At 45.9% G+C, this 57,671-nt stretch carries 51 protein-coding genes, 1 tRNA gene and 2 riboswitches (1 of these 54 only partly in view); of the genes, 19 read left to right on the top strand and 33 right to left on the bottom strand.

Annotated elements, in window-relative coordinates:
• Positions 1–927: 927 nt before the first annotated feature.
• The 7 genes from MHI51_RS02790 to MHI51_RS02760 all read right to left on the bottom strand — a co-directional run bounded on the left by MHI51_RS02790 (position 928) and on the right by MHI51_RS02760 (position 6,992).
• On the bottom strand, positions 928–1,392 hold the full coding sequence (locus MHI51_RS02790) for a DUF420 domain-containing protein (RefSeq protein WP_076124485.1): 465 nt from the start codon (positions 1,390–1,392) through the stop codon (positions 928–930).
• A 26-nt stretch (positions 1,393–1,418) separates the two neighbouring features.
• On the bottom strand, positions 1,419–2,339 hold the full coding sequence (ctaG, locus tag MHI51_RS02785; protein WP_341001028.1) for a cytochrome c oxidase assembly factor CtaG: 921 nt from the start codon (positions 2,337–2,339) through the stop codon (positions 1,419–1,421).
• An 85-nt stretch (positions 2,340–2,424) separates the two neighbouring features.
• Positions 2,425–2,751: a cytochrome C oxidase subunit IV family protein gene (locus MHI51_RS02780; protein WP_036682505.1), complete on the bottom strand. Its 327-nt coding sequence runs from the start codon at positions 2,749–2,751 to the stop codon at positions 2,425–2,427.
• 5 nt (positions 2,752–2,756) lie between these two features.
• Entirely contained in the window at positions 2,757–3,383 is a 627-nt protein-coding gene (locus MHI51_RS02775) for a cytochrome (ubi)quinol oxidase subunit III (RefSeq protein WP_038568531.1), read from the bottom strand.
• Positions 3,380–5,227: a cytochrome c oxidase subunit I gene (gene ctaD, locus MHI51_RS02770; protein WP_076124740.1), complete on the bottom strand. Its 1,848-nt coding sequence runs from the start codon at positions 5,225–5,227 to the stop codon at positions 3,380–3,382. The genes MHI51_RS02775 and ctaD overlap by 4 nt, the downstream gene beginning before the upstream one ends.
• A gap of 126 nt (positions 5,228–5,353) precedes the next feature.
• Entirely contained in the window at positions 5,354–6,400 is a 1,047-nt protein-coding gene (gene coxB, locus MHI51_RS02765; protein ID WP_076124488.1) for a cytochrome c oxidase subunit II, read from the bottom strand.
• Between the two features lie 403 nt (positions 6,401–6,803).
• Positions 6,804–6,992 carry a hypothetical protein gene (locus MHI51_RS02760; RefSeq protein ID WP_019913840.1) on the bottom strand — a complete coding sequence of 63 codons (189 nt, stop codon included), beginning with the start codon at positions 6,990–6,992 and terminating at the stop codon, positions 6,804–6,806.
• Positions 6,993–7,461: 469 nt separating this feature from the next.
• Here MHI51_RS02760 and MHI51_RS02755 point away from each other — a divergent pair, with 469 nt between their 5' ends.
• The 3 genes from MHI51_RS02755 (at position 7,462) to MHI51_RS02745 (ending at position 9,950) form a co-directional block, all read left to right on the top strand.
• A complete protein-coding gene (locus MHI51_RS02755; protein ID WP_076276043.1) occupies positions 7,462–8,451 on the top strand; it encodes a serine hydrolase in 990 nt (329 codons plus the stop codon).
• 93 nt (positions 8,452–8,544) lie between these two features.
• A complete protein-coding gene (locus MHI51_RS02750; RefSeq protein ID WP_036682511.1) occupies positions 8,545–8,883 on the top strand; it encodes a DUF4870 domain-containing protein in 339 nt (112 codons plus the stop codon).
• A gap of 110 nt (positions 8,884–8,993) precedes the next feature.
• Complete coding sequence (locus MHI51_RS02745; RefSeq protein WP_076193704.1) at positions 8,994–9,950, top strand: diacylglycerol kinase family protein; 957 nt, start codon at positions 8,994–8,996, stop codon at positions 9,948–9,950.
• Positions 9,951–10,064: 114 nt separating this feature from the next.
• Here MHI51_RS02745 and MHI51_RS02740 read toward each other — a convergent pair whose 3' ends face one another.
• From MHI51_RS02740 to MHI51_RS02725, 4 genes are read right to left on the bottom strand one after another with little or no spacing between them, the layout of a single operon-like run.
• Positions 10,065–10,658: a xanthine phosphoribosyltransferase gene (locus tag MHI51_RS02740; RefSeq protein WP_076276042.1), complete on the bottom strand. Its 594-nt coding sequence runs from the start codon at positions 10,656–10,658 to the stop codon at positions 10,065–10,067.
• Between the two features lie 42 nt (positions 10,659–10,700).
• Complete coding sequence (locus MHI51_RS02735) at positions 10,701–11,003, bottom strand: hypothetical protein (protein ID WP_038568522.1); 303 nt, start codon at positions 11,001–11,003, stop codon at positions 10,701–10,703.
• A gap of 25 nt (positions 11,004–11,028) precedes the next feature.
• On the bottom strand, positions 11,029–11,847 hold the full coding sequence (locus MHI51_RS02730; protein ID WP_076124492.1) for a TrmB family transcriptional regulator: 819 nt from the start codon (positions 11,845–11,847) through the stop codon (positions 11,029–11,031).
• A 40-nt stretch (positions 11,848–11,887) separates the two neighbouring features.
• On the bottom strand, positions 11,888–12,679 hold the full coding sequence (locus tag MHI51_RS02725) for a zinc ribbon domain-containing protein (protein ID WP_076276041.1): 792 nt from the start codon (positions 12,677–12,679) through the stop codon (positions 11,888–11,890).
• 243 nt (positions 12,680–12,922) lie between these two features.
• Between MHI51_RS02725 and MHI51_RS02720 the strand changes: the two genes are divergently transcribed.
• Positions 12,923–13,612 (top strand): GTP pyrophosphokinase family protein, encoded by a 690-nt coding sequence (locus tag MHI51_RS02720; RefSeq protein ID WP_051491247.1) that lies wholly within the window; start codon positions 12,923–12,925, stop codon positions 13,610–13,612.
• A gap of 364 nt (positions 13,613–13,976) precedes the next feature.
• Here MHI51_RS02720 and MHI51_RS02715 read toward each other — a convergent pair whose 3' ends face one another.
• The 3 genes from MHI51_RS02715 to MHI51_RS02705 all read right to left on the bottom strand — a co-directional run bounded on the left by MHI51_RS02715 (position 13,977) and on the right by MHI51_RS02705 (position 19,181).
• Positions 13,977–15,128, bottom strand: a complete 1,152-nt coding sequence (locus MHI51_RS02715; protein WP_076276040.1) for a YCF48-related protein — start codon at positions 15,126–15,128, stop codon at positions 13,977–13,979.
• Positions 15,129–15,269: 141 nt separating this feature from the next.
• Positions 15,270–16,061, bottom strand: coding sequence for a hypothetical protein (locus tag MHI51_RS02710; RefSeq protein ID WP_076124497.1), 792 nt, complete (start codon positions 16,059–16,061; stop codon positions 15,270–15,272).
• Positions 16,062–16,094: 33 nt separating this feature from the next.
• Entirely contained in the window at positions 16,095–19,181 is a 3,087-nt protein-coding gene (locus MHI51_RS02705; RefSeq protein ID WP_405173560.1) for a DEAD/DEAH box helicase, read from the bottom strand.
• Between the two features lie 463 nt (positions 19,182–19,644).
• Between MHI51_RS02705 and MHI51_RS02700 the strand changes: the two genes are divergently transcribed.
• Positions 19,645–20,412: a TspO/MBR family protein gene (locus tag MHI51_RS02700; RefSeq protein WP_076124500.1), complete on the top strand. Its 768-nt coding sequence runs from the start codon at positions 19,645–19,647 to the stop codon at positions 20,410–20,412.
• A gap of 93 nt (positions 20,413–20,505) precedes the next feature.
• On the opposite strand, the gene MHI51_RS02695 is transcribed toward MHI51_RS02700, so the two are convergent.
• The 5 genes from MHI51_RS02695 to MHI51_RS02675 form a co-directional block, all read right to left on the bottom strand.
• The gene (locus tag MHI51_RS02695; protein WP_036682524.1) at positions 20,506–20,886 is read right to left on the bottom strand and encodes a RidA family protein; all 381 of its coding nucleotides are present in this window, start codon (positions 20,884–20,886) and stop codon (positions 20,506–20,508) included.
• A gap of 93 nt (positions 20,887–20,979) precedes the next feature.
• Positions 20,980–21,645, bottom strand: a complete 666-nt coding sequence (locus MHI51_RS02690; RefSeq protein WP_076124502.1) for an oxidoreductase — start codon at positions 21,643–21,645, stop codon at positions 20,980–20,982.
• A gap of 19 nt (positions 21,646–21,664) precedes the next feature.
• Entirely contained in the window at positions 21,665–22,939 is a 1,275-nt protein-coding gene (locus MHI51_RS02685) for an MFS transporter (protein WP_051491245.1), read from the bottom strand.
• A gap of 95 nt (positions 22,940–23,034) precedes the next feature.
• Positions 23,035–24,447 carry an ATP-binding protein gene (locus MHI51_RS02680; RefSeq protein ID WP_405173559.1) on the bottom strand — a complete coding sequence of 471 codons (1,413 nt, stop codon included), beginning with the start codon at positions 24,445–24,447 and terminating at the stop codon, positions 23,035–23,037.
• A gap of 169 nt (positions 24,448–24,616) precedes the next feature.
• Positions 24,617–24,820 carry a CsbD family protein gene (locus MHI51_RS02675; protein WP_036682530.1) on the bottom strand — a complete coding sequence of 68 codons (204 nt, stop codon included), beginning with the start codon at positions 24,818–24,820 and terminating at the stop codon, positions 24,617–24,619.
• Positions 24,821–25,280: 460 nt separating this feature from the next.
• Between MHI51_RS02675 and MHI51_RS02670 the strand changes: the two genes are divergently transcribed.
• The 4 genes from MHI51_RS02670 to MHI51_RS02655 all read left to right on the top strand — a co-directional run bounded on the left by MHI51_RS02670 (position 25,281) and on the right by MHI51_RS02655 (position 29,795).
• A complete protein-coding gene (locus MHI51_RS02670) occupies positions 25,281–26,174 on the top strand; it encodes an FMN-binding protein (RefSeq protein WP_076124505.1) in 894 nt (297 codons plus the stop codon).
• Between the two features lie 48 nt (positions 26,175–26,222).
• Positions 26,223–28,103, top strand: a complete 1,881-nt coding sequence (locus MHI51_RS02665; RefSeq protein ID WP_076124507.1) for an FAD-dependent oxidoreductase — start codon at positions 26,223–26,225, stop codon at positions 28,101–28,103.
• Between the two features lie 245 nt (positions 28,104–28,348).
• Positions 28,349–28,798, top strand: a complete 450-nt coding sequence (locus MHI51_RS02660) for a hypothetical protein (RefSeq protein WP_076124508.1) — start codon at positions 28,349–28,351, stop codon at positions 28,796–28,798.
• Between the two features lie 16 nt (positions 28,799–28,814).
• Entirely contained in the window at positions 28,815–29,795 is a 981-nt protein-coding gene (locus tag MHI51_RS02655; protein ID WP_076124510.1) for a polyprenyl synthetase family protein, read from the top strand.
• Between the two features lie 569 nt (positions 29,796–30,364).
• On the opposite strand, the gene MHI51_RS02650 is transcribed toward MHI51_RS02655, so the two are convergent.
• The 10 genes from MHI51_RS02650 to MHI51_RS02605 all read right to left on the bottom strand — a co-directional run bounded on the left by MHI51_RS02650 (position 30,365) and on the right by MHI51_RS02605 (position 42,361).
• A complete protein-coding gene (locus MHI51_RS02650; RefSeq protein WP_076276036.1) occupies positions 30,365–31,249 on the bottom strand; it encodes a UbiA-like polyprenyltransferase in 885 nt (294 codons plus the stop codon).
• A 38-nt stretch (positions 31,250–31,287) separates the two neighbouring features.
• Positions 31,288–32,574, bottom strand: a complete 1,287-nt coding sequence (locus MHI51_RS02645) for an aspartate aminotransferase family protein (protein WP_076276035.1) — start codon at positions 32,572–32,574, stop codon at positions 31,288–31,290.
• Between the two features lie 97 nt (positions 32,575–32,671).
• On the bottom strand, positions 32,672–34,597 hold the full coding sequence (locus MHI51_RS02640) for a peptidase U32 family protein (protein ID WP_076304343.1): 1,926 nt from the start codon (positions 34,595–34,597) through the stop codon (positions 32,672–32,674).
• Positions 34,598–34,640: 43 nt separating this feature from the next.
• A complete protein-coding gene (locus MHI51_RS02635; protein WP_076304342.1) occupies positions 34,641–35,432 on the bottom strand; it encodes an energy-coupling factor transporter transmembrane protein EcfT in 792 nt (263 codons plus the stop codon).
• Entirely contained in the window at positions 35,425–36,327 is a 903-nt protein-coding gene (locus tag MHI51_RS02630) for an energy-coupling factor transporter ATPase (protein WP_076124517.1), read from the bottom strand. Before MHI51_RS02630 ends, MHI51_RS02635 begins: the two co-directional genes overlap by 8 nt.
• Positions 36,318–37,172, bottom strand: coding sequence for an ATP-binding cassette domain-containing protein (locus tag MHI51_RS02625; protein WP_076141845.1), 855 nt, complete (start codon positions 37,170–37,172; stop codon positions 36,318–36,320). The genes MHI51_RS02630 and MHI51_RS02625 overlap by 10 nt, the downstream gene beginning before the upstream one ends.
• A 29-nt stretch (positions 37,173–37,201) precedes the next feature.
• Complete coding sequence (locus MHI51_RS02620; protein WP_076124520.1) at positions 37,202–37,759, bottom strand: Gx transporter family protein; 558 nt, start codon at positions 37,757–37,759, stop codon at positions 37,202–37,204.
• On the bottom strand, positions 37,743–38,132 hold the full coding sequence (locus MHI51_RS02615) for a NusG domain II-containing protein (protein WP_036681022.1): 390 nt from the start codon (positions 38,130–38,132) through the stop codon (positions 37,743–37,745). Before MHI51_RS02615 ends, MHI51_RS02620 begins: the two co-directional genes overlap by 17 nt.
• 819 nt (positions 38,133–38,951) lie before the next feature.
• Positions 38,952–39,887 (bottom strand): alpha/beta hydrolase, encoded by a 936-nt coding sequence (locus MHI51_RS02610; protein ID WP_305954094.1) that lies wholly within the window; start codon positions 39,885–39,887, stop codon positions 38,952–38,954.
• Positions 39,888–40,033: 146 nt separating this feature from the next.
• Positions 40,034–42,361 carry a choice-of-anchor A family protein gene (locus MHI51_RS02605; RefSeq protein WP_405173558.1) on the bottom strand — a complete coding sequence of 776 codons (2,328 nt, stop codon included), beginning with the start codon at positions 42,359–42,361 and terminating at the stop codon, positions 40,034–40,036.
• A gap of 108 nt (positions 42,362–42,469) precedes the next feature.
• Positions 42,470–42,560: riboswitch (cyclic di-GMP riboswitch) on the bottom strand.
• A 495-nt stretch (positions 42,561–43,055) separates the two neighbouring features.
• On the opposite strand from MHI51_RS02605, the gene MHI51_RS02600 reads away from it, so the two are divergent.
• Positions 43,056–43,448, top strand: coding sequence for a hypothetical protein (locus MHI51_RS02600; protein ID WP_051491249.1), 393 nt, complete (start codon positions 43,056–43,058; stop codon positions 43,446–43,448).
• 199 nt (positions 43,449–43,647) lie between these two features.
• Here the strand turns inward: MHI51_RS02600 and MHI51_RS02595 are convergent, their stop codons facing one another.
• Positions 43,648–44,061: an ASCH domain-containing protein gene (locus tag MHI51_RS02595; RefSeq protein ID WP_076219991.1), complete on the bottom strand. Its 414-nt coding sequence runs from the start codon at positions 44,059–44,061 to the stop codon at positions 43,648–43,650.
• Positions 44,062–44,412: 351 nt separating this feature from the next.
• On the opposite strand from MHI51_RS02595, the gene MHI51_RS02590 reads away from it, so the two are divergent.
• The 3 genes from MHI51_RS02590 (at position 44,413) to MHI51_RS02580 (ending at position 46,030) form a co-directional block, all read left to right on the top strand.
• Complete coding sequence (locus MHI51_RS02590; protein WP_076142087.1) at positions 44,413–44,757, top strand: DUF3221 domain-containing protein; 345 nt, start codon at positions 44,413–44,415, stop codon at positions 44,755–44,757.
• A gap of 502 nt (positions 44,758–45,259) precedes the next feature.
• Positions 45,260–45,589, top strand: coding sequence for a hypothetical protein (locus MHI51_RS02585; protein ID WP_076219990.1), 330 nt, complete (start codon positions 45,260–45,262; stop codon positions 45,587–45,589).
• A 225-nt stretch (positions 45,590–45,814) separates the two neighbouring features.
• Entirely contained in the window at positions 45,815–46,030 is a 216-nt protein-coding gene (locus tag MHI51_RS02580) for a hypothetical protein (RefSeq protein WP_076219989.1), read from the top strand.
• Between the two features lie 141 nt (positions 46,031–46,171).
• Here the strand turns inward: MHI51_RS02580 and MHI51_RS02575 are convergent.
• Both MHI51_RS02575 and MHI51_RS02570 read right to left on the bottom strand, forming a co-directional pair.
• Positions 46,172–46,243: transfer RNA gene (locus MHI51_RS02575), tRNA-Thr, on the bottom strand.
• A 93-nt stretch (positions 46,244–46,336) separates the two neighbouring features.
• Positions 46,337–46,645: an MTH1187 family thiamine-binding protein gene (locus MHI51_RS02570; RefSeq protein WP_036682575.1), complete on the bottom strand. Its 309-nt coding sequence runs from the start codon at positions 46,643–46,645 to the stop codon at positions 46,337–46,339.
• 378 nt (positions 46,646–47,023) lie between these two features.
• Positions 47,024–47,259, top strand: a riboswitch (cobalamin riboswitch).
• A 241-nt stretch (positions 47,260–47,500) separates the two neighbouring features.
• Between MHI51_RS02570 and MHI51_RS02565 the strand changes: the two genes are divergently transcribed.
• From MHI51_RS02565 to MHI51_RS02550, 4 genes are all read left to right on the top strand, one after another.
• Positions 47,501–49,486: an anaerobic ribonucleoside triphosphate reductase gene (locus tag MHI51_RS02565; RefSeq protein WP_405173557.1), complete on the top strand. Its 1,986-nt coding sequence runs from the start codon at positions 47,501–47,503 to the stop codon at positions 49,484–49,486.
• Complete coding sequence (nrdG, locus tag MHI51_RS02560) at positions 49,483–49,998, top strand: anaerobic ribonucleoside-triphosphate reductase activating protein (RefSeq protein ID WP_076124537.1); 516 nt, start codon at positions 49,483–49,485, stop codon at positions 49,996–49,998. Before MHI51_RS02565 ends, nrdG begins: the two co-directional genes overlap by 4 nt.
• Positions 49,999–50,053: 55 nt before the next feature.
• The gene (locus MHI51_RS02555) at positions 50,054–52,387 is read left to right on the top strand and encodes a ribonucleoside-diphosphate reductase subunit alpha (protein WP_076142084.1); all 2,334 of its coding nucleotides are present in this window, start codon (positions 50,054–50,056) and stop codon (positions 52,385–52,387) included.
• A 285-nt stretch (positions 52,388–52,672) separates the two neighbouring features.
• Positions 52,673–53,704, top strand: coding sequence for a ribonucleotide-diphosphate reductase subunit beta (locus MHI51_RS02550; RefSeq protein ID WP_036682584.1), 1,032 nt, complete (start codon positions 52,673–52,675; stop codon positions 53,702–53,704).
• Between the two features lie 180 nt (positions 53,705–53,884).
• On the opposite strand, the gene ssuE is transcribed toward MHI51_RS02550, so the two are convergent.
• On the bottom strand, positions 53,885–54,433 hold the full coding sequence (gene ssuE, locus MHI51_RS02545; protein WP_036682586.1) for an NADPH-dependent FMN reductase: 549 nt from the start codon (positions 54,431–54,433) through the stop codon (positions 53,885–53,887).
• Between the two features lie 401 nt (positions 54,434–54,834).
• Between ssuE and serS the strand changes: the two genes are divergently transcribed.
• Together serS and MHI51_RS02535 are read left to right on the top strand one after the other, a co-directional pair.
• Complete coding sequence (gene serS / locus MHI51_RS02540) at positions 54,835–56,124, top strand: serine--tRNA ligase (RefSeq protein WP_076276018.1); 1,290 nt, start codon at positions 54,835–54,837, stop codon at positions 56,122–56,124.
• A gap of 415 nt (positions 56,125–56,539) precedes the next feature.
• Positions 56,540–57,671, top strand: partial view of a 5'-nucleotidase C-terminal domain-containing protein gene (locus MHI51_RS02535; protein WP_405173556.1) — the 5' portion only. The gene runs 5,177 nt beyond the window's last position; 1,132 of the gene's 6,309 nt are visible here — the first part of the coding sequence; the start codon lies at positions 56,540–56,542; its stop codon lies beyond the right edge, outside the window.

Raw genomic sequence — 57,671 nt, 5'->3', positions numbered from 1 at the left:
CTGTAACTGGAAATTATTCAAAAGAAATAGGAGGTTTAAGCAACCTCATACTTCAAGCTTATGAAGACACTCTCAGACGTTAGGTAAAGCTTATTTGTTAGGATTATCTACAACGAGGGGGAATTGAGGCAGAATGCTACGGGGCGAATATAACTGGGATAATTGAGTTTATTAGATAATTCATTCTGGAAATGAAGTAGTAAGAGCTCACTCTTGCTTCTATGTAACGCGTTGGTGTGAAGTGCGTTATGGAGGCGAGTGCCGGAGCGGATACTGGTTCGGGTTAGTATGCTGGTGCGGCTGTGGTGCTGGTTCGGGGGTATGATGCGTGCGCGGCGGATGGTGCAGTTCCGATTGTGTGATGCGTGAGCGGCGGATGGTGCAGTTCCGATTGTGTGATGCGGGTATTGCGGATGGTGCGGTTTCGGGGGCGGGGTGCTGATTCGGCTGCTGACTGGTTCAGGTTTCAGGTGTGGAATGCTAGTTCGGCTGCTAGTGCAGTTTCAGGTATGGGATATGGGCGACTGCCGGACGGATTAACATTAGGGAAAAACTCCCTAAAATCTGCCCAACCGAGCTTAGATTATTAGTTTTTAGGGAAATCCTCCCTAAAAATTCAGCTATTACTCCGTTATTGAGCTAAATCCATTCACTTTTAGGGAGGATTTCCCTAATTATGGCCTTTTTGAGCTATTTCCGTTCATTTTCAGGGAGGTTTTCCCCAATTATATCTTTTTCGTGCTAACTTCGTTCAATTTCAGGACAGATCCCGAAGCTCTACAAACCAAAATAAGCCCATCACCCGCAATCCCTACTCAGGAACATGCAGATATATAGGCTTATTTCATAACTATTTACGGTTCTGCTACTTTAGTGCTGTTCATTCGCTCAACGCACTAAACTCTGTGCTCTATTCAAGCACTTATTTTACGCACCCAAAATAACTTCCCACACCGGCTTGGTATGTCCACCTGGATACAAAACATACAACAGCACGTACACCATAACGCCTGTAATCGCTGTGATAAACCAGATTATGGATGTCACTCTGCCCCACTTACGGTGCTTGGAATACTTCGCCTTGAAACCAAGCGTTAACGTAGTAAGTCCGAATACCGCAGCTACGGTTGCCAGAACGATATGGAAGATCAAAAACACTTGATAAATTGTCTTCAGTTCATCCGGTCCACCCCATGAGGTATTTCCCACAAACAACGTTCTCGATACGTAAACAATAAAAAACAGCAGCGCAGCGATAGCGGCAGCAATCATCGTTTTCTTATGCGCCTCGCGTTTGCCCTTGATAATGAGCCACCAACCTATAGCCACCAGCACCGCGCTGATCACGATGAATGACGTACTAATAGTCGGAAACACTGTGAAAATATCCATGATTCTCCCCCTCGGCAGTCTACCAGTTATGCACGGTTCAAGTTGCTCTCCTGAAGTGTTGAGGATGGCGTCGACAATTCATCGTCGTCTTGTCCGTTCTCTTTTTTATACCAATGATAGAACACATAAGCAAGCATAGAGGCAAAAATAAATTCCTGAATGAACTTCATCGCGATGCCTCCCACCTGTTGGTCCACCTTAGGCGACATCATTTCAAAGAATGCAGGACCTCCAAAATTCTGAAGTAAAACAGAGGGGTCACCCGAGATACAATAGCCCATAGCACGCGCCCAAGTCTCTGGATCACTGTAAGTGGCGTAGAGCGGATGATCGGCAAATATAATCAGCCCGCAAGCCGGCGTCAGCAATACCATGTTCAGAAAAATAAATCCAATCTTCCCAAGCCCACTCGCCATACGATGTTCCGGCAGCGGATTAATCAGTGTCCACCACATTAAAGCAGAAGTCAGGAACAAAACAATGTAATAAATACGATGAACAGTAAAATGCAGCATCACATAATCATGAATAACAGGAATATGGTACAAGGAAAAAAGTCCGTTAAACAATAGAGCAGCTACTACCGGATGAGCTAAAAAAGATAACCGCCGAAGCGGATTCACCTTTAGTATCCTGCGCCATATAAAATCTGGAATTCCAAGCATAATCAGCGGCACCGCTACCAGATAAGACAAGGCCATACTGACCATGTGGAAGGAAAACATCATATGCCCTAAAAGGCTAATGGGTCCTCCTTGTGCCAGGTAAAGGGCAAGCATCCCACAGACAAATAACGCTCTACGCCAAAATGGCACCGTTATTGAATCGGCATAACGCCCAGCAATCGGACCAATCCACACAAAATAACCTGCTGTCAGCAGCAGCATTACCGCTAGAAAAAGCGGACTCCATAGTTCAGCAAAGCTAAAGTATTCTAATCCCAGCATAATCCCAACCTCCTAGCGCAGGAATTCATATATCTAAACATCAAAAAGAGGGGGCATCGCAGCCCACCTCTTTCATTATCGTCCGTTAATTCCACCAAACCCAATACAGCGACATAACAATACAGGTCCCAGCGATAAAGAAGCCACCCAGCATGAAGAGAATCGGCAGAAGATGCCCTTTATCTTTTAGATGCATCCAGAAGCCCATCTGCACAATGACCTGAAGAACAGCCATTACCAGCAGCAAAATAATCGCAAAGGTTGCATTTACGCCCCCAGCCGCAACAGCAGCGAAAGCAATCAATGTTAAGACAATGGAGAAAATAAAGACAACAATATGTTTCTGTGGTCCTTCATGCCGATGACGTTGCTTATACCCGCCGCTATCTGGCATATGCTGATCCGTCGTCATAGTGCCTAGCCCACCTTTCCGAGTAGGTATACAACCGTAAAGATGAAGACCCATACTACATCGATAAAATGCCAGTACATGGCTGACACATACACTTTTGGTGCAGTAACAACCGTTAACCCCTTGCGGGCGAGCTGCCCGATCAAGATGGAGATCCAAGCGATCCCGAAGGCTACGTGCGCACCATGAAATCCTACCAGTGTGTAGAATGCCGAGCTGAATGCACTTGTGGTCATTCCGAATTCTTCGTGTCTTACATATTGAGTAAACTCATAGATCTCCAAAACCAGGAAACCTAAACCTAAGCCTACAGTAACTAAAAGCCAATTCCGTAGCAGTGCCGGCCGATTTCTGTGCATCGCTTGAATAGCGAATACACTCGTCAGACTGCTTACCAGCAGGATGAATGTTGCAGCGGCAACAAGCGGCAGGTGAAACAGTTCATTCGCCGAAGGCCCCTCATTCGTCTGATTACGCAGTGCGAGAAAAGTAGCGAACAACGTGCCGAACAATACCGCTTCGCCGCCTAGAAACAACCAAAAGGCAAGAACCTTGTTGCGTCCTTCGAGCGTAGCTTTTTCCGGCTCGTGCGGAAAGGTATCCTTAGAAGCTTCTGCATGTGCCGTTGTCATGTCCGCTCACTTCCTTCCAGCTCTTCAGGTTCAATATGCCATCCGTGATCATCATACAGTGAACGCATCAGCATGGATCCAAATGTAATAATAAGACCGATGGCTGTAACGATATAATTATTAAACAGGAAACTCATAAAAGCATTGCCGAATTCATCACGGCTAAACATAAAGCCAAGCCCAGCGATAAAAATTCCGATAGACATCGTAAACGGTAAAATCGTTGCTGACGGCATATGAATTGAGCCCACCGGCTCTGCTGGTGTCATGCCTTTATTCCCTGCTACTTTTTCTTTCCAGAAGGCATCAATCCCCCGAATAAGAGGTGTTTGCTTGAAGTTATATTCTGGCGGCGGTGAAGGAATGGTCCATTCCAATGTACGTCCATCCTCCCACGGATCATTGCCTGCATCCGCTGGTTTTCTGGAAGTCAGGAAGATGTTCACCAAGAAAATAATCATACCAACACCCATAAGTCCTGCACCAATGGTACTGACTAGATTTAGCAAATCAAATTGCTGATTTGGTAAATAAGTAAATACGCGGCGCTGCATCCCCATAAGCCCAAGGAAATGCTGTACAAAAAAGGTCAGATGGAATCCGATGATAAACGTCCAGAAAGTCCACTTGCCCAGCGTCTCACTCAGCATCCTTCCGAACATTTTTGGCCACCAGTAGTGCAGACCTGCGAACAGGCCAAGCACCAAACCACCTACAATAACATAGTGGAAATGCGCTACAACAAAATACGTATCATGGAACTGAAAGTCAGCAGGTGCGGACGCCAGCATCACTCCAGTAACTCCCCCCATAGTAAATGTAGGAATAAATCCTACAGCGAACAGGTTAGGGGTTGTGAAACGTACTTGCCCGCCCCACATCGTGAACAACCAGTTAAAAATTTTAATCCCGGTTGGAACCGCAATTAACATCGTTGATACGGAGAACAACGCGTTAGCTACAGGTCCAAGTCCAGTTGTGAACATGTGGTGAGCCCAAACCATAAAACCTAAGAAGGCGATCAAGATGGTTGCAAACACCATGGAGCTATATCCGAACAGTCTTTTACGCGAAAAGGTTGGGATGACCTCGGAAATAATCCCGAAGGCAGGCAGAATGAGAATATACACTTCCGGGTGACCAAATATCCAGAAGATATGCTGCCATAGCACTGGACTTCCTCCGGCTCCGACTTCGAAGAAATTGGCTCCTAGAATCCGGTCGAATGTCAGTAGTACTAAACCTACTGTTATTGCTGGAAAAGCAAACAAAATAATGGCGGAAGTAATAAATGTAGTCCAGGCGAACATCGGCATCCGCATATAGGTCATTCCCGGCGCACGCATCGTAATGATCGTGGCTAGAAAGTTAATCCCCCCGATGAGGGTCCCTAATCCGGCAATTTGCAAGCCGATCGTATAGAAGTCTACACCGTGTGTAGTGCTGTATGTACTCGTAGATAGTGGGGTGTAGGCGGTCCACCCGGCATCAGGAGCACCACCCATAACCCAGCTAAGATTCAGTAGAATCCCGCCGAACAGGAAGGTCCAGAAACCAAGTGCATTTAGAAAAGGAAAGGCTACGTCACGTGCACCGATCTGTAGCGGAATGACGGCATTCATGAGTGCGAAGATGACTGGCATGACGCCGAGGAAGATCATCGTCGTACCATGCATGGTTATGAGTTCATTAAACGTTTGTGCATCCAAAAAGTTATTCATCGGCTTGATGAGCTGCCAACGAATCAGAAGCGCTTCAATTCCCCCGATGCCAAAAAATAATCCTCCGGCCCATAGGTACAAAATCGCGATTTTTTTGTGATCGACGGTTGTTAGCCAATCCATAAGTCCTGTATGGCGCTTCACACTGTGGCCGTGCCCCAGAGGCTTGGATGAATTCAAGGTATGCGCTGCTTGAGCCAAAGTTCGTCCCCCCTTTTCGAAAGTTCCGCCCGCCTTTAGGCTAAGGCATTAGTCCAGCTTATAGTTGGCCAGATACTCTGCAATGCCATCAATCTCAGCATCACTCAGGCCCAAATCTTTGGGGTTAGGCATCAGATTGCCTGGTTTTACGGATTGCGGGTCGTGCAGCCAGGTTTTGAGATTCTCTTCAATCGGCGCACCATCTTCCCTCGTGTCGTCGTTGAGCAGAATTCCAGCAATCGATTCCCGAGAACCAATTCCGGTCAAGTTCGGCGCATTATTAATCCCTTGATCACCTACAGCGTGGCAAGTCAGACATGCCGCTTTGAACTTCTCAGCTAAAGCAGGATCCTCTGGCAGCACAGCTACAGGTGCTTTCATAGAATCAATCCACTTTTGAAACTCTTGTTCACTAACTGATTTCACCTTAAATTCCATCAATCCATGAGAAGGTCCACATAGCTCCGCACATTTCCCACGGTAAACGCCTTCATTAGGCGCACTAAAGCTAAAGCGGTTAATCGTTCCAGCTGGGTTGGTATCGATTTTACCGGAAAGAGAAGGGACCCAGAAGGAGTGCAGCACATCTTTAGTTTCCAGTTCAAAGGCGATATCTTTGCCCACCGGAATAATCAGGTCCTGCGCTGTAGTTACCTTATAGTCGGTATACTCAAACTCCCACCAGTATTGGTGGCCGGTTACTTTAACCTTGATCGCATTCTTGTCATTGGAATGATCATCTCCAGCGGCAAACACAGCTTTAACCGTTGGCACGGCCAGTACTACAACAAGGATGAGCGGAATGACTGTCCAGAGAATCTCAAGTTTCATACTGCCCTCAACCTGCTCAGGGATTTCATTCTGACCCGGTCTTCTGCGGAAGCGGATCAGTACATAAGCTGCAATCGTAAAGACAATCAGCAACACCACGATCATAATGCTGATCGACAGCTCCATTAATCCGTAAGATCTGTCTGCTGCAGGTCCCTGTGGTCTGAGTACTGACAAGTCCTCACGACCGCACCCGGCAAGAAAGAGTCCAAACATAGCGGTCATGGGAAGGAGTCGCTTTACAGCCTGCCACGTTTTCATCATTGATCTACCCCGCTTTTCCCGATTTCGTAGATTCCTGTTTTTTTCTGTCAATTATAACAATCACTATTAATATAAGTTTAAGGGAAAGTTTTGTCAATCGTTCACAACTAGTTCACATTGTAATTTTCGACACAATAAATCCTTGTCCCATCTGGATTTTATAGCATTTTATGAAAACGCAAACAAATAAAAAATAATAAAGGAAGCGTATTCAATTTAAAATGTGTCTATTAATTCATTTGACTATTCTATGAGGAAGACTTTTCCTTATTCGTAAATGCGCATACAAAAAAAACCGATTCCAGCAACAAAAGTTGCTCGGGCACGGTTTATAAGAATCCTCGTGGATGTTATTACTCAAAATGATGTCTAAAGTTAAGCAAGTGACAAACGTATCTGTTAGCTAGGAGACGGATGAATTCATCCGTACCAACTCGTGTTCCACGACCATGGTCAGTTCTTCTTCATAGCCTCCTGTAATCCGATACTTTCGGACGTACTCCTTTACGAATTTCTTGGGATCTTTGGGCCGGAAAATGCGTGTCATTTCCCGTAGACTTTCCTTGACTTCGTTATGACCTTTACTTGCCATGATCAGTTCCCTCCCAAAACATTGAAAATGAATGCTCCGTTGTAGAGAATGCATGATGAAAAGTACGCCGTAACCTCGAATGCAAGTGAAGTATCCATTACACATACGTGGCTTGCACTATCCGTCAAAACGTGGAATCTAAAGCTAAATCTAGCCTTTGAAACACCGCCTTGCCGGTGAAGCAGGTTCGTCGTGATTTGGGCTGAGAGTAAGGACGCCTGATGAACGATAGCTCCTTGACACTTTTATTACCCGAAGAGCCACTTACTGAATCACTCCTTTCGGGCCTTATCGTTATATTGTATCATATTCCGGATTAACTTCCACCTTTCCTTGTAAAATGTACTATTTGGAAAATATTATTTTTAACAGCTGTCTTCGTAAGTCAGATGTCTCCAAACTGGTTAAAATACAATAACCTATACAGCAAGCGAAATTGTATTTATCAACAAATGAGAAGGAGATCTTTATGGCCCAGCCTGTAATTCCCCTAATGACTACCGCAACGCCAGAAGACACCGATACACGCCGGGAGGGTCTTGAACAAGCCCATCAAGCTATCCTAAAAGAATACCCCAAGATGCATAGCATGCTTATTGTGCGTCATGGAAAACTTATCTTCGAACGTTATTATAACGACCATCATGCTGGAGCATTAAATGATCTCCGTTCTGCCACCAAAAGTTTTGTCAGTGTCCTTACGGGAATCGCTATCGGCCGTGGAGAGATGCCTGATCTCCATATTTCTGTGTCCGAGGTCCTTCGCAAGCATATTCCATACCTTCACTCCCCACATCTCTCAAAAATTACACTCCGTCATCTTCTTACCATGACTTCCGGTTTTAGCTGGATCACAGGGAAGAAGCTTGGTGAACCGCTTGTTCGGAACCTCCATCGCAGCCGCCGCTGGGGTTCCTTTGGCCTTAGCTTGAACATTATTCCAGAACAAATCGGCCAGTTCCAATATCGAAGCATCGACTCACATCTAATCTCGATAATGATTAGTGAATCTACAGGTCTTGATGCATTTTCCTATGCAGCACAGCATTTATTCACTCCACTCCGAATGGCTAATACCGCTTGGTTACCTAGCCCCGAAGGACATAGCATGGGTCATATCGGTTTGCACCTAACGTCTCGGGATATGGCTAAATTCGGAATCTGCCTGCTGAATAATGGAGTGTTTGCAGAGCAGCAAATCATCCCAGAACATTGGTTGCAGGATGCACTTACCGCTCAAGCAAAGGGATATCCAGCGTTTGGTGATTACGGATATCAGTTTTGGATCGGTACGATGAGCGGGCAGCCCTACAAGCTCGCCCACGGGCATGGCGGGCAGCAGATTCTGCTCTTTCCCAATCTGGATGCTGTAGTGGTCTTTACAGCAGAGAGCAAGACAAACAACTGGAAGAACCCTCGCAGGCTGCTTGAAAAGTATGTTCTCCCTTCAATGAGCTAAACATACTTTTTCCTGACAAGTCATAGGCTTGTAAGGAAGAAGGATTCGAACAATCAAGCCCCTTCTTCTCCAAGCAGAAGGAGAGTGAGCCCATTGTCCCCTTTTAAATCATCCACCGGATTGCCCGATAATATAGCGGGCGCGTTATGTTACTTTTTCCCTTTTCTCGGCGGCGTCGTCTTTCTCGCATTGGAGAAACGCAGCCGCTTTGTGCTGTTCCATTCGCTGCAATCACTGATTACCTTCGGGGTGCTGATGATCCTCCACGTTCTAACCGGATTGGTCCCATTCCTCGGTCCCTTGATGAGTGCCCTCGTCTCTCTTTGCAGCTTTGGGGTGTGGCTGTTAATGATCTACCATGCCTTAAGTGGCAGGTGGTATAAACTTCCTTGGGCAGGTGATATCGCAGAAAGTCAGATTCGCCATCTGTAATCCCCCAAAAAGCAGCCCCTCTGATCGCTGAAAAGTATTCCCTTTTGCCCATCCACTCCTTACAATGTAGAAAGGGCATCAATGGAATTCTACAGGCTGGAGGAAATCATATGTATCTATTTATCATAAACCCGCGTTCCGGCGGGGGAGCAGGCGGCCGGACCTGGCATACTGTAGAGGCGCTCATGAAGGAGCGTTCGCTGCCTTTCATGTCCTTGTTTACGCACAGCGTAGAGGGTGCAGAAGCCCTTGTTTTAAATACACTAAAGCATCGCGAGGATTGGAAAGCCGTGATTGTAATCGGCGGTGACGGCACGCTCCATAGCATTTTGGGTGCACTTTGCGGCAAAGATATCCCCATGGGCGTAATTCCTGCCGGCTCCGGCAACGACACCGCCCGGGGGTTCGGCATTCCACTTTCGATAGAAGCCGCGCTGGAGGCCGCCCTTAGCGAGCGGTATATCGAAGCAGATCTGCTTTCAGGAGCAAACGGACTGACCGTAACAGCCGTTGCCAATGGCTTTGATGCTCAAGTGGCCGAGAATGTGAATGCCAGCCGATACAAAAGGCTGTGCAATGCCATTGGAGCAGGCCAGCTCGCGTATATCATCGGCATATTGCATACGCTGATGACATTCAAGCCCTGCCGGGTAAGTGTAGTCTGCGACGGCACGGAGCACGCCTTCGAGAAGGCATGGCTGGTCTCGATCTGCAACCTGCCCAGCTACGGCGGCGGGCTTTTGATCTGCCCGCAGGCAAAGGCCGATGACGGCCAGCTTGACGTCTGCGTCGTGCATGGGTGCAGCCGCGGGCAGTTGCTGCGGTTGTTCCCCACGGTACTGAAGGGCAAGCATGTGGCGTTGCCCTTCGTGTCTATGCTGCGCGGACGCAGCGTAGCTGTGGGCTTTGCCGAGGCCCGGCCTGCAATCGGCGACGGCGAGAGCCTCGGCAAAGGGCCGCTGGCCGTTCGCTGCGAGCCGGGGGCGCTGCGGGTGCTATCGCCGCTGGCAGCGGACAGCGTACAGCTGCCCGCCGACACTGCAGCGGCATGCGGCAGCAACGGGTAACCCTGACCCGTGCATACCATACACACAAAAAACAGCAAGCGACTGGTTCATTACCAAGTCGCTTGCTGTTTTGTATATCCTATAGCTTTTGACTGAGAATTCATTCCAAAAGCCTCAAATAAGAGGCTCTTCCTCGTCTTCCACGAAAGTGACTCTTCCGTCCTCCAGTGAAGCAATACGCACAAGTGATTCTACGCGATATCCCGCTTCCTGCAGCAGCCGATTTCCTGGCTGGAACGCTTTTTCGATCACAATACCAATTCCAACCACACTTCCCCCCGCCTGCTCAACAATACGGGCAAGTCCGAAGGCGGCTTCACCATTCGCCAAGAAATCGTCAACAATCAGCACCCGTTCTCCGGGAGCAATGAATTTCTTCGAAACGGTAATTTCATTCGTTTCTTTCTTCGTGAAGGAGTAGACCTTCTCCACGTAAATGTCTTCTGTCAGCGTCAGCGATTTCTGCTTACGGGCAAAAATCAGCGGAACCTCCAGCTCTAATGCTGTCATAATCCCCGGAGCAATCCCCGAGGATTCTATAGTCAGCACCTTCGTAATTTCTTCGCCAGCGAACCGGCGGATAAACTCACGGCCAACCTCACGCATCAGGAAGGGGTCCATCTGATGATTCAGAAAAGAATCCACCTTGAGCACTCCTTGCCCGAGTACAATACCTTCTTTCAACACTTTTTGTCTCAACAGCTCCATAGTGCTCCTCCTTCTCCCATCATTGAATCCATTCTCCCCACATTACAGACCTGTCGGCTTCTGAGGCAATAAATTTCCAACGATCGATTTTAAATTATGATCATCCTTGCTCTTTTCCTGACCGTTATCATAACCCGTAATTCGAATCTCCAAGAAATCCCCCGGATTTACCGGTTTAAAAATCAATTTTTCGCGGTCTTCCAGTCTCACGTTAAAATTCATATCCTTAAACATTTCGACTAATTCTGCTTCTCCAGGAGATGCTCCCTTATCCAGAAACAACAGTCCACGCAATTTTTTAGGACCATCATTGTGCACCACTTCAAAATGAACGATACATTCCATGCTTCTCACCTCCCTATGATAATAACTACTGCGCCTGTTCTTCCCCATCATCGCCTTGATCATACATAACATATTTGCTATGAATTTTGCTGTAACGTTCTCCATAACGCTCTACTAATTCTGCGCCCATATCCTGCTCCAGCTCGAACAAGACCATTTCCTGTGTGAAATGATTCAACAGCAGCTCCACTAACACCGGGTGCTCTGTTACCACTGCTTGCGCCGACCCATCATCATAACGCATCCCCAGCATACACCAGCTCCGGTCAATCACAAATGAGAACTTCCGTCCATCCGCCCGCTGCGAATTTTTTCCGAATGACGGCCATACCGGGTAAGAGGCAGCAGCAGCATTGCCACCGTCAAAAGCCCATAAAAGCCTAACGCCACGCAGTTCGGCCTGTTCAAGTTCGCTCCGCAGAAGCGACGCTTCCTCGCGCCACATATCCACTACAATCTCCTGCTCTGCCATGTTAAGCTGGCGAATCAGCGCCCCCATTACATTGCGGTCGCCCTCTACATTATAAAAAGAAGGACTAACAGGCCCCCCGCGAGGCATCTCACTTTCCATATAAGCCAGCGAAGCTTGAACTCTTCCCGAGATCATCGTCGCCAGCTCCTCCGGATTGAGAACACTATACCGCGCAGGCTCTCCTTCACCACATCGTACATATCCCTGCTGTGTTAGGCGCTGAAGCGCCGCATACACATTTGATCTTGAAACTCCGAGCTGTTTGGCAACCTCATAGCCAGAAGCCTGACCTTTAGTCGCAAGCTCGACCATGATTTTGGACTCCATCTCCGTGAAGCCCAGATTGCGCAGATGCAGCAGCAGCTGTTCCATCTTGTTGTCCCCCTAAGCCCTAAGCTGACTGATATCTGTACTATATTTGCTCCGATCCACAACGCGGGCACCATAAGGAGCCCTTTGGCAATTCATTCCGACAGATTTGACACTTAATCATATCACGAACACCACTGTCCTGGGTGACTGCGGACTCGTCCTGATGTTCATTCGCGTTCCAATCGCGGATGCGACGATCCAGCTCAAGCTGTCTTTGTCTTTCCCGTTCCAGCTGATCAGCATGTCTGCGATCCCGTTCAATGTCATGTTCGTTCGCCGCATATTCCTCCAATGGCAGCTCATCATCCTCTGAAGGCAGGATCTCAGAATACACCACACTTTGCGGATGGAGCTTCATTGCAATCTCCTTCTCTTCATCCGTTAGCTCATCCGCACCATAGTATTGATCCTCATCCTCTTCGTCCTCATCCACAGTTTTGACGAATACCGGCGGTGACGGAATCTTTCTTGATGTGGTTAGCTCCTCCAGCTTACTTCCACACTTTGGACAAAAATTTGCATCGAGCGCCACAACATTGCCACAAGAACATAACCGTTCATTTTTCAGTTCAGCAATTCTTGCGCGTTGGACTTCAATTTTTTCCTGAAGCTTGGAACAGGTCCGTGCCAGTTCTACCATTTTGCCTTCAGCTACAGACATATCCTTAGAGCGATACCCTTCATAAAAAAGCCTGCCCATTTTCGTGAATTCCACTTCCATCTCACGTTCAATATCGGAAATAAGCCCGTTCAGCTTGCCGATCTCAACAGAGCTTTGTGCTTTTTCGGTAACCCGGCTCGCACTATCTTTGATTCGTTTCATAAAACTCATTACAGTTCCTCCCTCTCCAGCGATACGTGTTTCTATCATACCAAATGTATCGAACAGATTCATTAATGTGCTTTAATACGCGATTTAGCGGAGAATGTTCCTATAAATTCTTATTTCCCCTGATTTCAGACGTTATTTTGCGTCAGGGGTTCTACATCGGTTAAAATAGAATTAATCACAAATAACGAAATTGGGAGAGTTTCAGTGGAAGAACATGACAGCACACAGCTTACGCTAAAACAGATGCAGGTACACGTTAAGGATCTGCAACATTGGCAAGATAACGAGGATTTCACAAATCTTATCAATGAGTTCAAGTCTCTGCCAGCACTCTATCGCCATGCACTAAACGATCTTGAGAATAAAATCGATGTGATCAAAACGGAATGGCAGGTCCGTGACGGCTTCAGTCCCATCGAGCATGTTAAATGCCGAATTAAAGAACCCAAGAGCATCCTTCAAAAGATGGAGCGCAAAGGTTTCGAGTTCAACTTGGAAAATATGGAGCAGCACATTCACGATATTGCAGGTATGCGGATTGTATGTGCTTTTGTTAAAGATATTTACCGTCTGGTTGATCACCTCAGCACACGCGAAGACATTCGCGTATTGGAGATCAAAGATTATATAGCCCATCCCAAGCCGAATGGGTATCAAAGCCTGCATCTTATCGTCGCAATTCCGCTCGTCCTGCTGGAAGGAACACGCTGGGTCAAAGCCGAAATACAGCTGCGAACCCTAGCCATGGACTTCTGGGCAAGTATGGAACATATTCTGTATTATAAATTCGATAAGCAGCTTCCTTCGCATGTTGCGGAGGAATTGAAGGATGCCGCACGCGCCGCCGATGAACTGGATCAAAAAATGCTGCGCCTACGCCGCGAGATTCTGGAACTTGCAGAAGGGGAATCCCCTGCCGGCGGGCAGGTTTAAGCTTTCATATTTCTACATTTCTCAAAAATTAAGGGGATGTCTCATAAGCCATGACAATGGCTGCTGGGACACCCCCTTCTTTTTAATCGATTAGGCCGTTTGATCATTACCCTTCGCCGCCGAAGCAAGGTGCTATCGGACACAGCCGATCTTATTCGCAAAATAATCCTCCATTTTGCATACTAACGGACCCCAAAGTCGCTAACGGCATAAAAAACACCCGATCTGCGCCCTACTATATGAAATAGCTGCACTGGAGTCCGAAAACATGCTGGATAGGCGATAAATGTGTGAATAACGCCTCCTGAGTCCCTAAACCTCAACCAACGGCTAATCATGACCCGGCGTTCCGCTGTATTCAGCCTCAAGGCTTACTAACCAAAGGCTTCCATGTGACGCCGCCATCTGTAGTGGTCTGTAGAAATCCTGGACCCGCCAACCAGCCGTTTTTCGGCGTAACGAACTGAATGTTTTCTGCCTTCGCGAATAGCTGTGATGTCGCAATCAACCTCCAGCTTACACCCCCGTTGACAGTCGCCACCAGTTTGCCGCCCTCCTGCAAAGCCCAACCTTCACGAGCGTTCAGCCATGTTGTTCTCGCTGCCTCAGTACCGAGCAATTGAGGGCCAAGCTTCCATGTCCTGCCTCCGTTATCACTTGTGTAAAACACCATACTTCGAATCCCATCGTCAACGATCTCCAGCGGCAGGATGCCTTTCATATTGTCTTTGCCTGAGAATTTAGGCGGATAACTATTACTGTAAGTAAAGGCTGCCAGAGCAGCTGGCTTCTTTAATTGCTCCGGCTTCCAGCTCTTCCCGCCATCCGTAGTTCTGAATGTTAAAATGTATTCTTGCCCATGGTTGCTGGAGGTGATCCAGCCATTCTGGGAATCCTGAAAGGTTATCCCTGTTGGATAGGCTTTAATACTCCCCGTTAGATTTCCGATTCGCTTCCAGCTGTTCCCGCCATCAGCCGTGCGATACAAGGATTTCTCCATCATCCCGAGACCAGGTTCTGAATCCAGCAACACATACCCGTTATTCACATCGATAAAATGAATAAAACCGCCACTGTATCCTTGCTCCCAATCCTCCGTGACGGGGAGTTTTGTCTCCTTCCAGGTCTGGCCCTGATCAGAGGTATGATAGATCTGAATAGGTTGACCCATACCATGACTACTAATAATCCAGCCATTTGTGGCATTCAGGAAAAAGCTTGCTGCGGCAAAGATGCCTGTTTCTTGTGGAATAGGAACGATATTGCTGTCCGGATGGTACCAACTACTTCCTCCATCGTTCGTAGTCCATAATCCAGTCTCGTCTATTCCCCATCCATGCTTTATGTCATTCATGCGAAATTTAGCAGGATACCCCTGCAAAGAATTCATCTTCGTCTTCAGCTCAGCGGTATTTGTCCCCATACTCGAATCTAAACCAAGATTATCGTTTACCATGTAGGATTGCAGAAATAACCCAGCAATGATTATCGGGGCAAAAACGGCATATAGTCTCAAATGAAATCCTCCTTTTTCCATTTCCTTCTATTCTATAATCATAGACAGAGTTTAATGGTAAAAGGTTACAGAAGCATTACACAAAGAAGAAGCCGCCTCCTCAGATAGGATGCGGCTTCTCTAAACTCCACTGCTGTTTAATTACGCCTTACTTGCACGACGGGCAGCAGCTTCTGCTACTCGATTCATAATCAAAGTTAGGCCTTCTAGAGCCTTAGGTGTCTGAGGCAGCAAAGCTCCCCAGTCTTCCGTTACCGCTGCTACTACCGGCGATGAAGGAAATGGCCTAGCCGTAATCTCATGGAACTGCGGTCCCGGCTGGTGAAGCGAACCTTCAGCAGCCGCTTCTGCAAGCCATTCTCCAGAAGAAATTGCGGGGCCCTTGCGCTCTAGCCGTGCTAATTCTGTTGCAAGCTCACTAGCTGGGGCTGCCTCTGTCTCAGAATCATCGGCAGCTATATCAGTTTCAGCCCAAAGGGCAAATATTCCATCCAGGAGTTCTCCCTTAGTAAATCCTCTCAGAGAAAGCGCCAGCAGCGGCTCTTCAGCAAGTCGTTCTTTTATAAGCTGCAGAGTCTCCGCCTGGTTCTCTAACCCTTCCCCCTCAAAGAGGGCTTGCTCCAGCTCAGTATCTGTAGGCAGAAGCTCCAGTTCCGCCAGCCCACCCGTCAATCTCCCTTGCAGCAAAGCAAATACCTCATCCGGACTTAGCGCCAGACGCCGCAATATTTCTTTTCTACGGGCAGCATGCCATACTGGAACCTTCAGAGAGAGAGGTTGCTCCGTTCTTTGTCCCTGAGGAACAGCAGAAGTACCGACATTCCATTCACCTTTTGCCCGCGACCCTCCCGTCACTTTCCCGGGCGAAGCCGTCCATGCTGCTTTTACTAATCCAGGCACAACTTCCAGCCGCATCTCTAACAGTTCACTCATTGTTCGATCCCTCCGTATTGCTCATGTCTTTCTTTACATCCAATCCTGATCCTGCAGTTCAATAAGCTCCTTCAGTTCATGATTAGACATCTCGGTCAACCATGTTTCACCAGAACCAACAACCTGCTCCGAAAGGCTTTTCTTCCGCTCAATTAATTCGTCAATACGTTCCTCCAGCGTTCCTTGGCAAATCAGCTTATGAACTTGTACGTTCTTATCCTGCCCAATTCGGAAAGCCCGGTCTGTCGCCTGATTCTCCACTGCCGGATTCCACCAGCGATCGTAATGAATAACATGATTGGCCCGGGTTAGGTTCAAACCTACTCCGCCCGCTTTAAGAGATAACACGAAGAAGGCTGGACCCTTGCCCTCTTGAAAATCATGCACCATCTCGTCCCGCTCCCGTTTTGGAATCCCCCCATGAAGGAACAGCGGCGATGTACCATAACGCTTAGTAAGCTTGCTCACCAGCAGCTCACCCATCGCTACGTATTGCGTAAAGATCAACACAGATTCGCCAACTTCAGCGACACTGTCCAGCACCTCGAACATAACCTCCATTTTACCGGAATGTTCATTGCGTGGACTCCGTCCTTCTTCTTTCCGGAATAGCTGAGGATGATCGCAAATCTGCTTCAGCTTCGTCAGAGAGGATAACACCAGTCCACGGCGAGCCATACCACTGCTCTCCCCGATCACACCGAGCATTTCATCCACGACACCCTGATACAGGGCAGCTTGGGTCTCGGTCAGCGGGCAATAAGACTTCAGCTCCAGCTTCTCCGGTAAATCCTTAGAAATATCCGGGTCACTCTTCAGACGCCGCAACAGGAAGGGGGATACCAAGCGATGTAGCTCCCGCAGGCGTTCCCCACCTTCACCAGACACATAACGCTGCCGGAAGGAATGATAGGTTCCTAAATAGCCCGGGTTTAAAAAGTGGAAAATAGACCATAACTCGCCAAGTCTGTTCTCTACCGGAGTACCTGTCATAGCTATGCGATGCGGCGCTGATAACTTCATCACACTCTGCGCCTGCTTCGTACGGTGATTTTTAATATATTGAGCTTCATCCAGCACCACTGTTGACCACTGGACATTGGCTAAATCCTCACTGTCACGGCCTGCCAAATGATAGGTCGTCAGTACGATATCATGACTGGTTGCCAGTTCTAAGAAGCTATCTCCCCGAACACGGCGTCCACCATGATGTATGTGTACATTAAGCGAAGGTGCAAAGCGCTGCAGCTCCCGCTGCCAGTTGCCAAGAAGCGATGTTGGGCAGAGAATCAGTACAGGCTCCTGCTTCTCTTCAGGGGGAGCACTTAACGCCCGGTCCAGCAGGCAGGTGATAACCTGCACCGTTTTACCTAGACCCATATCATCGGCGAGGCATACCCCAAAACCCAGACCACTGAGCTCGGCCAGCCACTGATAACCCCGCTCCTGATAAGGTCTTAAAGTTCCATGCAGACCCTCAGGTACAGGACGCACCGGAAGATTACGTAATACATCTCCGCGCATAAGTGATGCCAACAGCCCGGATGTCTCCATTCCAGTGACGGACATTCCTTTCCAGAGCCGATCTTCACCATCCTCGGCTTCTAGACGCATCCAATCCGCGGCAGTCATTTCTCCGTTTTCATGGCGTTTCATATATCTAAGAACCTGGCGGATTTCTTTAGGATCTATCTCGATCCATTCCCCGCGGAAACGTACAAAAGGTACACCGGCCTCTACTAATGCATTTAATTCTTCCTCACTAATCGTACTATCTCCAAGCGAGGCCTCAATACGGAACGAGATCAGCTCTTCCATACCCAGAGCTGCGGGCGCAGGGCTATCGCCCCCGTTCACGCCTGGCTGCATTTTCATCTTCATGCCAATGCGGCGGCGTCCCTCACGGCTCCAGCGCGAAGGCATCTGCACCGTTATTCCCCGATCGCGCAGCTGCTGCACCGTCTCCTTCAAAAAGAAATAAAGACGCTCCGGTTCCAAATCCGCCCCCGTAGGCGCAGGCTTAGCAAGAGCGCGCTGAATATCCGGCGATATCTTCGCAGCCCGGCCCAGCGCTATAAGCAGCTGCTGCTGGATATTGCGATAGCGTTTACCCCATAACGTAAACTCTCGTTCTTTACTACTCCAGATCGATTTGGCGGGAAACCAGAATTCCCCTTCTTCCTTATTCTCCGCCCAGAAGGTTAACCGCCAGACTTCATTATTGTCTTCTGGCGGCTCCAGCCGTAACCCAAGACCCAGCTGCCCGCTCCGTGCTTCCTCTGGTTCTGAATGTGGCACATCGCTGCCAGCGGTCTCGTTCACAGTGACCAAAAGGTCTGTCACCTCTGCCGGAGTTCCTTGCACGGGTATATCTCGGCTTCCCGTGAGAAGGCTATTCCACCACAGTTCTGTTAAAGGGGAATAACCCCGGCGATAATTCGCTTTATAAGGGAGTAACTCACTTTCAATGCCCGCAATTACTTTTTTTATCTCAGCAGTCATTACAGCCTGCATAAAGGAGTAAAGCACATATGCTCCAGCCTCATCACGAGAGGATAAATCCCCTGCCTCTGCGATATGCGTTCCTAGTGCAAGAACAGGCATGGATGCTGCCAGCTGCAGAAAGATCTCTTTGTCCTCCTGCTTTCGGAAAGCTGGCGACCAGCAGACCGTCGCCGCCTGTTCGCCGCCGCGGCGACGTGAGCCCACAGGGCGTGGTGGCAAGGCCCCCGGCGTAATCCCGCCCGTACCCATCAGCTCCAGCGCAAAACGTGCCGCTGCTGCCCAGTAACGCAGTTCGCCGCCTGGCTCCACTCCCTGATCTCGGCATAACGTCTCATCCCATGCCAGAAGCAGTTGAAATGCATCGCTAGGAACCAAGGCGAGCCCTTCGAACGTTCGTCCGGGCAATCCGCGCCGGGCTGGCTTCCCCTCTACAGGGGGAGCCGGATATTTCACTTCTGCCAGACGCAGAGCAGCAGTTGCAAAAGGACGCACTCCTCCCTGTAGCTCCATCCGCTTCACTACGCGAGTCCAAGCGTCAACCTTCGGCTCCGAAGTTTCGCCAGAGAAGCAAAATAAAACGTCCCCTAACCATATTGCATACAGATGCTTAGTCATCGGTGATCTCCTGTCTTTTAAGCAAGCAAAAAAAGAACCAGCCCCCTACCATCAGGAAGGGTAACTGCAACCTTTTCCGCGAGAAATAAATTTTGAAGCTATACAAGTAGAAGCCGCTTCTTCCTCTTTTAGAGAGGCGATGCGCTCCTGCGGTAAATATAAGGATAAAGAACTAGGACAAAACTTATATTTTCTTGAATCTTCATCTCTTCATCTTATACGAAAAAGCGCTGATTTAAAAACATTTCTGCATATTTTCTGTAGATTTTTATGAAATAAAGTTGAAGGATATAGAAACACCCAGTAATTTGATTCATTTAAAATACCCCGCACTACTGCCCTGCTATCCAAGAATGTTATGACTCACTAGTCACTTCTTTTCTTTTTATAGTCTTAATTAGGCCAAAAAGGGGTATATTCTAAATAAGCAACACCCTATTAAAAAAGCTAGGGAGTGAATTATTTGAGACGTTATAATCCTTATAAATGGTGGAACCTCGTATTCTTTGTGGGTGTAATTATCGTAAATGTGCTGGCGGTAACCTTGCCTTTGGGCGGAAACAGTACAGGAGAAATCTCTGACAAATATAAGACTTACATGACTCCTGCTGGCTACGCGTTCTCCATTTGGTCGCTGATCTACCTCTTGTTAGCCGGTTTCGTTATTTATCAATTCCGCTCCTATACAAGTTCTAGGGATTCTGTACGAGCTATTTCGTTCTGGTTTATCCTGAGCTGTGTTTTTAATATGAGCTGGCTTTTCCTCTGGCAGTATCTATACATCGAGCTTTCTTTGATTGCCATGGTGTTAATGTTAATTTCCATCATTGTTATCTATCGCCGAACGCGCCAGATTGCAAATCCTACTTCAGGTGAGAAATGGCTGATCAAGCTACCCTTTAGTATATACCTTGGCTGGATCTCTGTGGCGACTATCGTGAATGTTAGCGTTGTTCTGGAGAAAAATCATTGGGATGGGTTTGGACTTAGCGGGATAACCTGGGCCGTGATCATGCTCTGCGTGGGGACACTGCTTGCGGTGTTAGTCAGCTACCCTAACCGAGACAGCATCTATCCTCTGGTCTTCGTATGGGCTTTCATCGCGATCGCCTTGGAACATAGAGAAGCTAATGCAGTCTTTGTAACGGGCACAGTAACGGCAGGTCTTCTGCTGCTCTACAGCATTTGGCTATTGCTCACACCACGCCGCAGAAGATACAGCAGATACTGATTGTCCTCTTGATAATATAAAAGGCAGGCTAAGAAGGTGATCCTCCTTAACCTGCCTTTTTTTGTAGAATAATCTAGAAGTGCGAAATCATATTTATTTCTTACGTGCTACCGCTTCGATCTCAACAAGTCCGTCTTTGGGCAGCCGAGCAACCTCAATGGCACTGCGGGCAGGATAAGGTTCTTTAAAGAAAGTGCTGTAAACCTCGTTAACTGCTGCAAAATCATTCATATCTTTTAGGAATACGGTGGTCTTCACTACATGATCCAGTGATGCACCAGCTTCCTCAAGAATAGCTTGTACATTGCTAAGTGCTTGACGAGCTTGTTCCTGAACGCCTTCAGCCAAATTCCCTGTCTCGGGATTAAGGCCCAGTTGTCCTGAAGTGTATACCCAACTACCGGTGGTAATGGCTTGACTATAAGGACCAATGGCTCCTGGTGCTTTTGTAGTAGCTACTTGTTTTTTACTCATCTTGTTACCCCTCTCCATTAAACGCTGATCATTTATTGTCCATTGTAAGTCCTATTCTCACCGTAATGCAAATTTATTAGCAGCCCGAAAAACTTAACGTTTTCCAATCACATGTATTACTTCATTCGTGTAGATATGCAGACCATGCGTGTCAGCAGAGGCAATATTAACCATAGCTCTCGCCACAGTTACACCAGGTATGGCACGATATTTAGCCGCTTTGCCAACCATCACAAACTCCAGTGCTTTCATCAATCTAGCCGCGACGCGTTCTCCCAGTCTGAATTCCTCACGATGACCCAGCAGCAAGGATGGCCGAAACAAATGCAGCCCTTGAAAACCGATTTTGCTTAACGCTTCCTCTGCTCTCCCCTTAGTCCGACTGTAGAAATTGCGCGATTTGGCATCTGCCCCCATGGATGAAACAACCAAGAACTGTTTAACACCGTGATCTCTCGCAATAGCAGCAGCTGCAAGCGGATAATCCAGATCGACACGTTCGAACTGCTCTTGTGAACCTGCCTTCTTGATCGTAGTCCCGAGGCAACAGAAGATGGAATGAACGCCTTCGAACGAATCGCTATACTCCGCCAGGCTCTCCCAATCCACAACGATTTGCTTAAGCTTAGGATGTTCTAAAGCTAATGGAGTCCGTACAAGCACTCTCACCTCACCCCAACCTTCACGATTCAGCAATTCCTCCGTAACCGCTTTCCCTACTAATCCAGTAGCCCCTAATACCAACGCAATCCTTAACATGGAATAGTCCCCTTTACTTCTATTCGTCCTTTAGAATACGACGGCCCAGCAGGAAGGCAAGAGCGATCATAAGCGTTCCCACTACCAACTGCATACCGTATACTTGGGTCCATTGCGGCCAGTGGGCAATTTTTTCATACAGCTGTCCCCCAATAAGCGGACCAAAAAAGGATGATAAACCCGTAAGCGCCGCATAGGTCGCCATATACATAGGCCGTTCTTTTTTCGGCGTGTCTCCAATAATAAAATTAAAGGCCAGCTGGTTGAAACCGCCTACACCTACACCAAAAACAATATGAGCGGCAAACAACACCAACAGCATCGGCAACACAGACAAGAGTCCCCACATCAACGAGGACAAGGCAATAATCGGCAACGTAAAGAACAACAGACGTTTATTGCTATATTTTGCATTTAGATTACCCCAAACATAGAAACTAGCCATCATAAAAAGAGTCTGGGATACATTAAGCAGTGATAACGTTTCATAATTTATATGAAGTAACTGCAACATGACATACGAGTATAGCGGAACAGTTAAATTCTGCAGCAGCAACCAGGCGGCCAGAAACAAAGTAGACTTCATAAATAAAGTATCTTTAAGCGGTTTCTTAAACATCGGTAAAAATTTATGTTCTTCCGATTTCTCGAAAGGCACGTCGGGATAAAAAAAGAATACAACGACGTTAGAGATCGCGAAGATCCACACAACAATATAAAGAATCAGAAAGCCATGGCTCCCGGGATAACGATCCAAAACGATACCCCCACCATACATTACCAGACTACCGAGTGCATTCAGGAACGTATTACGAATCCCAAAATAGCGTCCACGCACACGTGCCGGAACAAGATCGCTGATCACAGAGCTCCACAGCACACCACCCGCCGTATTGGCAATAAAAGCAGTAGTATATAAGGCTATAAAAGCCATGACCCAATACTCTTTAGGAAAAATAAACGGAATTAGCCCAGTAGAACTCCAAAGTATCCTATGCAGACCGATAAAAGTAACCATAGCCCATTTGCGGCTTGGCAGCTTCTGAATCAAAAAAGCTACCCCGATCTGCATCACGTTAACCAAAGTGGTAAGCGCTAGCACAAATCCAATTTGACTTGAAGTGGCTCCTAAATATAGCAGGAATCCTGTTAGAAACTGCCCTTGCAGCAGGACCTGGAAAATGGTCGATGGCACACCTTCCCAGGTAGCAATGCGCAAATTCCTGCGATGTACTGAGGTTTTACGGACACGCTTTGAACTAGTAACTGTGTGCTTAGTTTCCATGTTGTTCATAGAAAGGGGTAACACTCCTTTGATGCGGCATTTGCTTCATTCTACTCCGCATCAATCTACTGTCAATACGCCAAATTAACAAATAATATTGGAGCTTACTCTTCTATGAATTTGAGGGGTAAATAAAGCGAAAAACGACTCCCTTTACCCTCCTCACTTTCTAAAGTAATGAACCCTCCGAGCAGTCTGGCCAAATCATTACTAATAGAAAGTCCTAATCCTGTTCCGCCATATTTTCGACTAATTGTTCTATCTGCCTGTTGGAAGGCTTCAAAGATCATGGCATGCTTCTCTGGTGCAATACCTATCCCACTATCTTCTACCTCAAATACAATCCAATGCTTCACAATAGCCCTTTCCCCACGTTCCTCTTGACGAATACGGAGTGCGACATGGCCAGACTTTGTAAATTTAAAAGCATTAGAGAGCAAATTACGCAGGATCTGCTGAATCCGCTGTGGATCGGAATGAATCATTTGCGGGATATTTTCTTCCATAGCAATAGTAAATTCCAGTTCCTTTTGTTTAGCCGTGACAGCGAATTGCATAGCCAGGATCTCTGGGATCTCAATAACACTTAAATCTTCATTTATAATATCTAATCGACCTGCTTCCACTTTGGAGAGATCTAATATATCGCCAATTATCATCAATAATTCTTCACCAGAACGGCGGATAATGGCTGCATACTCACTCATTTCTGCTTCCGTAAGAGAATTATCATTGTCTTCAATTAATTGCGATAAATTAATGATGCTATTCAGTGGTGTTCGAAGCTCATGAGACATATTGGCCAGAAATTCGGATTTAAATTGCGAAGCCATCATTAACTGATCGGCACGTTCTTCAAGCGCTATCTTATTCTTATGCAGCTCCTCCGTCTGGGCGGACAGTTGTTCATTAGCACGCTGAATCTGCACATTCCGTAAGAGTCCTAATTGAAAGTCACGAATAATTAAGGAGAATAGAACACTTAGAATCAACCCTGCAGGGAAAGTAATCGGCATAATCTCTCTTATGTACTCTGGGGCGGGAATCACACCAAACACCATAATGTTGATTGCATTCATTACATTTACGACTAGAATCACGATCAAACCTTTGTTCACTATACATAAGCTAGATCGTCTGACCCAGTAGCTAAGCGCAGCACAAACAAATCCTAGAATGGACAAATTAATTGTACCAGCCATTGCTGCCTCATTTACTCCAAAAGTTAACCGTGTAAGACCTGTTCCTATACCAATCAAAACAAGAATGAAAGGATGCGGATAAGCCAGCGTTGAAATAATAAGTGGCACAAAACGTAAATCAAAAATCACATGCTCATCCAGCCTATATCCAAAAAGAGTACTAATCCACCCGGCAAAGATGGCTAGTAATACCCAGCTTACTTTCTTTATTCTTACACTTGCATTTGAAATGGTGCTTTTATATATAAGATTAGCCAAATAGGCTACAGCTATTAGCATCGCGGTGTTTCCAAAAAATATTTTAAGATAACCCATAGATTCACTCCCACCTTGGCAAAATAAATTACAACTTTCATCTCATAATACTACCATACTAAAGCCCTATTCGATAACTAACCGCCCACGGACGCAGAAGAAGAGCGCAAATCAGATGCGATTTGCGCTCTTCTTCTGGAATTTTATTATAGACGTCATTAGTAACGAATTAATCGCGGTAGGAACGTCCCCAAGTTTGGTACTCTTTTTCCGCGTCTTCTTTCGTGTGTCCATAACGTTCTTGTAGTTTACCTACTAATTTATCCTTTTCACCATCAATTACGTCAAGATCATCATCTGTAAGCTTGCCCCATTGCTTCTTGGCCTCGCCTTTGAGCTGTTTCCATTTCCCTTTAAATACATTGTTGTCCATTATAAGCTCATCTCCTTAGCTGAATTAATTAGGGTAGGATCGTTATCCCGTGTTACCTTTACTTACCCTTCCCCATTCGCTATGAATCTTTCCGCCATTCATGGCATTAGCAAATTAAGTCGTATTCTGTCACATATATTTTTTAATTTATGTATTCAAATCTTTTAAAATTTGATATAATCCAGATATAAATTAAATATTTAATTTTTTAAGTGATTTATTTCACAAATGTTTTCCTAGTCCATGTGCTAGAATGCCATCGGAGATAAAACAACATCATTAAATTTTTTTCTAATCTATGCCGATATAAGTCATGATACTGTTACAAACGGGTAATGAGGTATGAGATTAAAGTGACAAATATCATTTATAAAGTGATTTTTATCACTTCGCTCGACTATTAAAATGTTTTACATTTTAATATATATATTTTAAACTATATTTTTGGAGGTCATTTGAAATGAAAAAAGCTTCTGTTATCTTGTCGAGCGCACTTATCCTTGGATTGCTCGCAGGTTGTGGTAACAACACAGACAACGCCGCAGCCCCTACTAACGCACCAGCTGAAACAACTGCTCCTGCAACAAATTCCGGTAACGCTGGAACTGAAGCTGGACAGTACAAAGACGGAGTTTACTACGGTACTGCTGACGTTGATGCTAAAACTGGCTGGCAATATTTCGCACTCTTAACTGTAGAAGGTGGAAAGATCACTAAAGCTGACTGGGATGCCTTTAACGTTAACACTGCAGGCGACCTGAAGAAAAAGGTTTCTGAAGATGGTAAATATGGCATGAAAGCTGGCGGTGCTTCTTCTGAATGGCACGAGCAAGCAGCTAAAGCTGAAGAATTCCTGATCGAAAAACAAGATCCAGCAGCTATAACTTTTGATGCTGAGGGGAAAACTGATGCCATCTCTGGTGTATCCGTACACGTATCTGACTTTGTAAAAGCTGCTCAAGCTGCTCTTGCTGCTGGTCCAGTAGAAGCTGGTCAATATAAAGACGGAGGCTACCATGCTGAAGGCGAAATGGACGCTGAATCCGGTTGGAAATCCACTGTTGACCTGACTGTTGCTAACGGTAATGTTGTAGCTGTTAAATTCAGTGGTTTGAATGCTGCTGGCGATGACAAGAAGCAATTCTCCGTTGATGGTAAATATGGTATGAAAGCTGGCGGCGCTTCTGCTGAATGGCATGAAGAAATCGCTTTGGCTGAAAAATACTTCCTTGAAAACAAAGGTACTGCTCCAACGCTTGATGCTGAAGGCAAAACTGATGCAATTTCCGGCGTGAGTATTCATGTTGGTGAATATTTTACACTTGCAGAAAAAGCACTCGAAGGCGCGAAATAATTTCGCAGGACCTTCTGCAGCTAATCAGACGAATGAGGTGAATTTCTCTTGAAGAAAATAGTCATTTTGGGCGGCGGCTACGGCGGCGTACTCACGGCTAAGAAACTGGCAAAGAAATTTAAGAAAAACAAAGATGTTGAAATTACACTGATCGACCGGAATCCATATCACACTCTATTGACTGAGCTGCATGAGGTTGCCGCGAACCGTGCTCCAGAGGATTCAATCAAGATCGATCTTAAGAAAATTTTTGCGGGCCTTAAAGTAGATGTTGTTCTTGATGAGATCAGCAATATCGATTTCAAAAGCAGAAAACTTAAGTCCGATAAAGCTACCTACGCTTACGATTACCTTGTAATCGGCACAGGTAGCAAACCAACCTTCTTCGGTATTCCAGGCGCAGAAGAAAACACCTTCTCCTTCTGGTCTTACGATGATGCGGTAGCATTGAAACGCCAAATCCGCGATATGTATACCAAAGCGGCTATGGAGAAAAATCCAGCTGTACGCCGTGCTATGCTGACCTTCGTTATTATCGGTGCCGGCTTTACTGGTGTCGAGCTGGTTGGTGAAATGGCTGAACAACGCGAGGAATTATGCAAGGAGTTCTTTATCGACCCATCCGAAGTAAGACTGATTGTGGCTGATATGGCTCCGAAGATTCTGCCTATCCTTCCAGATAAGCTGATTCAAAAAGCTGAAGCTCGCCTTCGTAAGCTGAACGTGGAAATCGTTACTGGCGCTAAAATCACCGAAGTAGGCAATGGTAGTGTTGCCCTTGGTGAGAAAAACGTCGTCGATTCCCAAACAATTGTTTGGACTGCTGGTGTTGAAGGCTCCGAAATCGTTGGTGGACTTGAAGTTCAACAACAAGGCCGCAAACGGATTGTTACGAATGAGAACCTGGAAAGTGTAGATCATAAGAACGTCTACGTAGTAGGGGACAACATTTTCTACATTCCTGAAGGTGAAACTCGTCCTGTACCACAAATGGTTGAGAACGCTGAACAAGCCGCTCCGATTGTTGCTGGCAACATTGCCGCCGACATTCAGAACACTGCTAAAAAAGCTTACAAACCAGGTTTCCACGGTACAATGGTCTCCATTGGTAGCCGCTACGGCGTAGCTAACGTTGGTCTGCCAGGTAAGTTCTTTATGCTTACTGGATTCATGGCAATGCTATCCAAACACTTTATTAATATGTTCTACCTGTCTCAGGTTGTCGGATTCAATAAAGTATGGACATATATGATGCATGAATTCTTCCATGTTGAGAACCGCAAGAGCTTCTTGGGTGGTCACTTCTCCAAACGTTCACCTAATTTCTGGCTCGTTCCACTTCGTGTTCTACTTGGGGGTATGTGGTTATACGAAGGTATTGAGAAGATCCAAAAGATTTGGAAAGATCCAGATAAGATTTTCTTGATTCCAGCTGCTCCTTTTGCAACGGATGCTTCATCAGCAGCCAGTGTTGCAGTAGATGCAGTTAAAGACACCGTAGATGCACAATCTGCAGCTTCAGCAGTATCCACTGCAAAAGAAGCAGTTGAAGCGTTGCCTGTACCTAACTTCGTATACAACATTACAAACTGGTTCATGGATTTGATGTTCTACAACAACGACGGAAGTTATACTTTCCTCGCGAAATGGTTCCAAATCGGTATGGTATGTGCAGAAATCGTCTTCGGTATTATGCTCATCGTTGGTCTCTTCACAGCACTTGCTTCTATAGCGACCGTAGGCATGTCGGTCATGATTTGGTCAACCAAAATGGCCTCGACAGAAATGTTATGGTACGTTGCTGCTGGTATTGCCTGCATCGGCGGATCGGGAAGCACACTTGGTCTAGACTACTATGTACTTCCTTGGCTTAAGAAACAGTGGAAGAGAATTCCGCTCGTCAGACGATGGTATCTATACACCGACTGATAATAAAACCCTGAATTTGTGTAATTTATCATATAGAACATATGTGCAAATTGTATTTTATTAGGGTTAAATATGGATATACTTCAGAGTAATGTGTCCCTAGGACACATTACTCTCCTTATTTACAAGAAGAAAATAACCTTCCTAATCCTAGGAAATGGTGGTTTTTTCTTGAATGAATGGTTTTGTAGGGATGATCGGGGTATGGTTTCTTCCGGCAAAACCGACAAGAAGGAGAGAATCTTGTGAACAAACAACTCATAGAAGATACCCTCCGGTTGTTGCATACTGAAATGTCACCTATTGCCGGAATTGAGCTTCAGCCCTCTCCGGCTGCATGTGAACAGCTAATCTCGGTACTGGAACGCCATGATCTGGAATACAGCCGCAAAGTCAATTTGCTGGGTATTTACACTATTCTCACTTTGGCAGCAGAGCGCCATATGGAATGTATCCCACATCATCCCGACCTTACACGCAACATTTTGGATGGAGATTATTTGTATAGCTTTTACCTGCAGTTTGCGGTGAAATGCCGTGAGCTCGACTTAGTTGCTTATCTAGCTCCTTCGATCAAAAAAATGCAGATTAGACGGTCAAATGGAGACTTCGCGGAACATGATCCAGCTACTGGAATCGAAGAGTTCTTGATTCAAGAGTGCAGACAGCGTAGTCGCACAAGCAAAGCCATTTGACAGGTGGGATCCATAAATGAAGCTGCATGAGGCCTTAAATATAGACATAAATGAAATCAACCGCGAAATCGTAAACCTTGTGACGCGTGATAAAGATGTACCTAAGAAATCTCAGCTCGCGCAAAGTGTTCTAGAGCTTATAAATTCCGGTGGTAAACGCCTTCGTCCCCTCATGGTCATTGTTGGCAGTCGGTTTGGCCGTAAGGATACCGGTCGCAGAGCGCTTCAATTAGCTGCTGCTGCTGAATTTATTCATGCCGCCTCATTAATTCATGATGATATCATTGACCGTTCTGAGTTACGGCGGGGCGTACCCGCCTTACATATTAAGACGGGGACATTGTCAGCAGTACATGTTGGTAATTACATGTCCGCTCGGGTCATCGAGCTGCTGAGCAAATATACAGGAGATAAAAACAGATACGTTCATGACTTATCCTCTGTAGCCACCGCTCAGCTGTGTCTGGGTGAATATCAGCAAATGGAACATGCTTTTGATTATGAAATTACAATGGATCAGTATTTGGAGAAATCCTTAAACAAAACCGCTCTTCTTATGGCAACCTGCTTACGGGTTGGTGCACTGTCCACTGAAAGCACCGAAGAAGTTGCCAATCTCCTTTATAATTTTGGAGAAGCCTTAGGGATGTCCTTTCAGATACAAGATGACCTGCTAGATTTCACACAGTCCGCCGATGTCCTAGGCAAACCTGCCGGTAGCGACCTGCGACATGGTCAGGTCACCCTGCCAGTGCTGTACGCCTTGCAGGACCCTAAGCTCTCGCCTGTGATCCGTGCAATCGGCCCGGATTCTTCCGACGCTGAAGTAGCACATGTGCTCACCCTAATTAACAATAGCGATGCCCTCGCTCGCGCTGAACGGGTCAGCCAGAACTATCTGGATAAAGCTGCAGCTATTGTGCAGCAGCTCTCCTCCTACCCGGCGCATGCTGATCTGGAAACGTTGCTGCAATATTTTGCGGACCGTGATCGCTAAAGAGTACGTTCTAATACAAATAAAAACGGATACCTCCCATTCACTTGGGGGTATCCGTTTTTTGCTTTAAACAAATCATTTCATTGATCTTGCCGCAAATTCAAACTGCTATTTTTCTGCTTCAACAAGACAAGCTAAACACGCAAACGCAGCGTAGCGCATATGAGCTAATTTAGTCATTCTACTCCATCGGATATAATTAGGGAAAACCTCCCTAAAATTAGCTAATAATCGTTCGAAAACCACGATATTAGGGAATTCCTCCCTAATAAAGTCCACTTTAGCATGCTTTTAAAAGTAACCAGCTATATTTCAGGGAGAAATTCCCTAAAACAGAGTCAAAGGATAAAAAAATCAATAAGATTAGGGAGGTTTTCCCTAATCTTTGCATTCAACTCGTAGCTTCCCCCTTGCAGAGCGGGGAACCGAGTCAACACAAAAAAGGAAAGCTAGCGTAGCCAGCTTTCCGATCCCCTTGCCTCCCCCTTTTGGGTAGGCTATTGTCTTTTGTTGTTAGTTTGAGGGCAATGTGCCAATGCTCAGCCAGCCGGCTCACCAAAGCCAGCTCCCTAACTAACATAGAAAAAATCAATCAGCGTACACAATAATATCACTATGCTGATTACCTGATTTAGATTATAAGAAGCCACCTTCATCAGCTTACGATTCGAAGGTTTTATAATCTTATGCTCGGTCATCAGGAGCACTGTAGCGATGCCAATCCCAACTAGATACACCCAGCCGAGATCCTGCCATACGTATAGAAATAATAGCAGCATAATCATAATGAAATGTAGACCTTTGGCGATACGCAGCGCATTCTCTAATCCAAAGAAGCTCGGAATAGACCATAACCCATGCCGCCGGTCAAATTCAATGTCCTGAGTGCCGTAGATAATATCAAATCCGGCAATCCAGAGCATAACTACCGTCCCGATCACAAACGGGGTAAATGCGATATTTCCGGTTACGGCAAACCATGCACCAATCGGTGCGGAAGCAATAACAAAGCCTAAATATAAATGGCTTAGAAAGGTAAAACGTTTTGTATAAGAATAAGTCGATATTAACACGATTGCTACCGGCGATAAGAGCAGGCAGAGCAAGTTCAGCATGCCTGAAGCCACAATAAAGATGGCATAATTGACAATAACAAAGACTACCACTTCTTTTTCTGCCAATAACCGTTGTGGCAAATGCCGATGTGCCGTACGAGGATTCTGTTCATCAAACGTACGGTCTGCCAGCCGATTGAATGCATTAGCGCCATTACGGGCACCGATCAATGCAATCAGACCCCAGATCATCACATGCCCTGATGGCCAGCCCCCAGCAGCCCACACCATCGAGATAATGGCAAACGGCAGCGAAAAAAGCGTATGAGAGAACATCACCAGTTCACTGAACATTTTAAGCTTTAGGCCTGCAGTTTTAAAAATGTTTAGAATAGCCATTCGTTTTCCTCTTTCTTCGCTACTTGAAATTCATTGTATTAGTCATTAAGCTCCGCAAGGACTTCATTCAGGTTGTTAAGCAGCCCGTCGATATCCTCTTCCGTAATAATCATCGGCGGTTGAAAGGCTAGTACGTTGCGTCCTATGCCATTTTTGCCGATCAGGTATCCTCTGTCTTTCATCGCTTCCAGTACTTGATCTGTAAGCGCCGCAGAGCCTTCTGCATCCTCACCAGCAAGCTCCGCTCCCAACATAAGCCCAATTCCCCGTACATCCACAATAAGCGAAGGATAATGGTCTTGAAGGGTCTTTAGCCCTGCTTTCAATCGTTCTCCGAGCAGCACTGAGCGTTCAGGAAGCCGTTCATCGCGAATATAATCAAGCACAGCCAGCGCCGTTGCAGCAGATACCGGATTACCTCCAAAGGTGGAAGCCGACGGACGGTTCAGCGCGAGTGCAATCTCATCCGTTGTCGCAAAGGCTGCCACCGGAATTCCATTCCCCAGTGCCTTGGCCATACTAATAATATCGGGCACTACGTCAAAATGCTCCATAGCAAATATTTTGCCTGTACGACCAAATCCAGTTTGAATTTCATCAGCGATCAGAAGCACGCCGTATCTCTCCAGCAACATTTTGACCTCACTGAAATAGGTTGGCGTTGGCATAATCATACCACCATTGCCTTGGATTGGCTCTACGATCATTGCGGCGATAGTATTCCCCTTCTCCTCAAGCACTCGCTCCAGAGATTCCAAGGATAGTGCAGCGGCTTCCTCCAGAGATAGTTCTGGATGATATGGGCGAGGAATAAACTCAACGTCATGATCCAAGTATTTATCGGTACGCCACATCGGCAGACCTGTCACGCTCATAGTTAGATTGGTACGGCCGTGTAAACCACTTTCCAGTGCAATGAACCCCTTGCGTCCTGTATACATCCGAGCGAGCAGCAGTGCGCCTTCATTTGCCTCTGAGCCGCTGTTCACGAAAAAGGTTCGGCGTAGACCGCCTGGCATAACCTCTTCCAGACGTTCAGCCAAATCCACATTTGGCTGAGTTAAATAGATCGTAGACGTATGCTGCAGCTGCTGCAGTTGCTCAATCGTACGTCCAGTTATGGCTGGATTGCAGTGCCCACAGGCAACTACAGATACACCTGCGAAGAAATCTGTATATTGTTTGCCATGTTCATCATACACAAACTGCATCGAACCTCGCACAAGCTGAGGCGCATCGCGGTAAAAATGCTGTGTACACGGATAGAAATATTGCTTACGCTTTGCCGCTACGGCTTCTCTTCCGATGAATTCTTGTTGTTCCATGATTGATTCCCTCTCTTCTTGTGAAAATAGTAACTTATTCATAGAGTACTGTGCATTCTTCTTACTAGCAGACGGTATTTTGCCCCAAAAAATAGAATTAGTTAAATTGCAGCGAACCTAGAGTATAACCCGCATAAATGGGCTCAAGACCACCTAGCATATCATCTTTCACTTCAGTACGATTCATAGCTTGTTGATAAGAAATTATAATTTCACGCAACTGCTTAGCGCTATATGTCGCTCCTTCAATACGGAAACTAGATATGCCTAGATCAATCATCTCACCAAGCAACGGCAAATAGCAGAGCTCTTTCGCGAACAAAAGATGGCAACGGCCGTGCTGATCACGATATACCGGATTTTCACCTTTGTCTGTTTTTAGAACCAATACATTATTGTGCACATATTGATTATCCTCTTCAGCAATAGGCTCCATTACTTCAGTATTCTCATAAAGATCATGTTCCATATACATTAGTGCAGGTGTACCATGTACAACAACTTCCAAAGGCGTGTCACAACGCGAGGCAAAGGTAGCAAAGTGCTCCAGCGTCATTTCCGGTGAAACCGAAAGCTGAGTTAAACCTAATTTTGCATATAATTGGGCTGAAAGATGATTGTAGACATTTAAACTACCATCTCCAATTAACGGATAACCTGTAGAACTGTATCTGCGAATCGCTCCCAAATTAGTAACGATTAGACCGTCGATCGGCAAGCGTTCTCCACCAAGCAATTGATCATATTGATCAAAATGCAGCTCGGTCATCATGCGTGGCAACCCTAAATAGATTTTGCTATCGCCTTTTAGCTCACCAAGTTCCTTAATATCACGTTTTGTAAAAGGTCTGTCCGGTTCAAATACATCCCCCGGCAAGTATAAACTATCCACACCCAGCTCCAATACTACGCGCGCCTGTTCCATATTATTCACACGTACAGCCAACTTAGCTTTTGTTGTCTTTGGTTTTTTTTCTTGCGCCAAACGTTCCCGCAATTCCTCTACACGTTTTTCAGATAGCTCACGTTCTGCGGTTGGGGTGCTAAAAACTTTTCCAGTGCTATAGAATTTGCCCGTACCTTCATAACGACGGTTAATGTTAGCTAACCCTGGTTTACCAAAAGCATAAGCTGTCGAAAAGTCACGCTTGCGATTGTTGTACAGCTCTTTAGTATCAACCGTACGATCAAAGCCAATCGGATCATCGATATATCGGTCAATGGCTTCGCCGTAGCTATTCGCCAGCATCACCATAAAATCCTTATCACGCATACGGCCTTCTATTTTGAAGGAAGTAATGCCTGATTCAATCAATTCCGGAAGATGCTCATACATAAACATATCTTTGACAGCCAGTGGATATTCAGCAGGATATACATATCCGTCTTTTTTAACCCGATAATCCCAGCGGCAAGGCTTCATACATTTTCCCCGGTTGCTGCTCATGCCAAAAACATGGGAACTGAAGTAACAATTTGCACCATGCACAGAGCACATATCCCCGTGAATAAAATATTCCAGCTCCATACCACTCCGCTGACCAAGCAGCTTAGCTGTCTGCAGGTCCATTTCCCGCGAGGTAACTACACGAGTTACACCCAGATCACGCAGCGCATAGATCATCTCCAGGTTGTGAACATTCATCATTACAGAAGAGTGAATAGGAAGGTTAAGCTCCATCTCCCGAATAAGCTCCAACACTGCCATATCCTGAACAATCAAGGCATCTGGCCGAGCACCATCAAGGAAACGCAAGTATTCTCTAGCTTCCTCCACATCTTCCTCACTAAAAAGATTATTCACAGTGATATACACTTTTTTGTCTAGACGGTGTGCGATATCAAGTGCCTCTACGATCTCTTCATGAGTAAGATTATAACCTTTACGCATCATTCTCATATTCAATACAGGTCCACCAAAATAAACTGCATCACACCGTGATTGGATCACTTCCTTGAAAATCTCAAACGTTCCTGCGGGTGCGAGTAATTCGACTTCTCTACCGTTAAAATAACGTGCCATTCAAGTTCCCTCCCAAGTTGATACTACTAATAGGGAATGAGTATTATAACAAAGCTACTGCAATTCCCATGACCACAAACATCCCAATAAAAACAGTATCGAATTTGCCCCACCTTAGGCGGTGATACCGACTGCGGGGAGCATCCATGCGAAAACCGCGGGCCTCCATGGAATACACCAGATCCTGAGCACGCCTAAAAGCACTGGCGATAATCGGGACCAGCAGGGAGACTAACATCCGTCCCTTTTCCTTCAAAGGCAGCTCTTTTAGATCGGCTCCCCTTGAGGCCTGCGCTTTCATTATGATCTGCGATTCATCTAGAATCGTAGGAATGAAACGAAGTGAAATGCTGATCATCAGCGTGATACGGTCAGGGGATAAGCCAAGCTTTTTGAAGGGTGTCAAGATCCCCTCCAGCCCTTGATTCAGCTTCCCCGGCGTTGTTGTGAAGGTCAGAAGCGCTGTAAAGGTGATAAGAAAGAACATGCGGATGACCGAAAATGCCCCTAATCTTAGCCCTCCCTCATAGATAGACCAGGAACCAAGAGTCAGCACTACCTCCCCTGTCTTTACAGACACCACCTGCACAATAAAGATAAACAACATTAAATAACGTAAAGGCTTAGCTGCTTTCAGGAAGTATTTAAGCGGAATCTTCGTTGAAGCCATAACGGCTATCGAAAAAATAGCCAGCACAGCCATGGCCATCCACGAACGTGAGAGCAGGATAACAGCTACGTATAATAGCATGCCAGTGATTTTGGCACGAGCATCCAGCTTGTGCACCCACGAACCGGTCTCAATACTCCGACCTAAGATCAGTTTCTCATTCATGGTCATCCCTCTTTCCATCGGGCTTACCAGTGCTTATTGATTCCGCTGGCAGCGAAGCTATAAGCTCTGCCAGACTCTCAGCCGTCAAGCGGGGTGCTTCATCCACAAGACCTAAATGATCAGCAACTGCACGCCAGTAACGAAGGGACTGCGGAACCGTCAAACCACACTGTTCCAGAATCGAAGGATCATCTGCAAGCGCCTTTACACTGCCCTGAAACGCCGTGCTGCCCTCTTTAAGTACAACCCAGCTGTCCGCATAGGGCAATAACTCATCCATCCGATGCGTGACGATAATGATCGTTCTGCCCTGCTCACGACATAATCTCTCCAGCAAGCTGATTAGCTCTGCACGGCTAATGGGATCAAGCGTTGCCGTGGGCTCATCCAGAACGATGACCTCAGGGTCCATAGCTAGCACGGAAGCGATAGCCGCCTTACGCATTTGTCCACCGCTCAATTGGAAAGGATTCCGCTCTAGCAGTGCGAGATCCAGCCCCATATCTGACATGGCCTGACGTGCACGTGACTTTGCCTCTTCGAGACTCATGCCGAAATTAAGGGGACCGAAAATGAGATCCTTCTCGACCGTATCTTCGAACATCTGCTGCTCCGGAAATTGAAATACCAATCCGACTCGGCGGCGCAGTGGCATTAGCTTAGGTGACTTCTCACCAGCCTGAATAGTTACATCAAGCACTTTTACCGTACCCTCGGTTGGTTTCAGTATCCCGTTAAACAATTGTAGAAGCGTCGATTTACCTGAGCCCGTCGCCCCCGCAATACCAACCATCGAGCCAATGGGTACACTGAGGTTAATGTCCCGGAGCGCCGTCAGCTTCCAGAGGCTTCGGTCAGCGTAGGTGTAACTTACTTGCTGTAATTCTATGGCCATAACGTGTCTATAAGCTCCTTTTCACTGGTCGGAACATCCACATGAATACCCTGGTTCTGCAGCTCGCGTGCAAGGCGCCAAGGATAAGGTTCACGCAGATGGCATTTTTCCAGAAGCTCCTCGTTCCGGAACAACTCCGCCGGTGTAACATCTGCAGCCAAACCACCTCCATGCAGTGCAAGCACCCGATCCGATGCCAAAATCTCATCTGCATCATGCGTAATCATGAGGATCGTGTACTTCCCTTCTGCCCGCATATCCTGCAGAATACCGAGAAGGTCATTTCTGCTTCCTTCATCCAACATAGAAGAGGCCTCGTCAAAAATGACGATGCCTGGTTCCATAGCAAGAATGGAAGCGATAGCAACACGCTGCTTTTGACCTCCCGACAGCTCACCCGGATGCTTGGACAACAGATGATTTATTCCTAGTCTCGTCGTATAGGAGTGCAAACGTTCAGCCATCTCTTCGTACGGCAAACAAAGCCCTTCCAGGCCGAATAGGATATCTTCCTCTACAGTGGCTCCAATAAACTGATTATCCGGATTTTGGAACACCATTCCGATACATTGCCGAATGCTTCCGATCGTTTCCTCACTAAGCAGCATGCCACTAACCACAATCTCACCAGCCCCCTTAGGCAGCAGAGCATTGAGCAGCTTGACCAACGTAGACTTCCCGCAGCCATTAGGACCAACCAAGCTAACCCATTGTCCTTGAGAGATAGATAACGTTATATTTTGAAGAATCGGATGCTCGGGATCATAGCCAAACGATACCCCATCCAGAGAGATGACTGCTTGTCCCTCTCCCTCTAAGTCTTGACCTTCGTATGATTCATTCATGTTAGTCATCCTTCCGCTGATGTGACTAATCAGTCCAAAAATTCTTCAAACAGCGATATTTTTGACAATGACGCCACCAAATAACGGACTGCATAGCCCACGGCAATTCCTGTTACTACCCCAGTGATCAGCAGCATGGGAAGATAATAAAAAATACTAAGTGATGCAAATACCATAGAAGCTGCCAGCAGCTGACCGATATTATGCGCAATCCCACCGGCTATACTAATTCCGATCAAGCTTATACTCTTACCTTTGCCACTAATCAGCATCAGCACAAACATAACAACAAAGCTAAAAAGTGAACCAAATAAACTAAACAGCAAGCTTGAGAAGGTACCTAGCAGAAATGCAGTAAGCAGTGTTTTGAGGATGACAAGCAGCAAAGCATCCCGTCCACGTAAAAAGTAAATACAAGTCAAAATCATAATGTTGGCCAGTCCGAGCTTAGCACCCGGCACCAGTCCCATCCCGGATAACGGAATCTGTGCCTCTATTAAACTTAACACTACTGCCACTGCGGCGAAAATCGCAATAATCACTGTTCTTTTTAAAGCTGTTGCAGATTCACTACTGGACATAGGCATCTATATCATCCTCCCCCGACGCACTGGTGATTTCGACTAATACTCTATGCGGTAGACAGACAATCGTCTGTTTGGGCAGGGTAATAAAACCAAAACCTAGGCAAACTTTATCAGCGCAATCGGCATCGTACATTTCAATCCCGTAATCATGCACCTTCAAAATGTTATAGCCGCGTTCCGTGCGGACCTCAATGGTTTGTTCTTCTTTTGTAAGCTTTACCGTTTTAAATAACTCACCGTCCACCGTTACATTGGCTATGAGATTTTTACCGGCCCCACCTTTGTCATCATTGTCCGAAAACCATCTCGGTACGAGAAAAGCGAGCGCAGCAATCAATACGATGGAAATCAGCCACACATCTGCGCGTTTCATAAAAATCTCCCTTATTTTTTAATTAAAATCCAGACTTATTAATTATAACGGTCTACCCTCAATCCTTCAATCAATGTTGGAGTTTATTGTCAGTTTTAGAGAGCTGTTCACAAAATAGGCACGCAAAATAACCCCAGCAGACACAACCCATTCGTCTCTGGCATTTTCAGTTGAAGTTTGTAGCGTTTGCAAAAAAATCCAACTTACATTTTAGCCCATTTGCACCGAGATCGCCCATCTCCTCTGGTTTACTAGCTTTTCCGGAATAATTCACAATTAACCCAATTTAAGTTACTTTCAAAATCTAAGCGCCCCTTATCGAGGTTTGTTCCTCTCTAGAATCAAATAAACCTTATCTTGGAATTCATTATTATATTTGCCTTTTAAACAATAGTGTGTTATATTTATATGGTATTTGTTTTTCGATATATTGAATATCCCCACCAAGAAGATGTCAGGCCGACTATTATACACATCGGCATTTTGGACAAAGAGGCTTTATGTTTTCTTGCAGTACTCTTCCTTTTTATGAGATTAAATTCGAAATATAGCATTCCGATTCACACTGGCGCGGTCAATGGAGCCGCAAGGGCAAAAGAGAGGTAGGGCTTTTGTCGTATTGGAAGGATTATTCTCGCCACACGGCTGCTGGAAATAACAAGGAATCAAGACACCCGTTACTCACGAACGGCGGGGGATGAATATAACGAGAAAGCATGACGGTACGATCCTTATTCAAGGACTACGTCATGTGTGGAAAAATATAGGCGCCCGATAACCGCTACCTAGCGGATATCGGGCGCTGTCTACGTTCAGGACTTATTTTACATATCGACTTATAAAAGCTGTTACTACATCTGTATACCCCGCCTTATCCGTATCATAAGACAATCCATGCCCCGCTTGCGGCACTATGAGCCTCTCTTTTGGACTCTGGCATGCCTCATACAATTCATTCATCATAGCAAAAGGTACAAAGTTATCCGCATCCCCATGAATAAAAAGAATCGGAGCCTTCGCTTTCCGCACTTGTTTTAATGCAGAGGCTTCACCAAAGCCATACCCCGCCTTCAAGCGGGTGATTAGACTTGCACTTTGAACGAAAGGGAAACTTGGCAAGCGATACATGCGTCGTAGTTGGTAAGATAATTGTGCTTTTACTGAGGTATAAGCGCAGTCCGCAACAATAGCTTTTACCTGCGGCGGAAGATCTTCCCCTGAGGTCATTAGCACTGTAGCACCACCCATAGAGACACCGTGAAGCACAATTTGAGCACTAGGCCCAGTCTTTTTAATCATGTATTCAATCCATTGCAAATAATCTTTTCGTTCCGGCCAACCAAAACCAATGTAATCCCCTGCGCTATCTCCATGCCCTCTTGCATCGGGAATTAGGATGTTAAAGCCTAAGTTCTCGTAGTAGATTTTGGCGTACGCCCCCATATCCTTTGCTTTACCTGAATAACCGTGGGCTAGAATGGCTGTGCGTCCCGCAGCACGATTAGATCGGAGTAAGTAACCTCTTAGTTTAAGTCCATCTGCAGATACGATCTCAATATTCTCGAAGCTCTGGCGAGAGACCCAATCCTTCCCCTCCCCCCAAGAAGCTCCGGCAACCGGAGGATCAGCCTTCAGATTAGGATTATTACTTAGAAATACCTTTGGCGCTCGTTTAATAGCAATACCATAGAAGAAAAATCCCACATAGATTAGAATCCCTATGATGATTACAGCGCTAATAATGAACCATATCAATTCGCCTTCGCCATCCCCTCTTCATTTCCTTTGCAACAAGAGTATACCATCTACTTAGAATGCACCAAACTATCGCAATCATGACATACAAATAGAGCCGCCATCGGAACACTCCCGAAAGCGACTCTATGTTGATCTACCCTTTATTATTTATTCTTTTTGGAGAACTTGGTTCTCATTAATAATCCGATAAGTGCAAAACCTAAACCTGCTACATAGTAAGGTGCAGGACTTGATTCACCCGTTTTTGGCAATTCCTTCACAGGTGGCTTTCCTAATGGGAACGTATCGTCCACTACGATGATTTCATCAGGTGTTGGTGTTGGCGTTGGTGTCACTGCCGGTACCGGACCTAATGGGATCTCATCATCATCAACAAGTACTTCTGTGCTATTCGACGGTGTTGGTACTGGCGCTGGTGTCGGCGAAGCTACAGGCCCAAGCGGCACAGGATCTTCTGCAAGAACTATAGTGCCAATTACGGATGATGGCGTTGGTGTCGGGAACACCGAAGTCTCTGGTGTCGACGTTGGTGTTGCTTCAGGCGTTACCGTCGGTGTTGGTGTTGCCTCAGGCGTTACCGTCGGTGTCGGTGTTGCCTCTGGTGTTACCGTCGGTGTCGGTGTTGCCTCAGGCGTTACCGTCGGCGTTGGTGTTGGTGTTGGCGTCACTGTCGGCGTTGGTGTTGGTGTCGGCGTTGGTGTTGGTGTCACTGTCGGCGTTGGTGTCGGCGTTGGTGTCACTGTCGGCGTTGGTGTCGGCGTTGGTGTCACTGTCGGCGTTGGTGTTGGTGTCGGCGTCACTGTCGGCGTTGGTGCCGGTGTTGGCGTCGGCGTTGGTGTTGGTGTCGGCGTCACTGTGGGCGTCGGTGTTGGTGTCGGCGTTGGCGTTGGTGTCGGCGTCGGCGTCACTGTCGGCGTTGGTGTCGGTGTTGGCGTCACTGTCGGCGTTGGCGTCGGTGTCACTGTCGGCGTCGGTGTTGGCGTCGGTGTTGGTGTCGGCGTTGGTGTCACTGTCGGCGTCGGCGTTGGTGTTGGTGTTGGCGTTGGTGTTGGTGTCACTGTCGGCGTCGGCGTTGGTGTCACTGTCGGCGTTGGCGTTGGTGTCACTGTCGGCGTTGGCGTTGGCGTTGGTGTCACTGTCGGCGTCGGCGTTGGTGTTGGCGTTGGTGTCACTGTCGGCGTTGGCGTTGGCGTCGGTGTCGGCGTTGGTGTTGGCGTTGGTGTCACTGTCGGCGTTGGCGTTGGCTTCGGTGTCGGCGTTGGCGTCGGCGTTGGTGTTGGTGTCGGTGTTGGCGTCACTGTCGGCGTTGGTGTTGGCGTCGGACATGGTGTTGGCGTCGGTGTCGGCGTTGGTGTCGCTGTCGGTGTTGGTGTTGGTGTCACTGTCGGTGTTGGTGTCGGCGTTGGTGTCACTGTCGGCGTCGGCGTTGGTGTCACTGTCGGCGTTGGCGTTGGTGTTGGCGTTGGTGTCACTGTCGGCGTTGGCGTTGGCGTCGGCGTTGGCGTCGGTGTCGGCGTTGGTGTCGGCGTTGGTGTCGGCGTTGGTGTCACTGTTGGCGTTGGTGTCGGTGTTGGCGTCACTGTCGGCGTTGGTGTCGGTGTTGGTCCAGGTTCATCACCATCGTATGGATAGTGGTGAAATTCACCACCACCAGTACCTTTGAGTGAAGCCGCCACTAAAGTACCGTTAATCTGACCATTAATAAAATCAACATGAGCATAGGGGGCAAGTATGCTTCCCATTACACCTATGCCTGCCATATCAAGATACGCAGCTTGGCTAAAGTTAAGCAAAATTTTCTTGCTGTTCAACACGTTATTAGGTAGAAATCCGAAGTTTTTCATTTTTACGTTAGAACCATCAATATTAATAATTGCAGTAGATCCTGAAGGAACATTTATTGTAATTCCGTAGGTATTAGAGACGTTATCTCCTGAAACATTAAAAACATTGACCGCAGGATCTGTACCTGTCAGGATAAGGCTGCCATATTGGTACACTGTTGTTCCATTCGCCGGCAATGCTGCAAGTTCTGCTGATTTGTCCTTCAAAGACTGACCTACTGCTGAAAAGTCAATCGTACTCCCCTGTCTTTTTGTACCACCCTTGAGGAGCGTTACATTCCCTGAAAAATCTCCCCCGTGCACGATATTCCCATAAACAGTACCTCCGTTGAAAGTAAGATTCCCTCCAACAACAAGTGTGTCAGTCAGGGAAACCTCTGCAGCGGTCAACCTATCTCCAACACTATAGTTGGTTAAGTTAACGTTACCTCCAGCAGCAAACCTTCCTTCCGTATCCGAAACTGTTGTTATATCCCCTAGAATAAACACGTTGTAGACCGCTGCAATTCCCAATGTAGAAGAACTACTAGCTCCAGCAACTCCAGCTCCCAATGAGGAAAGCCCACTACCTACCGTCAAAATCCCAGCTAATACAAGCGAGAGTAACGGTTTTATTCTTCTTTTCAAATGGCACACCTCCTAAAACTATGATTTATATTAATCAGAATAATTACCAGAAACTCTAAAGGACCTAACAACAAAAAAGACCGCCAAAAAGAAGTGAAATTCCCTTCTCATGGCAGTCGGACGGTCATTGTGCCTTTAAGACACTTTAGACTCCTGGACTTTGCGTCCCGCCCTTTCAGACGGTTTGCTATTATCATGACTATATATATGTATTACACTGCAAGTCCAGAACTGGTAGCTGAAGCATTCTATCCAATAACAGTCTATGACTTTTAATACTTTTGAATTAATAACAGTTTAGCGCCCGACACCCACAATTGTCAATCAATTCCTTTCGATAATTCCCCGCATTAGTACCACACAAAAAAAGCGCCTGAAGGCGCTTCGCATAAGGTTTTTCATTAAATTTTAAAGTAACTGTATATAGCCCAATATGGATATCCATAAGGGAATACTCAGAATTAAACCAAAAAACAATCCACGCTGGAGGCTGCCCTCTTTTTCCATCATAATTCTCCTTTATTTGCGTTCGATACATTAATTTTTATTATTACAATTTTTAATATAATTTATTCTTCGTTATTTAGTTGTGAATTTAATCACATTGGATAAGCTGTTTAGAAATACCATTGATTATTTTTGGAATATCGGGGTAGAATACGAATATACGTTCCTATTAGAGGTGATGAGATTCATGCATAGAGCAGAAAGCAGGGACAACATGCTGGTGAAATCTTATTTATTGCTTCCGATGATTTTATCAGCTTTCGAACGGGACTCCGCCATTTTATCTACACACTTACGAACACCCGCCCCTTATCTGGAGGTGCTTGGAACAGCTGCTGCAGTAGCTACAACAGATCTAAGGGATGTTCGTGCAGAAATGAGAAGACGGGGAATCAAGGTGTATGAGCAAAACAGACTTAATACTGGAATTGAAGCCAAGTATATATGTCGTGGCTATCATGAACGAATGCTGCTGTTGAATGACATTGTTGCGGCTCAAGCTGCCATCCATATGCGCAGATACCTAGGGCTGGATATTTCATCTTTTAAGAGTTACGAAGAACAGTACCAGATTAAGTAAAGCTGTATAGAAGCCGCTGCGCTCTCTCCCCCCAATCAATTAGTGAACAAAAAAATAGGCCTTACCATGGGAGTTGGCAAGACCTGAGAGAGATATACCACAAAACACTGGGGGGTGTTTGGTGTCTCTAATATATACCTCGAACCTGAAAAATAGCTGATAGGCACATAAAAATTACATTAAAAATATTGTTCGCCGTTCAGAAGTGATTAGAGTGCTCCCACAAGCTTAGCCGACCTTTAGCTGGAATTGGATGGCTTAATGGATGAACCCCTTCAAGCTTCCAGGCAAACCGTCCTTCACTATAGTCGCCAAAATCATATTCATTCCCATTGATCCATTCCCTTAAATCCACCTCTGGAGTAACCACATAACATCCCGCGAGCTGACCTGTAGCAATAATAGCTCCTGTCGGCAAATTATTCGCTGTATAGCCATGTTTCGCCAATACTGATTTGTACGGTTCCTGTTCACAAAACTTTTTGTCAATCCTCATTCCGGCATGGATGCCTAACTCGCCGCGGTAGGCTGTTCTCCATGAACGAGTTTCAAACTCTTTTTCACCAAGAGCAATTAAGGTCGCCCAAGGCTGCCGTATTGTTATACACCGCATGATATTTATCCCCTTTGTTTATGTTGGACGTTTGTCACGGATGCCACGGATCTCGATCTCGCGTTGTGTAATCTTGTTCACCTTGACCTGATAAATAATCCCAACCGTTTGGTCGATACTCATTTCCATCATTGATCGCCTCTAAAATAAGAACATTTATTTTTATTATATACAAACAAAAGTTCTTATGAAAATATCAATACTACAGACATTCACCTGTAACTCCCCAGAATCAATAAAGGTCGTCATAATGGAAAGGCTGCTGTTTATTCTTATATTGGTAATGTACTAAATGCTATGCCTGTGCAACCGATTTTAAACTAATGTCGTAACCACTGGAGGGGAAGGTCCATGATTCAAAAACCACGTACTACTATTAAATGGACTCTTATTTTTGTTTTTTTGTTATTCGTCACCGCCTGTAGTAAGAATAATGAAGTTTTGAAAGGAATTGTACACACAATAGATGTAGAAAATAAAAGAATTTTAGTAATTTCTGAATTAAAAGAAGAAGACTTGAACAAGGAATACAAGGAGATTCTCGAATCTAATGAGTACTCTCAAGCCATTTGGGTAAATAAAGTTGCACCTTCTAAATATAAAAAAGGCGATGAGATTAAAGTATTTTTTGAAGTAAGTGATGATTCATTCCCTGCACAAGTTACCGCCAAAAAGATCACCAAAATCAAGAATTGAGCAAAAAGAATAGAATCTACTATAAAGAAGCGGCGTCTCCAAAAGGGACGGCGCTTCTTTATAGTAGATTTAAAGAGAAATCAGAGTATATAATATGGAATATTATATACTCTCAACATCTCTGTTACGGGAATTTCCGAAGCAGAAATACCCTTCCGAATATTTACTATGAATAATCTATCCCGGACTAAACATTTACATAATCTGAATATAATAATTCCGGGACATTCTGTAAACGAAAAAAAGCTCACCAGCCGAAGCCAGTGGGCATAATCCCAAGCATTTGGGAGTTCACTCTTTGTTGGAATTACTGAAACCTTACGATGTAACAACTATAGGAGCTTATAACTTCAGGCAATGTACTATCTCCACAACAAGTAAGCTTTCAACAAGATGCAACAGACAACTATACTCATAATGGTTTCCCAATTAATTCTCCCTGTTCAAAAAGCATCTCAATCTGGTGAAATACTAATAACATTCAGTAGATTGGAGGTTTACCATGACAGAAATTGATGAGAGAAAATGGGGGCAGCAGGATCCTATCAAAGAACCACAAGATCGTTATGAACAGTTTTTAAAAGTTGTATCACTAACCTTTGTGAGTGTCACATTCACTATTATTTTCACTGAGATAAAAATGGGCAACTTTCCCCTTAAGCTCATTTTCTTTATTATTGGACAATTCCTCATTTATGGATATGTGATGAAGAATCTGTCCAAGACCTCAGAAAAATTCAAAAATTCCTGCAAGAAATTAAAAATAAAGCTACCCATTCTCTACATTTTATATTTCTTGTTTCTCTTCTATATTGGGCAACCATATTTATAAAATTACTCTGTGCAAAAAAGTGACCCCACCAACTTCCGGCAGGGTCTAGATCTATATTATAAGGGGGTTATGTAATTACTATAATCCTCTTAGCTTAAATAAGTATGAAGCCCGTCTAAAGATTTGCTGAATTTTTATTATTTTTATCGAAACCGATCAAACAAGGTAACGTATCAATCTTAATTTCCAAATTACTACATATACAAAATGGAGGTGTGTATAAAGATGAAAATATTCAGTCTATTGCTTGTAGCATTGTCTTCCATTGGAGTAGTTGCCACATTCGGATTTTCAACATTCAGCTTCATCACAGGAATTATAGGAGGGCTTATTGCAGCATTTGCAATTTCAGGTTACTTGCAGTCTGTCAGAAGTGATTACCCCAATGAGAGCTATGTGAATAAGCAAGTTAAGTATCAATCGAACTATAATACTTGGTAACAAAAGCCCCACCTTAAACTGGTGGGGTTTTTCATATTCCCAAACACTTGTAAAATCACTTTGTAATATTAATGGTAGAAGAAACAAAAAAGCGCGACTCTCCAAATTTCAAGAATCCGCGCCACGTATGGTTTTTTGGGATGCTGGTGAAGGGAATTGAACCCCCGGCCTACGCATTACGAGTGCGTTGCTCTACCCCTGAGCTACACCAGCTTAACGCTGTTTTTCTGCCAAACAAAAAATATTATACAACTTTCAGCCAGAAACGCAAGCCTATTTCTCCCTGTTTTCCGCCCTCCTAAACTGCTAATCCACCTGTAGCTTACGCTCCACAGACTCTAACTTTCCACGGCTAGTAGAGGGTTTATCGCGGCGGTCGTCTATTTTAAGTGAGGTAGAGACACGTTCTGCACCTGCGGCAAAAGGAGACTCATGCAAAGCTTCTACCGCGGCAAAAATGCGTTGCAGAGGCCCTTCGATGATCGTACCCATAGACGTAAGTTCATAAGTAATCCCTTCTACTGTCTTCAGCACCCGCTGCATATCCGCAACATAGCTGCTAAGACTGGTACTGCCTGTTCCAATTGGAATAACTGTAACTTCAGCAATAGGCATGAGAATACCTCCTCGAAATTTTATAGTAGCTGTCTCCTTCCATTGTAACAATTCCACCGCTCTGTCACAAACTAAGCAAGATTATCCTCCCTTATCTCTTCTATTTCTTCTGATTACTTCAAAATATGACTTTGGGCTAAGAGTATTTTCTCATGAGCAAATTCTAGGGTCATCTGCACTATATTTATGGACTCTTTGTGGCATCTTTTCGGACAATTTATGAATCATTTCGCATCTCCCTGTGGATCAATTGTGGATTACTTATGGACAGCCTGTGGATCATTTGTGGAGTACTTTTAAAGAACCCGCTCCCCGCGCGGGTTTTCTAAAAAACTGTTTACAAACACAACATCTTGGGTTATTTTTATCTAACGACAACAAAATATAGTGGAGACAGGCGCTTTGATCCTTAACCGGATTTAGAGCTTAATAGGGAAGCGCGGTGAGAATCCGCTGCGGTCCCGCCACTGTAACCGGATGGCCTTCTTAAGCTTCTGGGAAGCTTGAGAATCCACATCTCCCGGCAGATGCCACTGAGGGTTAGGAACACCCTTGGGAAGGCGCCGAGAGATCCCACGGAAGCCAGGAGACCTACCTGTTTCGACGACACCAACTATTGATGCCTGCGAGGAACAGGGATGGTGTCCGCATGCGGTCATCTACGTAGAGACCTCTGCAAATATCCGTGTGGATATTTACATAACGCATCGGGCATTTTCTGCCATCCTCGGGTAGGGGATGCTTTTTTTATGTAATCTGAACAAATATACGACTGCTTATAGCAGTCCAACTTCTTATGGATATATGGATTTGATGATAGATGTTTTTCTTTTATACTGAGAGGAGAGCTGTACAATGACGTTGTTGGAGAGACAATTTAATGGAGTAGAAAATGCACGGGAAGTTCTTTTAGAAGAGCTCATTGATTTAGGCCGGGATATTATCGACAGTCGGGATATGGACCTATTGCGCGAGAATGCCAATTTGAATGGAGAGAGTTTCTCCGGTAAAATGAGCAAGTTCGGCAGTGAATATTCAAAATGGTACGCCCGCAATTTTACGATGCCGCCACAGCTAGTGCAGGCTATTGATGACAATGTCGTCTACGTGCATGATCTGGATCAATACGCGATTGGAACGACGAACTGTATTTTTATCCCGTTTGATAAACTTCTCCGTGAAGGTTTCAATACCGGCAACGGCAGCGTTCGTCCTCCGAACTCAATAATGACAGCTATGTCTCTGGTAGCGATTATTTTCCAATCCCAGCAAAATGCTCAATATGGTGGTGTATCCGCCAATAAACTCGACTATGATCTGGCACCTTATGTAACCAAATCCTTCGCCAAGCTGTTCCGCAAGGGTCTGGATTATTTTGAAGAAGGACAAGCTGATGAATCTTTGGGCGAGATTACGATGAGCCGGACCGATCTGGCGGAGTTATATCCAAGAGCGTTCCGTTTTGCACTAAAGGAAACCGAAATCGAAACTCTGCAAGCGGCTGAAAGTATGGTACATAATCTGAATACCATGTCCAGCCGATCCGGTGGACAAATACCGTTTACCAGCATCAACTACGGTACTTGTACTTCACCAGAAGGTCAGCTTGTGATCAGTTCTCTGCTAACCGCAACTATGAACGGACTTGGCAGCGGAGAAACACCAGTGTTCCCGATTCAAATCTTCAAATGCAAGCAAGGAATCAATCAACAGCAAGGCGATCCTAACTATGAACTGTTCCTAAAAGCAGCTGAATGTTCTGCGCGCAGACTATATCCAAACTTCGCTAATCTGGACGCTCCGCTCAACTTGCAGTATTATGATTCAAGTGATCCTGATACGGAGTTCGCTACAATGGGCTGCCGAACCCGAGTGCTCGGTGACCGTTTTGGGCGTAATCATTGCTCTGGGAAGGGCAACCTTTCCTTTAATACACTAAATCTGGTTCGGCTAGGTCTGGCACACGGCACAGTAACAGGCAGACGTACCGTCGCAGACGAAGCTGGCTTCTATGAAGATCTAAATCATTATATGGATATTGCGCTGGAAGGACTTCTCCATCGCTTCCACATCCAAACCGCACAAAAAGCTAAAGCTTCCGATTTCATGATGCGAGAAGGCGTCTGGGAAGGCGGCGAACATCTTGCACCCGATGACACTGTAGGCGATCTGCTGAAGCATGGCAGTCTGTCTCTTGGCTTCATCGGTATGGCGGAATGTATGAAAGCTATGTACGGCAAACACCATGGCGAGGATATGGAAGTTCATGCCAAGGCGCTGGCTATCGTGCGTCATATGCGGGACTATTGCGATCGGAAAAGTGAGGAACTGGATCTTAACATCACCCTGTTCGCAACTCCAGCAGAAGGTTTGTCCGGTAAATTCACCAAAGTTGACCGCAAGGTACTGGGTTCCATTCCGGGCGTAACCGACCGTGAATATTATACGAACTCTTTTCACATCCCTGTATACTTCGATCTGGGTGCTGCTCAGAAGATCAGCTTGGAAGCTCCTTTCCATGAATACTGCAATGCCGGGGCTATTTCTTATGTCGAATTAAACGGCAATGCCCGCAACAACCCATCGGCTTTTATCAAAATCATTAAATATGCGCTCGAACAACAGGTCAGTTATTTCAGCATTAACCATCCGATTGACCGCTGCTCCAGCTGTGGATACGAAGGCGTAATTGGGACAAACTGTCCTTCCTGCAACGCACATGAGAATGACGTGCACATCCGCCGTTTGCGCAGAGTTACAGGTTATTTAACCGGCGACTATCAGACCCGCTTTAATGCCGCCAAACAAGCTGAAGTTCGGGATCGCGTTAAGCATCTATGAATATTTGCGGTTACTATCCGGAGTCGATTAACGAGGGAGAGGGCATGCGGGCCGTCCTCTTTCTCAGCGGCTGCCGCCATCGTTGCCCGGGATGTTTTAATCCCGAGACATGGAACTTTAAATATGGAGAAGTCTTCACCTTAGAACGACAACATGAAATCATTGCAGAAATCGCCGCTAACCCTTTGCTGGATGGTCTGACACTGGCAGGCGGCGATCCTTTTTTCTCAGCAGAAGAGTTGCTGGGGTTCATTCATGAGCTTCGCACTGTACTGCCAGGGTTCTCAATCTGGATTTACAGTGGTTATACGTACGAAGAACTTACAGCCCTTCCCGGTACGCCGGAGTGGAATCTACTTAAACAGTGTCAGGTGTTAATAGATGGAAGATTTGTAGAAGAACTGAAAGATACTACGCTTCTCTACCGGGGAAGCTCCAACCAACGCATTATCGACATTCCGGCCAGCATGAACGGCTCGGAGGTCTTTCTGTGGCAGCCTGCTGCGCTATAATATATCAATTTTTGATATTGAAAATTAATTTGAAATAAGAAGGGATGAACTAACTATGCCGCAATTCGTAGTAAAACCGGATAATCGCCAACTGGCTTTTGATGAGAACCGTCTCTCCGTCTACGCTGACCGTATTCTGGAAGGTCTCGATCAACTAAATAAAGAAACTTTGCTGCGTGGAGTGAATTCCAAACTGCGTCGTGACTCGGTAAGCGGAGAAGAAATCAGCAATGCCTTCACCATGAGCGCTCTAGAGCTTGTAACAAAAGAAGAGCCTAACTGGAAGTTCGCAGCTGCCCGCGCCCTTCTGACTACCCTTTATAAAAAAGCTGCCGTTCATCGCCGCTACAAAGCTTATCCAGAAGAGCCTTACGGTGAATTGTATCCACTAATTACGGATCTCGTGAAAAAAGGAATCTATCGCGAAGAACTTCTAAGTCATTACACCAAAGAACAAATTATCGAACTAGGCGGGTGTATCGATTATACACGCGACCTTTTGTTTGACTATATCGGTCTGCTTACGCTATCCGACCGTTATTTGGCGCATGATTTTGACGGCCGTGTAATGGAGCTTCCACAAGAACGTTATATGATTATTGCTATGTACCTGATGCACCGTGAGCCAGCTGAGAAACGTCTTGAGCTTGTAAAAGAAGCTTATTGGGCTATGAGCAACATCTATATGACTGCTGCTACACCTACAATGTCCAATGCCGGCAAAAAGGTCGCTGGACAGCTATCCAGCTGCTTTATTGATACTGTAGACGATTCCCTAGAGGGTATCTTTGACTCCAATACAGACGTAGCACGTCTAAGCAAAATGGGCGGCGGCATCGGCGTTTACCTCGGAAAAGTACGGGCACGTGGTTCGGATATCCGTGGCCACAAGAACACAAGCTCCGGTGTAATCCCTTGGATTCGCCAGTTGAACAATACAGCAGTCAGTGTAGACCAGTTGGGCACACGTAAAGGTGCTGTAGCTGTTTATCTTGATGTATTCCATAAAGATATTCTCGCTTTCCTCGATCTTAAGCTGAACAACGGTGACGAGCGTATGCGTGCACATGACGTGTTCCATGGCGTCTCCCTGCCTGACCTGTTCATGGAAGCTGTAGAATCGCGCAGCCATTGGAACCTCTTCTGCCCTCATGAAGTGAAAAAGGTCATGGGCTGGACAGATAAAAACGGCCGTCCACTAGGATTGGAAGATTTCTACGATGAAGAGCTTGGCAAAGGTACTTTCCGTGAAAAATATGCTGAAGCTACAGCGAACCTGGAATTATCCCGGATCACTGTTCCTGCGATCGACATCATGAAACGGATTATGAAATCACAGCTAGAAACAGGTACACCGTACATGTTCTACCGCGATACCGTGAACCGGACCAACCCAAACCGTCATCAAGGTATGGTTTTCTCCTCCAACCTGTGTACAGAAATTATGCAGAATCAGTCTGCAACAGTTATTGAGCAAGAAGAATTAGTAACTAAAGATGGCCAGACCCGGATCGTTATTTCCAAAATCCCTGGCGACTTCGTAGTCTGCAATCTGAATTCGATTCACTTAGCACGGGCGATTCCAGCTGGCGTATTAGAAAGACTTGTTCCGATCCAAGTTCGTATGCTTGATAACGTAATAGACATTAATAACATTGAAGTTCTGCAGGCACAATACACGAACAGCCAGTACCGCGCAGTAGGTCTCGGCACATTCGGCCTGCATCACCTATTGGCACTCAAGGGCATTCGTTGGGAATCCGATGAAGCCGTAGAATATAACAATCATTTATATGAACATATCAACTACCTGTTGGTTCGTTCGAGCATGGAGCTTGCCCGTGAAAAAGGCCGTTATCCGAAATTTGCTGGATCCGATTGGGAGACTGGCGCATACTTCACTTCCCGCGGTTATGTTAGCGGTGAGCAAGAAGGTAAATATGTAACGACTGAGCAATGGCGCGAGCTGCAAGAAGAAGTAGCTAAGGACGGCGTACGTAACGCTTGGATGTTCGCCATTGCGCCGAATGGATCTACATCGATTATTGCCGGCTCCACCGCCAGCATTGATCCGCTGTATGAACTGCTTTCCTATGAAGAAAAAACAACTTATAAGATTGCTAACCCAGCACCGGATCTGTCCGACAAAACGATCTGGTACTATAAGACAGCATTTACGATTGACCAAAACTGGTCGATCCGCATGGCTTCTGCTCGCCAGCGTCACGTCGATCAAGGCCAAAGCTTCAACCTGTATGTCCGTCCTGACATCAAGGCTACCGAGTTCCTGGAACTGCATCTGAATGCCTGGAAGGGCGGCTTGAAATCAACTTATTATGTGCGTAGCCGTGCTTTGACTATAGAAGAGTGTGAATCTTGCGCTAGCTAATTATCTTAGTGCCCTGAATAGAAAAACGATGATGAATTTCGTAACTGCGAGGAATGTTTGGGCTTCCGGCCGCTGTTGTCATCAGAGGTCTAGATCTTTACCGCTATTAGCGGATGACATCCGATGACAGCATATGCTTTCGATGCGAGCTTTCCTACGGAAAGCTTTCGGGCGAACGCTAACGCTCCTACAGCTCCAAACTTCCTCTCCGTTACTCCATCACCGTCTTTCTATGAACAAGACACCAAAGAAAGATTACCAGCGCAAAAAATGGAGGGATAAGAAATGCAATTACAAAAGATTTTTAATACTGAAGCACCTAACCAATCCACACGCATTATCGACGGTGAATGCTCAGGTATTCTGAACTGGAATGATATTCGCATGCCTCATATGTACAAGCTGTATAAGGTACTGCTGCTTAATCACTGGATCGCGGATGAAATTCCAATGTCCAAGGATGCGCAACAATTCCCGATGCTGGATGCCGAGGAACAACGCGTATTTAAGATTAATATCTCCCTACTCGCTGTGCTGGATTCGATGCAGACGATGTTCGTGAGCGACGTGAAGCGTTATTTCACCGATTCCTCTTTGGAAGCTATCTCCGCTATTATCGGGCAGCAAGAAGTGGTGCATAACCAATCCTATTCCTATGTTCTATCCTCTATCGTGTCGGAGAGTGAGCAGAAGGAAATTTTTGAATATTGGAAAAAAGACCCTGTCCTGCTGGAACGCAATCAGTTTATCTCTGATATTTATCAAGAGTTCCGTGATAACCCTACGAGACAGACCTTTTTCCATGCGCTGGTAGCAGATCTCATCTTGGAAGGAATTTTCTTCTACAGCACTTTCGCCTTCTTCTACAATCTGGCCCGTGACCAGAAGATGATGGCAACCAGCCAAATGATCTCTTATATTCAACGTGACGAGAATCAGCACTGCTACTTCTTCGCAGAAGTATTTAAGCAGCTGCTCGTAGACTTCCCTGAGCTGAACACCAAAGAAAACATGGATTATGTATACCGTACCATCGACCGCGCGGTAGAGCTCGAAACCAACTGGGCTTATTACACACTTACTAACGTGCGTGGTATTGATCTTAACGAGCTTAGCGACTACATCAAATATACAGCGAACAAACGTCTGACTTTGATGGGTATGGAAAAAGCTTACCAAGGTGTTGACGTTAACTGTATGCCTTGGATCAAACCTTTCTCCGATGATGCGCTTAATGCTACCAAAACTGACTTCTTCGAAGCTAAGTCCCGCAACTATGGTAAGGTTGGCGACGATAACGGATTCGACGATTTGTAAGACCGGATATATAATAATCCCTATATAAAAAAGAGGCCATTCTCTACTTTCTTAGTGAGATGGCCTTTTTGCTATAGCTTATATAATGCAAAAAGCGCCCCTCTCCCCTGGTATCAGGGATGAAAGAGACGCTTATACGTTTGTTATTAGCACTAAGCACAGAAGGCTTGCTACTTAGTCTTATGCCTTGCGTTCCACACGATGTGTAGTTTCTTCTGCAAGCTCATCTAATGCATCGTTCAGGCGCAGCTTCAGCTCCTCAGCAAGCTCTACCACTCCGTGATCATTACGAACCACTTGAGAATCCACGGCATAGACGCCGCCAAGAATGTAACGCGCGCCCAGTACAGACAACACAGGTTTCAATGCGTAATCAATTGTGAGCAGATGTGCAAGACTGCCGCCCATGAAAAGCGGGAGTACAACTTTTCCGGCCAATCCCTTTTGTGGAACCAGATCTAAAAAGGTCTTCAACACGCCTGTATAAGAAGCTTTATAAACCGGGCTAACCACAATTACCGCATCAGCTTCCGCTACAAGGCCATTGGCTTTGACGATAGACTCACTTTCAAACTTAGTGTGAATCAAATCCTCCGCTGGTAGTTCTGCTACGTTAATACGCTCAACCTCGAAGCCCTGATTGGTTAAGCTGGCCTCCGCATATTCTATAGCTGCATTGATACGCGATACCAGGGAAGGCGTTCCATTAATCACAACAATTTTAGCCACTTCTCCACCTCTTCCATCCCACTTAAGCAGCTCACACTGCTTTATTTATTATCCCGACAAAATTACTTTAAATTAATACTAATCCTAACGTAGAATTGATATTTTTGTCAAACCATAACCACTTGCGCTCCTCCCACTCTTACGTTATACTAAGCAACAATATTAAATCCAACAATCAGGCCAATGATCGGCATCCAACCGTGAGGCGTCTGCGACCGGAGTCTACAACAACTCCCTAAGTTCACCGGGTTTCGCCCGTTACCGCGAAGACCAAAGAGGGTCGGATTGTTCCTGCAGTTAAGGAGATTCGATCAACCTGGGTGGCACCGCGAGCTGACGCTCCTCGTCCCATGGATGAGGGCGTTTTTTGCGTTTTTTTAACCAAAAAGGAGCGAAACGGTATGCTGGATATGAACTGGATCAAAGACAATCAGGAACTTGTAAGAAACATTACGGCTTGGAAAAGAGTCGACTTCCCACTGGATGAACTGCTGGAATGGGATGAGAAACGGCGCGAATTGCGCCAAGATACGGAACAGTTGAGAGCCCAGCGTAACGGGCTGACCAAAGAGGTTGAACGACTTTTACGACAGGGTGACAGCGTGGCAGGAGAAGCAGTTAAAGAACAAGTAAGAGAACTGAACAACCGCCTGAATCTCTATGAGGCAGAACTAACTGAGGCAGACCGGCGCTGTGGAGAACTCATGCTGCTCGCACCAAACCCTGTATCTCAGGATACACCGATTGGCCATGATGATAAAGATAATGTAGAACTGCGACGAACCGGAACGTTGCCGGAATTCGGCTTTAAACCGCGTGATCATGTAGAGCTAGGCGAGCTCCACAATATCATCGATATCCCCCGTGGCGTCAAAGCAGGCGGCCCACGCAGCTATGTGCTGAAGGGTGCAGGGTTGTTGTTACATCTCGCTGTACAAAGGCTGGCCATTGATGTACTAACTGCCCGCGGGTTCACGGTGATGGATGTTCCCGTGATTGTCCGTCCGGAAGCGCTGGAACGTACGGGCTTCTTCCCCGGCGGGATGGATCAGACCTATGAGCTAAACGGAGACAATCGCTGGCTGGTAGGCACATCGGAGGTGTCGCTTGTCTCGCTGTATAGCGATGAGATTGTCGAACTGGATTCGCCAATGCGACTCGCCGGAATGTCGGCCTGCTTCCGCCGTGAAGTAGGATCGGCGGGACGAGACGTGCGTGGCCTGTACCGTGTTCATCAATTCTCAAAAATCGAACAAGTTATCTTATGTCGGAATGATGAGGGCGTATCAGAGGGCATGCTGCAGGAGATTCTTGCGAATGCAGAGCATATTCTACAGCTCTTGGAACTTCCCTATCGGATCATGTCTGTCTGCACAGGAGATATGTCCCTGAAGACACATAAGCAGTATGACATCGAGACTTGGATGCCAAGCAGAGATGCATACGGAGAGACACACTCGGCTTCCAACCTGCTCGATTTCCAAGCTCGTCGTTCGGGCATTCGTTACCGGGATGCCGACGGTAAGCTGCAATACTGCCACACCCTAAACAACACCGCAGTGGCTACACCAAGGATCCTAATTCCGCTGCTGGAGAATCATCAACTGGAGGATGGATCCATTTACATTCCGCAGGCACTGCGTAAATATATGGATGGAATTGAACGGCTTGAGCTTCCGCACCAGCAGTGATGTGTTGTCCAAGTAGATTTAAAATCAATAATGCCCTTCCACTTCTGGATAAGAAGCTGGAGGGGCATTATTTTTGTTCCGATACATTCTATATAATTCTAATCACTATTATTTTCCCTATGTAAAAATTAACAAAACTCTAGAATAAATTTGTCGCAATCCATAATAAATTCAACAATATATATAACATAAAATTAAAATATCGGTGATCTATTAACCATAAAAATACTAAATTTATAATTAATATTGTATTTATGCACTGTTTTTATACTAAAATCACAACATTTCAATTTTTAGATTTAATTGATGCAAACTTTAATTTATATTCATGAAAGACAACCTTTCATTTTACATTTGAATGCTAAGATTTAATAGGTTGTAAATAAAAGATTCGAGGGGAGAATGACTTATCCAAATGATTATTTCTTCAAGAGTAAGGAAATGGTTCGCTACTGGACTGGCAATGTTAATGGTTGCCGGCAGTGTGTTACCAGCTGTCCAGACCGCCGAGGCAGCACCGGATAATAGCAATATTGTTATCTCGCAGGTCTATGGTGGTGGTGGAAACGGCGGAGCGGAATTTAAAAATGATTTTATTGAATTATACAATCCCACAAATCATCCAGTAGATTTGACTGGATGGAAAGTTCGCTATACCTCAGCGGCCGGAACCTTTAGTAGCGGAACAGACTTAAATGGAACCATCCCGGCAAATGGATACTTCCTTATTGAGGAGGCCGCTGGAACGGGAGGAACTACCGACTTGCCTACTCCTGATGTTAGCAAGGGAATCCTTGCTATGAGTGGTACAAACGGCAAAGTCGACCTCGTTGATAAATCAGGTACAACAATTGATTTAGTTGGCTACGGAACAGCTACAAATGTCGAGGGAAGTGCGACCGCTGCTCTCTCCAATACGACAGCCGCTATCCGTAAAGCTGCGGCTGGTGCACCGGCTGACAGCCGCGGTCTAGATACGGATAACAACTCTACGGATTTTGTTGTCCAAGCACCAAGTCCACGGAACAGCACCTACGGTACGTTACCTGAATTACCGGAAACTGCTAGTTCCGCAGTAGCTTTACCAGCCCCTAATGCCTGGCCGGCTGGTACAGAAATATCTTTGAATTCTCCAACGGTTGGAGCATCCGTCTATGCAGCTGTTTATGGATCAGGTGGTTCAACTAATTTCCAACCTTACACAGGGCCTATTACCTTAACTGAGGACACTACGATTAAAGCGTATGCTTCAGAACCAAATATGCCAGACAGCCCTATATCGACTTTTGATTACACCATTCTGGCCAAAACAGATGTTGCAACAGCACGCCTTGCTAGTAAAGGTCAGAATATTTTAACAGAAGGTATCGTAACTCACATTAATGCAGCAAAAATGTATATTCAGGATGAATCCGGCGGGATCGTACTTTATGGTTTCCCAGAGTTCGCAAACGTTGGAGATCGTGTTGAAGTAAGCGGCACAATGGATATCTACAGCAACCTGCAAGAAATCAAATTCCAAAGTGGACTTCAATACAATGTAGCTG

It is taken from the genome of Paenibacillus sp. FSL H8-0260 (assembly GCF_045040625.1).
GTDB lineage: Bacteria > Bacillota > Bacilli > Paenibacillales > Paenibacillaceae > Paenibacillus_AQ > Paenibacillus_AQ odorifer.
Note: the sequence above shows the minus strand (reverse complement) of the source record. Positions and strands in the feature narration are given on the sequence as shown.

What these genes read in the sequence shown, in the direction of transcription:
- MHI51_RS02790 (WP_076124485.1), bottom strand. Translation starts at nt 1,392, where the DNA reads ATGGATATTTTCACAGTGTTTCCGACTATTAGTACGTCATTCATCGTG.
- ctaG (WP_341001028.1), bottom strand. Translation starts at nt 2,339, where the DNA reads ATGCTGGGATTAGAATACTTTAGCTTTGCTGAACTATGGAGTCCGCTT.
- MHI51_RS02780 (WP_036682505.1), bottom strand. Translation starts at nt 2,751, where the DNA reads ATGACGACGGATCAGCATATGCCAGATAGCGGCGGGTATAAGCAACGT.
- MHI51_RS02775 (WP_038568531.1), bottom strand. Translation starts at nt 3,383, where the DNA reads ATGACAACGGCACATGCAGAAGCTTCTAAGGATACCTTTCCGCACGAG.
- ctaD (WP_076124740.1), bottom strand. Translation starts at nt 5,227, where the DNA reads ATGGATTGGCTAACAACCGTCGATCACAAAAAAATCGCGATTTTGTAC.
- coxB (WP_076124488.1), bottom strand. Translation starts at nt 6,400, where the DNA reads ATGATGAAAACGTGGCAGGCTGTAAAGCGACTCCTTCCCATGACCGCT.
- MHI51_RS02760 (WP_019913840.1), bottom strand. Translation starts at nt 6,992, where the DNA reads ATGGCAAGTAAAGGTCATAACGAAGTCAAGGAAAGTCTACGGGAAATG.
- MHI51_RS02755 (WP_076276043.1), top strand. Translation starts at nt 7,462, where the DNA reads ATGGCCCAGCCTGTAATTCCCCTAATGACTACCGCAACGCCAGAAGAC.
- MHI51_RS02745 (WP_076193704.1), top strand. Translation starts at nt 8,994, where the DNA reads ATGTATCTATTTATCATAAACCCGCGTTCCGGCGGGGGAGCAGGCGGC.
- MHI51_RS02740 (WP_076276042.1), bottom strand. Translation starts at nt 10,658, where the DNA reads ATGGAGCTGTTGAGACAAAAAGTGTTGAAAGAAGGTATTGTACTCGGG.
- MHI51_RS02735 (WP_038568522.1), bottom strand. Translation starts at nt 11,003, where the DNA reads ATGGAATGTATCGTTCATTTTGAAGTGGTGCACAATGATGGTCCTAAA.
- MHI51_RS02730 (WP_076124492.1), bottom strand. Translation starts at nt 11,847, where the DNA reads ATGGAACAGCTGCTGCTGCATCTGCGCAATCTGGGCTTCACGGAGATG.
- MHI51_RS02725 (WP_076276041.1), bottom strand. Translation starts at nt 12,679, where the DNA reads ATGAGTTTTATGAAACGAATCAAAGATAGTGCGAGCCGGGTTACCGAA.
- MHI51_RS02720 (WP_051491247.1), top strand. Translation starts at nt 12,923, where the DNA reads ATGCAGGTACACGTTAAGGATCTGCAACATTGGCAAGATAACGAGGAT.
- MHI51_RS02710 (WP_076124497.1), bottom strand. Translation starts at nt 16,061, where the DNA reads ATGAGTGAACTGTTAGAGATGCGGCTGGAAGTTGTGCCTGGATTAGTA.
- MHI51_RS02705 (WP_405173560.1), bottom strand. Translation starts at nt 19,181, where the DNA reads ATGACTAAGCATCTGTATGCAATATGGTTAGGGGACGTTTTATTTTGC.
- MHI51_RS02695 (WP_036682524.1), bottom strand. Translation starts at nt 20,886, where the DNA reads ATGAGTAAAAAACAAGTAGCTACTACAAAAGCACCAGGAGCCATTGGT.
- MHI51_RS02690 (WP_076124502.1), bottom strand. Translation starts at nt 21,645, where the DNA reads ATGTTAAGGATTGCGTTGGTATTAGGGGCTACTGGATTAGTAGGGAAA.
- MHI51_RS02685 (WP_051491245.1), bottom strand. Translation starts at nt 22,939, where the DNA reads ATGAACAACATGGAAACTAAGCACACAGTTACTAGTTCAAAGCGTGTC.
- MHI51_RS02680 (WP_405173559.1), bottom strand. Translation starts at nt 24,447, where the DNA reads ATGGGTTATCTTAAAATATTTTTTGGAAACACCGCGATGCTAATAGCT.
- MHI51_RS02675 (WP_036682530.1), bottom strand. Translation starts at nt 24,820, where the DNA reads ATGGACAACAATGTATTTAAAGGGAAATGGAAACAGCTCAAAGGCGAG.
- MHI51_RS02670 (WP_076124505.1), top strand. Translation starts at nt 25,281, where the DNA reads ATGAAAAAAGCTTCTGTTATCTTGTCGAGCGCACTTATCCTTGGATTG.
- MHI51_RS02655 (WP_076124510.1), top strand. Translation starts at nt 28,815, where the DNA reads ATGAAGCTGCATGAGGCCTTAAATATAGACATAAATGAAATCAACCGC.
- MHI51_RS02650 (WP_076276036.1), bottom strand. Translation starts at nt 31,249, where the DNA reads ATGGCTATTCTAAACATTTTTAAAACTGCAGGCCTAAAGCTTAAAATG.
- MHI51_RS02645 (WP_076276035.1), bottom strand. Translation starts at nt 32,574, where the DNA reads ATGGAACAACAAGAATTCATCGGAAGAGAAGCCGTAGCGGCAAAGCGT.
- MHI51_RS02640 (WP_076304343.1), bottom strand. Translation starts at nt 34,597, where the DNA reads ATGGCACGTTATTTTAACGGTAGAGAAGTCGAATTACTCGCACCCGCA.
- MHI51_RS02635 (WP_076304342.1), bottom strand. Translation starts at nt 35,432, where the DNA reads ATGAATGAGAAACTGATCTTAGGTCGGAGTATTGAGACCGGTTCGTGG.
- MHI51_RS02630 (WP_076124517.1), bottom strand. Translation starts at nt 36,327, where the DNA reads ATGGCCATAGAATTACAGCAAGTAAGTTACACCTACGCTGACCGAAGC.
- MHI51_RS02625 (WP_076141845.1), bottom strand. Translation starts at nt 37,172, where the DNA reads ATGAATGAATCATACGAAGGTCAAGACTTAGAGGGAGAGGGACAAGCA.
- MHI51_RS02620 (WP_076124520.1), bottom strand. Translation starts at nt 37,759, where the DNA reads ATGCCTATGTCCAGTAGTGAATCTGCAACAGCTTTAAAAAGAACAGTG.
- MHI51_RS02615 (WP_036681022.1), bottom strand. Translation starts at nt 38,132, where the DNA reads ATGAAACGCGCAGATGTGTGGCTGATTTCCATCGTATTGATTGCTGCG.
- MHI51_RS02600 (WP_051491249.1), top strand. Translation starts at nt 43,056, where the DNA reads ATGCATAGAGCAGAAAGCAGGGACAACATGCTGGTGAAATCTTATTTA.
- MHI51_RS02595 (WP_076219991.1), bottom strand. Translation starts at nt 44,061, where the DNA reads ATGCGGTGTATAACAATACGGCAGCCTTGGGCGACCTTAATTGCTCTT.
- MHI51_RS02590 (WP_076142087.1), top strand. Translation starts at nt 44,413, where the DNA reads ATGATTCAAAAACCACGTACTACTATTAAATGGACTCTTATTTTTGTT.
- MHI51_RS02585 (WP_076219990.1), top strand. Translation starts at nt 45,260, where the DNA reads ATGACAGAAATTGATGAGAGAAAATGGGGGCAGCAGGATCCTATCAAA.
- MHI51_RS02580 (WP_076219989.1), top strand. Translation starts at nt 45,815, where the DNA reads ATGAAAATATTCAGTCTATTGCTTGTAGCATTGTCTTCCATTGGAGTA.
- MHI51_RS02570 (WP_036682575.1), bottom strand. Translation starts at nt 46,645, where the DNA reads ATGCCTATTGCTGAAGTTACAGTTATTCCAATTGGAACAGGCAGTACC.
- MHI51_RS02565 (WP_405173557.1), top strand. Translation starts at nt 47,501, where the DNA reads ATGACGTTGTTGGAGAGACAATTTAATGGAGTAGAAAATGCACGGGAA.
- nrdG (WP_076124537.1), top strand. Translation starts at nt 49,483, where the DNA reads ATGAATATTTGCGGTTACTATCCGGAGTCGATTAACGAGGGAGAGGGC.
- MHI51_RS02555 (WP_076142084.1), top strand. Translation starts at nt 50,054, where the DNA reads ATGCCGCAATTCGTAGTAAAACCGGATAATCGCCAACTGGCTTTTGAT.
- MHI51_RS02550 (WP_036682584.1), top strand. Translation starts at nt 52,673, where the DNA reads ATGCAATTACAAAAGATTTTTAATACTGAAGCACCTAACCAATCCACA.
- serS (WP_076276018.1), top strand. Translation starts at nt 54,835, where the DNA reads ATGCTGGATATGAACTGGATCAAAGACAATCAGGAACTTGTAAGAAAC.